This is a genomic window from Candidatus Thiothrix phosphatis (genome assembly GCF_035668035.1).
Classification (GTDB): Bacteria; Pseudomonadota; Gammaproteobacteria; order Thiotrichales; family Thiotrichaceae; genus Thiothrix; species Thiothrix phosphatis.
In genome coordinates, this window is sequence record NZ_JAYMYJ010000012.1 from 57,171 (window position 1) to 114,841 (window position 57,671).

Sequence of the window (57,671 nt, forward strand, 5' to 3'; positions counted from 1 at the left end):
GGGCAAAGGCCGCCGCTTTATCATTTTCGAAGCGCCCGATTGCGCAGATGTGCACGAAACCGGGCGTCTGGATCTGCCCAAGGAAATGTCCCTGCACGAATGGGATGGTCATGGCGAACACCCGTTGTTTGAGCTCGATTACCTGATCACCAGCAGTTGTGGTGACAGCTTCATCAATAAGATGGGCAGCCGGGGCGTGATGGTGAGGGTCACCTCCGAAACCGACCCGGCCGTTGCGGCCAAAGCCCTGTTGGTGGGAACCCTGCCGGAAGGTGCCCCCCAGGCGCATGACCACAGCCACGAACATCATCACCATGGCCACCACCACCAAACCTAATATCCCCCTTTATGTTCAGGAACATGGAAGCCACTGGACAACCGCCATGCTTGGTAGTCTAATTCCTGCATTGCAATAAGTGACAAGAACTACCCAATATGAGCGAAACCAGCAGACCTCTGAACTTCATTGAGCGCATCATTGAAGAAGACCTCGCCAACGGCAAGGTGAAGACCGTGCACACCCGCTTTCCGCCGGAGCCGAACGGCTACCTGCATGTCGGCCACGCCAAGTCCATCTGGCTAAACTTCGGGCTGGCGAAGAAATACGGCGGCACCTGCAACCTGCGCATGGACGACACCAACCCGGAAAAGGAAGACGAGGAATACGTCGAGTCCATCAAGGCTGACGTGCAATGGCTGGGCTACCAATGGGACGGGGAAGTGCGTTACGCCTCCGATTACTTCGACCAGTTGTATGACTGGGCTATCCACCTGATCAAGGAAGGGAAAGCCTTTGTCTGCGACCTGACGGCGGAGGAAATGCGCCAGTACCGTGGCACCCTGAACGAGGCAGGCAAGGAAAGCCCCCACCGCACCCGCCCCATTGAGGAAAACCTCGACCTGTTCGAACGGATGCGCGCCGGGGAGTTCGCCGATGGCAGCCGCACCTTGCGGGCCAAGATCGACATGGCATCCCCCAACATCAACTTGCGCGACCCGGTGCTGTACCGCATCAAGAAGGCGACCCACCACCAGACCGGCGACAAATGGTGCATTTACCCCTCCTACGACTACACCCACGGGCAAAGCGACGCGCTGGAATACATCACCCACTCCATCTGCACACTGGAGTTCGAGGATCACCGCCCGCTGTACGATTGGTGCATCCAGAACCTGCCGGTGCCCGCCGAACCGCACCAGTACGAATTCTCGCGCCTCAACCTCAACTACACCGTCACCAGCAAACGCAGGCTCAAGCAGCTGGTGGTGGAAAATTACGTCGATGGTTGGAGCGACCCGCGCATGCCGACCATTTCCGGCATGCGCCGCCGGGGTTATACGCCGAAAGCGATCCGCAACTTCTGTGAAATGGCGGGCGTCACCAAGGTCGAGGGCGTGGTCGACATCAGCATGCTGGAGCATGCCATCCGCGACGACCTCAATGAAATTTCCCCGCGCGCCATGTGCGTGCTGCGTCCGCTCAAGGTCACGCTGACCAATTATCCGGAAGACAAGGTGGAAACCATGACAGCGCCCATCCATCCGCAGAATGAGGCGATGGGTGAACGTGAGATGCCATTCTGCCGCGACATCCTGATTGACCAGGACGATTTCCGCGAAGAAGCCAACAAGCAGTACAAACGTCTGGTGCTGGGCAAGCGCGTGCGCCTGCGCAACAGCTACGTGATCGAAGCCGAAGAAGCCATCAAGGACACCGATGGCAACGTCATCGAAGTGCGCGCCCGCGTGCTGGAGGAAACCCTCGGCAATAACCCGGAAGACGGCGTGAAACCGAAGGGCGTCATCCATTGGGTATCCGCACGGGAAAATGTCGGCTGCGAAGTGCGCCTGTACGACCGCCTGTTCAACGACCCGGCGCCGGATGCAGGCGGCAAGAACTACCTGGAATCGCTCAACCCTGGCAGCTTGGCAATCCTGCAAGGCTGCAAGGGCGAAATTGGGCTGGCGAAAGCCACACTGGAAGACCGTTACCAGTTTGAGCGGGAAGGCTATTTCGTGCTGGACTCCAAGTATTCCACACCGGGACAGCTGGTGTTCAACCGGGTGATCGGCTTGAAGGATACCTGGGAAAAGGCCGAAAGCCCGTCTTAAACACCCCCCATAAAAAAACCCCTACCCGAGAATGACAGCATCATCCTCGCGGTAGGGGTAGTATGGTCACGGTCAACTCAAACCAAGATCAAGATGCTTTGCCCGGTCATTCCTCTTTCACCAACGCGCGGTAAGCATGCCAGCTGGCGTGCGCAACCAACGGCATGGCGATAATCAGGCCAATATTGAATGTCAGGATGCCAATGCCAACGATTGCGGTGATGGTCGCCGCCCAAACCAACATGGTGACAGGATTTTTCATCACTGCCCGCACACTGGTTGCCGCCGCCGTCACGATGTCCACCTTGCGCTCCAGCAACATGGGGGCAGTGACAACACCCGTCACGAACGCCACCAAGGCAAACAACAAACCAACACCAAAAAAGGACAGCACAAACATTCCGCCGTCATCCATGCCCATCAAAGCATTCCACAAACCGGTGTAACCCATCGCAGAAACCGACATGGACATGTCATTAAAGAAAATGCCGGTAATGAGGGCGGCCACACGTACCCAGAAAATCATCAGCATGCCCAACAGCACCGCATAAAAACCCAAACTGACAGCGTTTTCCCGGATACTGAACATCGATGTCAACAGGCGCGGCTGCCACCCCTGTTCAATCTGATGGCTCAAGGCGTATAAACCGAGAGCCAAAAACGGCCCCACCAGAAAGAATCCAGTCGTGGCGGCGACGAAAAAAGCGGGGTTGCCAGCGGAAACCATGCTCATCAATACCCCGACCAACGCAAAGATGATGCCATAAGACAGGCTGGCGGATGGGTTTACCTTGAGGTCTTCCCAACCCTGGCCCAACCATTGCCTGATCGCGCCGGGCCCAACTTTCTGGACGGGATAACTCTTGAACAAATGATCAACGTCAGGAGCCATGGAAGGCTCGGACGGCTTGCTGACAAACTGTTCCATATTTAACCTCCTTCATACAACCAATGCTTAACGCCTTTATTCCAAGCTTTTTACTCAGGATTAAGCAAACTATAGCCCTCCCTTCCGCCAGCGGCAACAACCCCTCCTAACCGCAGGGAAAGCAGCAAACCCACCGTACAAAACGCAGGGTCATTCATGCCCGGTGGCGTCCCAGGCATGGTCGCTGTTGTCACGCTGGTTGCGCTTGTCCGCCTGTAGGATTTCCAGCACTTCCTCCCGCGCCCGTTGGGCTTCTGACACATACTTTTGGGAGCCAAGCTCATGCTGGCCCAACAAATCGATGGTCTGCTGATCGTGGAAAGCGAACCGTTGCGCTGTCCGCCGCGCCTGGTAGGCCCGCATCCCCAGCGCTTGCAGGGTTTGTTCGCCGACCTTAAGCGAGCCCAGGAACATCTCCCGTTCGATATAATCCACCCCCAGCTTTTGCAGTTCGTGGTAATGGGTCACATCATAAGCGCGCGCAAAAATTTTCAAATGCGGAAAATGGCGCTTGGCGTTTTCAACGATGGTGTTTGTCATGCCCCGCTCATCCACTGCCACCACCAGCAGTTTGGCCCTGCCCGCCCCGGCGGTGTGCAACAGTTCCTCCCGGCTGGCGTCGCCGTAAAAAATCTTGAAGCCGAAACGGCGCACCCGCTCGATATGGGGCGCACTATGGTCTAAAACTGTCACCGGCGTGCCGTTGGCGATCAGCAGCCTCCCCACAATTTGCCCAAAACGCCCGAAGCCAACGATGATGACCGGGGAGTCCTGCTCCCCCAGGCCATCATTCACCAAACTGCCGCCATCGGCATCGCCAGCGCCTTGAAAACGTGGCTGTATCCATTTTTCATTCAACAGGACCAACACTGGCGTCAGCGCCATCGACAGGGCGATGGCCACCATCAGGGTATCCACCACCGCCTGTGGCAGCACATGGTTTTGCAGGCTGAACGACAGCAGCACGAAACCGAATTCCCCACCCTGCGCCAGCGCAAACGTAAACCAGTAGCGGCCGCCGCCTTGCAAGGCGAACAGCTTTGCCAGCCCCCACAGGATGGCGAACTTGACCACCACCAACCCCAGCACCAAGCCGCCAATCAGCAGGAACTCCTTCTGCAACAAGGCAAAATTGATCCCCGCGCCCACCGAAATGAAAAACAGCCCCAGCAGCAGCGCCTTGAACGGGTCAATGTTCGCCTCCAGTTCATGCCGGTATTCGTTGTTGGCCAACACCACCCCCGCAATAAACGCCCCCAACGCTTGCGACAGCCCCACCATTTGCATCAGCAAGGCGATGCCGACCACCAACAGCAGGGCGATGGCGGTAAACATTTCCCGCAACTGGCTTTCCGCAATGAACCGGAACACCGGCCGCATCAGGTAGCGCCCCGCCAGGATGATGGCCGCCACCGCCGCCATCAGCAGCGCCGTCTGCTCCCAAGCGGGCAAATGGGTAATCACGCTCCCCGCCTGCGCGGCTTCCGCCGTCGGTGCCGAGCGGACGACAGCCAGCAACGGCAATATGGCGAAAATCGGGATGACGGCAATATCCTGAAACAGCAACACGGCGAAACTGGATGTGCCAGCCTCGGTTTTAAGCAAGTTTTTTTCGCCCAGAATCTGCAAGGCGATGGCGGTGGAGGACAGCGCCAGGATCAGCCCGACCGCCAGCGCCTGCCGCCAATCCTGCCCCAGCAACACGCCAATGCCGGTGACCGCCAGTGTGGTCGCCGCCACCTGCAAGCCGCCCAACCCCAGGATCGGGCTGCGCATCCGCCACAACAGGCTGGGCTGCAACTCCAGCCCGATCAGGAACAGCATCATGACCACGCCAAATTCGGCGAAATGCATGATATGGCCCGCTTCCGTCACCAGCTCGAGGGCGAACGGGCCGATCAGCGCCCCAGCGATCAAGTAGCCCAGCACTGACCCCAGCCCCAAGCGGGCGGCGATCGGCACAGCGATAACGCCAGCCGCGAGATAAATGAAGGCTTCCTGTAAAAACATCATCCCTCACTCTCCTGCGCCCAATCGTTCAGGTAGGCGGGCGCAGGGTCAAGCGGTGGGATTTCCCGCTGCAAACGTTTCAATACATGCTGGTAGCGTTCTGCATACGTATCAATCACGGCCTCACTCATATTATGTGTGCCGTGGACGGCAAACGGTGGCAGATACGTCATGCCGCACAAGTTGGCGGTCTGTTCGAATGGGCGCAGCAATTCCCGCAGGGTGAAATGATTGTTGCCTTCCGCGCAATAGGTTTCCCGGCTGCCGCCGACGCTGATGGCATTGAGCAAGCGCTTGCCTTGCAACGACTGGCCTTCATACCCATAGGCAAACCCATGCTCCAGCACCAGATCCTGCCATTCCTTGAGCAACGCGGGTGAGCTGTACCAATAAAGCGGATGTTGGAAAACAATGATGTCATGCTCCAGCAACAACTGCTGCTCACGCGCCACATTCACCATAAAATCGGGGTAAAGTTCATATAAATCATGCAGGTGCACACCACTCACAGCACGGGCCGCCTTCGCCAGCCGGTACTGAACCCGTGACTTTTCCAAGGCTGGATGGGCAAACAGGATCAGGATCTGGTTCATCATCACCTTCAGGCATATATGGGTTGGATGCGGGAAAACCCCAAACTGTCATGGCGCCAACGCCATGGCTGCGCTTATTGCATGATGCTGCAATGCAAACAACAATGACCGGGTGACAACATTCAGTCAAGGAGACATACAAAATGACTACCCCAAACACCGTTGAGCTTGAGCTTATCAACAAACTGGTCAGTGAAAACGACGACCCCATCGATTTCATCCTGGAACTGCAAAGCTGCCCGGAAACCCGGAACAACCCTGACGCAGCACACCTCGCCATGCAGATTTGGCAGGAAGCCCGTCAAGGAATGGAGGGTGTCAGCAAAGCAGCATGACCCTCCCCCCTCCTCCGGAACAGGCCGTCACGCCAGTCGGGCGGCTTGTCCCTTCATCTGTTCGACGATGGCGTAAACGCCCACATGGCGGGTAGGGCTGAGGTTTTCCGCCAGTTGAATCCGGTCGAAAAGCACATCGACATCCATCTCAACAATGGCTTGGACACTTTTGCCACTGAACAGATTCACCAGCAGGGCAACCACGCCCTTGATGATGGCGGTGTCGCAATCACCATGAAACAAGACCTTGCCGGGATGATCCGGGTCGGGTAACGCATTGACCCACACCTGGCTCATGCAGGGCTTTACCCGGTTGCCTTCCGTCTTTTCGGAATCAGGCATCGGCTCCAGCGCCTCACCCAGTTCGGTCAGATATTGGTAACGCTGTTCCCAATCTTCCAGCAACTCGAAATCGCTGGCGATGTCGTCAATGTCACTCATGGGGATTCCCTAGAACATGTCCAATTGCAGGCGGGCGTCTTCACTCATGCGGGATGGGTCCCAGGGAGGGTCCCACACCAGATCCACCTCAACATCATTGACCTGGACAATGGAACGGGCCGCCGCTTCGACACTGGCGGGCAAACTTCCGGCAACCGGGCAACCGGGGCTGGTCAGGGTCATGCGGATGTGGACATTGTTGCCGTCATCCACGTCCAACCCGTAGATCAGGCCTAGCTCGTAGATATTGACCGGAATTTCCGGATCATAGACTTGGCGGACAGCATCAATGACGGCGTTTTTCAGCCACTCACGCCGCGCCGCCTGTTGCGGATCGGCAAGTGGTTCCGCCCCCTTGCTCTTGTGGAAAGATGGCAACTTGAACATCAATGGGACTCCGGCCAATAATAGTTGAGTTGTTCAGTTGGAATATAGTGGCGGGCAACGCTGGACTGCAAATAAGCACGCAATCACCATTACATTACACGGCATACTCCACCACCAGCCGGAACTCGCCGCCGGGTGCCACTTCCACCACATCATCGCCCGCATTGGCCGTTTCGACGCAAATGAACCGCAGGTAATCATCATCCAGCAAGTCGCCCATTTCCGCCGCGATTTTCGCCCACGGGTTCCAGACCACCGCCGTTTTGTTGCCGCTGGAGGCAATACGGATTTGACGCTGTCCGGCTGTATCCACAACCGTCAGCGCGGGCGGAACATCCAGATAAACACGATCCACTTCCGCACTGACCGTCACTGCGCCATCCTGCTGCCGGACAGCGCCATTTGCGCCCGCCGCCTTGTCGATATAATGCGCGCCTTCCAGCCCCAGCACTTGCGTTTGGGCAATGTCGCCCACTGCAAAATAGGTGTGCAGCGCCTGCGTGATGGAAAACGCCTGCGAGCCAACGTTGCGGGTCACCAAAGCCAGTTGCAGGGTGGTGCCGACAGTGATCGCCAGCTCCAGCCCGAAACGGTATGGCCAGATCGCCAGCGTCTCGGCAGAGGATTCCAGCCCCAGCCGCACTTGCGTAGCGCCCTCAGCGGTTTCCGCCGTCGCCAGCACCTTCCACATGCGGGTGCGCGCCAAGCCATGCGCGGGGCGGCCTTTGCCTTCCGGGTCAGGGCCAAACCACGGCCAGCAAATGGGGATGCCGCCTTTGATCGCCTTGCCTTCCTGGTAATACGCCCCGTTGCTGGCGAATAAAACGTCCGTGGTGCCTTTCGGCTTGAATGACAACACTTGCCCGGCGTACACCGAAATCAGTGCATCCGCATGCCCGTTGCTGACGTTGATCATCGGCAAGCCGCCGTGGCCTGTTGTGTGGGCAATCGTCATGGTGCGAACCCTGTCGTTGTTAATAGCAGGCGCATCATAACGTAAATACGTTATCCATTGCCTCCAATCCATGCCGCCGATGGGTGATCAGCAGCAGGCTTTGCCCGGTGCTTTCAACATGCGCAAGGATATTTGCCATCACCTGTGCTGCGGCTTCCGCATCCAGCCCTTCAGTGGGTTCGTCAAGGATCAGCAAGGACGCCGGTTTGAGCAATGCCCGCGCAATCACCACCCGTTTGGCTTGCCCACCGGAAAGGCGCACACCCGTTTCGCCTACCCACGTCGCATACCCTTGCGGCTGTTGGCTGATGAAATCATGGATCAGTGCGGTGCGGCACACCGCGTCCAGCTCTGCTTCCGTCGCATCACGCTTTGCCAGCAACAGGTTGTCGCGGAGGGTGGCATTGAACAGATGGGTTTGCTGCGGCACAACGGCGATGCGCTCGCGCAAGGCTTCGCCGCTGTAACGGGCCAACGGGACACCAGCCAACAACAGCTCCCCTTCCGTCGGGTCGCGGAAACGTAGCAACAGGCTGGTCAAGGTGCTTTTGCCTGCGCCGGTTGCGCCGACAACGGCGAGTTTGTGGCCTTGCGGGAAATCCAGCGTCAGATGTTGCAGGGCGGATGTTGCCTCTGCGTGGTAGCGGAAGCCCAGATTTCGCAGGCTGAAATCCAGCCGCTGCGGCACGGCTTCAGGGTTGGCAGGTTCGACAACGGCGGGCAACTCATCGGCAAGCCCGAAAATACGTCGCGCTGCCGCCAGCGTTTCCCCCAAGGACTGGAACGCCAATGGCAACGGCAACACCGCCTCGAAACTCGCCAGCGCGAACAGTGCCAGCATCGTCAAGTCCGGTGGGGCGATGGTTTTATCCGCCACCAACGGAATCGCCGACAGCAACATGGCCCACATGGCAAGATTTGCACACAAACCCAATGCGCCTTGGGCAACACCATTCAAACGGCTCAAGGTTTGCTGTTGTCCCGCCAATGCCCGTGACAGGTGGCGGATGTGGGCAGCATGGGCATCCGCCGCGCCATACACCAGCAATTCCCCCATCCCCTGCAAGTCGTTGACCAACGCAGCGCGCAACTGTGCCGACGTTTCCACCATCTGTTTGCCGGTATCATGCCCCCAGCGGTTCATTAGCCACGGGATCAGCCCCCCCGCCACCAGCAGCAAGTCCAATTCCACCAACGCCAACAGCGGGTGGTAGAACAGCAGTGCCACCACAAACACCAGCGTTGCCAACACCGCCACCGCTACCGGAACCAGCAAGCGCAGGTACATATTGTTCAGCGTGTCGATGTCCGCACGGATACGGCTCAACACGTCGCCACTGCGGTAATTTTCCAGCACCGCAGGCGCAAGCGGTTCAATGTGCTGGTAAAACCACACCCGCAATTCCGCCAGGATGCGGAACGTCGCCTCATGCGTCACCAAGCGTTCCCCATAACGCCCCGCTGTGCGCACAATCGCTGCCAGCCGGATAAGGGCGGACGGGGTGAAATAGTTCATCGTCACCCCGGCAACGCCCGCCATCGCCATCGCAGTGATGAACCAACCCGACACCGCCATCAGCCCCACATTCGCCAACAAGGTAATGAAGGCAAGGAAAATCCCCAACGCCATCCATTGCCAGTACGGTTTGAACAGGCGCAGCAAACGCAGCAAGTCATTCATGCTTCACCCCCGTAAGCGTGCAGCATTTGGCGGTAATGTGCTGAATGGGTTTGCAATTCGGCGTGTGTGCCCGTCGCCACCACTTGCCCGTTAGCCAGCACAGCGATGCAATCCGCATCCTGCACTGTGCGCAAACGGTGGGCAACCATCACCAACGTGCGCCCGCTTGCCAGTTGCCGTACCCCGGCGTGGACGAGGGTTTCGCTGTCCTGATCCAGATTGGCGGTGGCTTCGTCGAGGATCACCAAGGGCGCATCCTTGAGGAATGCCCGTGCCAGTGCAAGCCGTTGGATTTGCCCACCGGAAAGCCCTTGCCCCGCCTCACCCACCACCGTGCCGTAGCCTTGCGGCAGCTTGACGATGAATTCATCGGCGTAGGCTTGTTGCGCGGCGGCTTGCATTTGCTCCAGCGTAGCTTGCGGATTGCCAAGGCGGATATTGTCGGCAATCGTGCCAGGGAACAATTGCGGTTTTTGCGGCAACCATGCCAGTTGCTTGCGCCATGTGTCCGGTGCGATCTCCGCCAGCGGCGTATCACCGACAAGGATTTGCCCGCTTTGCGGTTGCAGGAAGCCCATCAGCAGGTGGATAAGCGTGGTTTTGCCAGAGCCGCTTGCGCCAACGATGGCGAGGGTTTTGCCTGCGGGGATGTCAAGGGTCAGGTTGGTGAGGGCGGGGCGGTGGTCGGGGTAGGTGAAGGCGACGTTTAAAAATTTCACTCCGAACATCCCCCCCATCCCTAACCCTTCCCCCGCAAGGGGGGAAGGGGGCAAGAGAGAAGAAGGGGGATTCAACACCTCAACCATCCGCTCCGCCGCGCCGATTGCCGCCATCCGTGCATGGTATTGCGTCCCCATATTACGCAGCGGCAGGTAGAACTCCGGGGCAAGCAGCAGCACGAAAAAGCCGTGGAAAAACAGCATTTCCCCCCAAAACAGGCGAAAACCGATGAACACCGCAATCAGCGCGATGCTGACTGTGGCAAGGAATTCCAGCGCGAACGAGGACAGGAACGCCACCCGCAACACCGATAGGGTGCTTTCACGGTACTGGTCAGCAATTTGCGCCACCACCTGTGCTTCGCGGCGGCTGGCATTGAACAGTTTCAAGGTGGTCAAACCCTGAATCACATCGAGGAAATGCGCACTCATGCGGGCGAGTTGCCGCCATTGCTGCTGGTTGCGCTTTTCCGTGCCTTTGCCGATCAGGATCATAAATACCGGAATCAAAGGTGCGGTCACGACCATCACCACGGCGGATAACCAGTCATTGCCCGCCACCACCACCACCAGCATCGCTAACGGCACGAGCGCGACCAAGGACATGGCGGGGATGTAACGGGCGTAATAGGCTTCGAGGGCCTCCACCCCGTCGCTGAGGGTGTTGATAAGGTCGCCAGAGCGTTCACCCGTCAACCACGCAGGCCCCAGTTGCTGTACCCGCTGGTAAAGTTGCTCGCGGATGGCGAGTTTCACTTGCACGGCGGCGTGGAAAGCCGCTTGTTCTGATGCCCACGCCAACCCGGCACGCAGCAGGAAAATTGCCAGCATCCCCCACAGCCACGGCATGACATCTGCCAGTGTGGCTTGTTGGAACACCACTGCGTTGACAGTGCTTGCCATTAACCACGCCTGCATAATCAGCAGTAAGCCTGCACTCAGGCCAATGGTGACCGCCGCTTTCAGCCAGAAACCGGCATGGGTTTTCCAGCCTGTCAGGGCAGCGGTAATGGCAGGGGCTGGTTGCTGGGGCTTGGGTTGGGCGGGTGTTGTCATGGGTTTATCGCTTACAGATGAAAAGGGAGAGCATTGCCCTCCCTTTTGACAGCAGGTGTTACCCCTTACTCATCCGCATCCAGCCCGTTGAGTTCCAACCACATCACGTTGATGATGCCGAACGCACAAGCCAGCAATACGCCGAGAATCCAGGCGAAATACCACATAATCGTACCTCCTTAGTAAACGGCGTGATCGTTGTCACGGATAAACTTGACCGTGATCTTGCCCCACAGCTGCTTGTAGCACCAGATGGTGTAGATCAGGATGATCGGCACAAAAATCAGCGCCGCCCAGAACATAATCGCCAGTGTCAGATGGCTGGAAGAAGAATCCCAGATCGTCAAACTATGGCTCGGGTTCAGGCTGGAAGGCATCACGAACGGGAACAAGGAAACCCCAGCCGTCATGATAACCCCGATCACGCTCAGGGAGCTGTGCAGGAAACTCAGCACCGGGCGATTCTTGCCAGCCAGCAGCAGCACCCCGAATGCACCCAGGAAGCCTGCCAAAGGCGCGGCAATCGCCAGCGGATGATGACCATAATTCGCCAGCCACGCACCCGCCATCGGCACCACCGTTTTCGCCACCGGATTAGGCAGCGACTGGTGTGAAGGCTCCTGGGTAATGGCAAAACCATCAATCCCTGCCCACAGCCAGATACCGGCCAGACCAAAGGTGATCAGGACTCCCATGGCAGTCAGTTGCGCTGCTTTGCGCGAACGTTGATAAACTGCTTCGTCAGTACGCATCATCAGGTAGGTCGCCCCCTGCATCATAAACATCAGCAGGCTGACCAGACCCGCCAGCACAGCAAACGGGTGGAACAGGGCAAACAATGAGCCATGGGTTTTGATGCGCAGGAATTCATCAAACTCGAACGGCACACCCAGCAACAGATTGCCAAACGCCACCCCGATCACCAGCGGCGGAATAATGCCCGCAGCCACCAGGCCCCAGTCCCAGGTATTGCGCCAACGCGAGTCAGCAATTTTGGAACGGTAGTCAAACCCGACCGGGCGGAAAAACAGCGAGAACAACGTCAACACCAACGCCCAGTAGAAGGTCGAAAACGACGCGCCAAAGGTAATCGGCCATGCGGCAAAAATTGCCCCTGCCGCCAAAATCAACCACACCTGATTGCCGTCCCAATGCGGCGCAATCGTGTTGATGGCAACCCGGCGTTCCTCGTCGGTTTTTCCGACCACGCGCAGCAATGCACCCACGCCCATGTCAAAACCATCGGTCAAGGCAAAGCCGATGAACAAGATGCCAACCAGTACCCACCAGATGACTTTCAGTGTTTCATAATCAAAAATCATGGTTTGCCCCTTACATCCGGCCGTTCATTTTGTCAGCGTAAACCGTACCGGCGTGACCGCCACCATTCTGCTCGAAATGGTAACGCCCGGTATGCAGGCTGCTTGGCCCCTGCTTGGCAAACTTGATCATCAGATACATTTCGACAATCAGCAGGATGGTGTAGAAGAACACAAACCCGGCAATCGAACCGATCAAGTCCCATTCAGTCAGGGTCGAAGTCCCCAGGAAAGTCGGCAACACTTCACCAATCGCCCACGGCTGACGCCCGTATTCCGCCACGAACCAGCCAGACTCAATCGCAATCCACGGCAATGGCAAACTCCAGAACACCACCCGCAGCAACCATCTTTTCTGGAAAGCCGTGCGCTTGGCGGTGTGGTAGAACGACAACGCAAACACCAGCAACATCGCAAACCCAGCCGCCACCATGATGCGGAACACCCAGAACAACGGTGCTACATGCGGTACGGTATCTTTCGCTGCCAGCTTGATTTGCCCCTCAGTCGCATCCACCACATTCGGCGTATAACGCTTCAGCAGCAGGCCGTAACCCAGGTCATTCTTGATCCGGTCAAAACTTTCTTTGTCCACATCCGAAGCCGTGCCTTGGCGCATTTTCAGGAACAGGTCGTAAGCCAACATCCCGTTACGGATGCGGTGTTCGTTATCCGCCACCAGATCGTTGATGCCCTTGACTTCCTCGCTCAGGGAGCGGGTGGCAATCAAGCCCAGCGCGTAAGGGACTTTGATGGCGAACTCGTTTTCACCCTTTTCCTGGTTCGGCCAGGCACCCAGGTTGAAACCGGCTGGGGCAGGCTCGGTATGCCACTCCGCCTCAATCGCCGCCAGCTTCATCTTTTGCACATCGCCCGCTTCGTAACCGCTTTCGTCACCCAGCAGGATCACGGAGAGGATCGAGGCCATGCCGAAACCAGCCGCAATCGCAAATGAACGCTTGGCAAAACCAATGTCACGCCCTTTCAGCAAATACCAGGCGCTGATCGACAGCACAAACATTGCGCCGGTCACATAGCCCGCCGCCACTGTATGCACAAACTTGACCTGCGCCACCGGGTTGAACAGCACCGCACCGAAATCCACCATTTCCATGCGCATGGTTTCGTAGCTGAATTCTGCCCCCACCGGATTTTGCATCCAGCCATTGGCAATCAGTATCCACAGCGCGGACAGGTTGGTTCCCAACGCCATCAACCAAGTCACACTCAAATGCTGCACTTTGCTCAGACGATCCCAACCGAAGAAAAACAGACCGACGAAAGTCGATTCGAGGAAGAAAGCCATCAAGCCTTCAATGGCGAGCGGTGCACCGAACACGTCACCGACATAGTGGGAATAGTAGGCCCAGTTCGTCCCAAACTGGAACTCCATGGTCAAGCCGGTAGTGACGCCCAGCGCGAAGTTGATGCCAAACAGCTTGCCCCAGAATTTCACCATATCCTTGTAAATCTGTTTGCCAGTCATGACGTACACAGACTCCATAATGGCGAGCATGAACGTCATTCCCAGCGTCAGCGGGACAAACAGGAAATGGTAAAGGGCAGTTATGGCGAATTGTAGCCGCGACAGCTCGACGACTTCATCAGTTATCATGTTACCTCCTCAGCAATGAACCTGATGTATTGATGGAACGCTTTGCCGCAACCTGTTTTATGGCCCTCCAACCCTTGGATTGCGACATAGTTGACTAAACTACTATGGATTGCACTGCAACAGCATTGATAACGGTCAATCTGCGCAAGAATTTTTGCTGCATACCAGCCACTTAGCCTAAACCTGCTGCCACAGGGGTTCCGAAAACCGGCGTCGAATCCTATAATTGCGGGTTTCCCATACCGGATAAAGACACCTCCATGCGAGTTTCCCGATTCCCCCTCACCACCTTGCGTGAAACCCCTGCTGACGCCGAAATTGTCAGCCACAAACTGATGCTGCGGGCAGGCATGATCCGCCGCCTCGCTTCCGGCCTGTATACCTGGATGCCCTATGGCCTGCGCGTGCTGCGCAAGGTCGAAGCCATCGTGCGCGAAGAAATGAACAACGCGGGCGCCATCGAGGTGCTGATGCCGTCGGTGCAACCGGCGGAACTGTGGCGGGAATCGGGCCGCTGGGAAAAATACGGCGCGGAACTGTTGCGCATCAAGGATCGGAATGCCCGTGAATTCTGTTACGGCCCGACCCACGAGGAAATCATCACCGACTACGCCCGCAAGGAACTGAGCAGCTACAAGCAGCTGCCGATCAATTTCTATCAGATCCAGACCAAGTTCCGTGACGAAGTGCGCCCACGGTTTGGCGTGATGCGCGCGCGTGAATTCCTGATGAAGGACGCCTATTCCTTCCACCTGAGCCAGGAATCCTTGCAGGAAACCTACGACGCCATGTATGCCGCCTACTCGCGCATTTTTGAACGGCTCGGGCTGGATTTCCGGCCAGTGCAGGCTGACACCGGCTCCATCGGCGGCAATGCCTCGCACGAATTCCATGTGCTAGCGGAATCGGGGGAAGACGCCATCGCCTTCGCCAGCGGCAGCAGCTACGCCGCCAATGTCGAGCTGGCGGAAGCCGTTTCCCTGCTGGCCGAACGCGCCGCGCCAACCGAAGCCATGCGCGAAGTCGACACCCCCAATGCCAAAACCATCGAGGAACTGGTCGGACAATTCGGCCTGCCGATTGAAAAAACTGTCAAAACGCTGATCGTGGCGGCCTCCGATGCAACTGACGCCGACTTCGTGGCGTTGCTGGTACGCGGCGACCATACCCTGAACGCCGTCAAGGCGGAAAAATTGCCGGAAGTCGCCTCCCCGCTGTGCTTCGCCCGCGAAGACGAAATCCGCGCACTGATCGGCGCTGGCCCCGGTTCGCTTGGCCCGGTCAACCTGCCGATTCCGTGCATTGCTGACCGCACTGTCGCCAATATGGCTGATTTCAGCGCTGGCGCGAACATCGACGGCAAACACTATTTCGGCATCAACTGGGAGCGCGACGCCGCCCTGCCCCAGGTCGCCGACCTGCGCAATGTGCTGGATGGCGACCTCAGCCCGGATGGTTGTGGCGTGCTCTCCATCGTGCGCGGCGTTGAAGTCGGCCACATTTTCCAGTTGGGGAAAAAATATTCCGAAGCCATGAACGCCACCGTGTTGGATGAAAGTGGACGCGCGCAGGTGATGACCATGGGCTGCTACGGCATCGGCGTTTCCCGGGTGGTCGCCGCCGCTATTGAGCAAAATAACGATGAATACGGCATCCGCTGGCCTGACGCCATTGCACCTTTCACCGTAGTGATCGCCCCACTGAATATGCAGAAATCGCCGGAAGTCGCCGCCAAGGCCGAAGAATTGTACGCGCAACTGCAAGCTGCTGGCGTGGATGTGCTGCTGGATGACCGTGCCTTGCGTCCGGGCGTGATGTTCGCCGACCATGAGCTGCTGGGGATTCCGCACCGGGTCATCATTTCTGAGCGCGGCTTGCAGGCTGGTGAAATTGAACACAAGGCGCGCAGCGGTGGTGAAGCGGCGAAAGTGCCGACAGCTGACATTATTGGCTTTATTCAGGGGAAGCTGAAAGGCTAACACGGTTAAACCTTGTAACAACTTTCATAAGGCGAAGAGCGTGCGCTGCTCTTCGCCTAGCGTCACTAAACGACCATCAGCTAAAGCTGAAGGGTTCAGCGCGGGTCGCAGAGGACTGAAAGTCCACCCGATACGCTCCCCGCGCTTTTAAGAGTCGCTCACGAAAATACCACTGCAACATCTTAACTTCCTTAAAAGAGCGACTTGAGCTAAAGCTGACCGGCTAAAGCCGGTGGTTTTAACCTTGAGCATGGATAATAAATTATAATTGACATTAATAATTGACATTAATAAAATTGAATGTAAACTATAGTTTCCTTATCTAACATTACAACTCACGAGGTTTCTAGATGAAAAAACTACCTAAGTTGATTGCAATATCAACCATAACTTTTTTTCTTGTTAGCATCCCCTTGTTCGCCGCTGCCGACAGTGACAGTGACAGTGACAGCAAAGATATTGCACAGATGACCCAAACGGCTGATCTTGTATTTCAAGGAAAAGTTACCTCCATTGATTACAAAACATCGGAGGCAGGCGACCCATTCACATTTGTAACCTACCAAGTCGATAAAGTCATTTCTGGCAGCTATACCGACCCAACCATTACCCTCCGATTTAATGGCGGCTTTATGGATGCTACGCACACTCTCTACAGCATGTCTTCAGAACAACCTACATTTGATGTGGGCGACGAAGATATGCTTTTTGTGAAAGGCAATGGCGATAGTGGTTGTCCACTGGTTGGCTGTACCAACGGACGGATTCGTGTTATCCAAGGTATATACCAAGACGATAGCGGACATGAGTTGCTTGAGACTAGCAACCAGACCACCGACACATTGGAGACAGGAGATCGTATTCCTTCCCAGACGGTAGATACCCATAAAGCCGGGAATATGACTTTTTCTTTAAAATATTCCGAAAGACCTGCCGGAGCAAATGTCAAAAAATATGGGCAACGCATTACTTCTGAAAGTCTGAATGGACTGGTTGCCAAGCATCGTCCCAAAAATCCCAAAAAAGTAGTCAGTGCTAACAAAGGTCAAAAAATTCTTAGTCGGAACACGTTGCAAACAATGGGCGTAATAGTACCTACCGCCAATCAGCCTGATGCCCAAGCAGCCCAGCAGAGTTTTGAAGCCATATCTCCTACTGAGCAAGCCATCCTGAATGAACAGAAGGCTCAGGAAGAAATTAATCAAATGGCAATTCCTCAACTTGAAGTTGATGGGACTACCGGCAATTAAGTCAAATAATTTAGCAAATATACTCAAGGATTTATCGTCATGATTAACAACTACCTACGTCTGCTTGCGGCAATGGTTCTTTCTACATTTGTGCTGCCTCAGCAGGCATTTGCCTTTACAGTGAGTACCTGTACTTATGATGGTTCAACCAATATTCCCGCCATGGAAACAAACAGAAATCCTGATGTTTACTTTGGTGCAACAATTCCTTCAGGTTCTTCTCAATTTACTGCACTAACACAAGCATTGTCAGCAGTAAACAGAGTACCCGCAAATATCTCTTTCCGCGGTGTCATTTTCGGCACGGGAGCATCAGACGCAGTAGCGCCTGCATTTGATGCTGGCATTTCCCGTTTTTGGAGTATGGAATACTATATTTACAGAAAGCCAGATGGCACTGTTGACACATCCCGTCGCATTCCCTCCATGACTGGCAACTTCCTGAATGAATTCTATTTCTCGAATGATCCCACAATGGATAACGCCCACACCACTACAAGCTATGTCAATTGTGTATTAGTTGACAAGGATGTAATATTTAACACAACACCCTACTCGGTGGATGCCAATGGCAACCGTATGCCAATGTCTTGGACATATTCAGACTCAGCGAGTAGCTCCCTTGCCTATGAAGGGGCATCCCGCCCATTCAAACCAACGGCCATTCATGAAACGCTCCATTACCTCGGACTTGGTCATGAGCAGGATATTTACAATATCATGGGAACTGATTTCACACACGTAGGTATAAATGGATCAACCACCATCCCCTACGTTGGAGAAGATGCAGCTAGCGGCTTAGTTTCCATCTATGGCACGACTCCATACACTGCCAAGCAAGATTTGGGTATTTCACATTGGTATCGTTGGAATCAAACATCTGGAGCACCCAGTGGAGAGGAGAATTACAGCAGGCATACTCGCACCCGCATCTATGATACATCCAATAATCTCATTACTGATTGCGTAAAAACCGATAACTCGGCCTGCAAGTTTAATGAATACGAAAAGGATCAATTTTTCAAGGTTAGCAAAGGTCAAACTATCCGTCCTCAGTTTATAATTGAAAACAATGGCCTATGGAATGTCCAAGCTCCTGTCTATTACTATCTATCTACAGATAATGTCATCACGACAGCAGACACCCTCTTGAAAACCGTGAATAGAACTATTTCTCGGGACGCTCCTGACTTGGTTTATGAAAGCGTGACATTGCCATCCACTCTGGTTTCTGGCCAGAAATATTACATTGGTGCAATTGTTGACCCTAACAATAGTTTTACTGAATTGTTAGAAACCAACAACAGTGCCTACATTGGTATTCATGTCAAGTAATGCTCCCCTCTATGAGACTGCCCCATCCGGCAGGGGCAGTCTCATAACAAGCAGCCACGATTTCCACATCAGCTGCTAAAATTCGGTTAATATGTTTTTTATTAAAGATGTAACCCATGAAGACCATTCAATATATTCTATTTATCTGCTCCATCAGCTTTTTAAGCGCTTGCAGTGACGGTTCAAAATCTACGGTTCAGCAGTCGTCTACAGAGGATCCTGATACTATGGAGCCAACCTCCTACACACCCTATGAACAGCCGCCCTCCACGACGCCAACAACAACTTCCACGCCTGATACTATGGAGCCAACCTCCTACACACCCTATGAACAGCCGCCCTCCACGACGCCAACAACAACTTCCACGCCTGATACTATGGAGCCAACCTCCTACACACCCTATGAACAGCCGCCCTCCACGACGCCAACAACAACTTCCACGCCTGATACTATGGAGCCAACCTCCTACACACCCTATGAACAGCCGCCCTCCACGATACAAACAATAGTTGATCCCTCTCTTCCTCCCCAGGTTTATGGCAAGGCATTTATTAGCAGTGACGGCAATAAAATCTTTGTAATTCAAGAAGGTTACAATGGATACGAACTGGAGAAATCCGTTAAATATCAATACTCAAAAAAACCATTCACTTGGAATGTGAATAATGGAGATTTGATTATTAATTATCAATCAGGTCAAAAATCATTTGCTATCAGTCCAGATATGATGTCATTGCAGAATGACCAAACCTATGCCGCCTATACTAGCATCTCTCCCGAATCACTGGCGTCAATGAGATTGCCCGAAGATCTTCCTTCTGGAGACTGCCCCACCCCCCGCTTTCTTGAATTCGTGGGTAACACAGTGAAACTTGAAGATACGTGCGAAGGAGAATTCTACATCCTGTCAGTAGAAAGCACTCCTGGTGTCAACAATTTGCTGCACGCTTATGGTAAAACGTCCAAAGAAGAAAACATTTCAATATATATCGTTGCCCTCCCCTTTAGCGAAGGAAGGATGCACATCAGGATTTTCTAACCAAAATCCCAGCGATATTAAGACTACCCCTCAGTAAGCTATGGGCGTCTTGTATACCGTTGGCAATTGAAAATTCGGTTTTTCATATTTTAGCCACCCTGAAGTTGTCAGCGAGCAAGGTGGTCAATGCGTCATGATGCCGCCCAATGGTGTTGAAGAAATCCAGTGCAGCGTGTTTGAATTCTGCGAAGGTTTCATAGTAAATGCCGTAAATGACTTTCCGCTTGAAGAATCCCCACAGGCGTTCAATCAGGTTGAGGTTGGGCGAGTAAGGCGGCAGGAAATGTATGCGGATGCGGCATCCTGGCTTGTCCAGATATGCCTGCACCAAGCGGGAGCGGTAATAGCGTGCATTGTCGGCAACCACATGGATGATCCCGCAGGGTTGGTTGGCCTCCAAAGCCTCCAGCAAGCGGATGGCGGCTTCGGCGTTGACCGTTTCCTCCACCAGCACCAATGGGCGCAAGTGCTTGAATGACAAAGCACCATTCAGGTTCAGGCGCTGCCGCCCGGTGTTCGGGGGCAGGCAGTAATCCTGGCCTTTCAGTATCCAGCCATAACCCGCCTGGGTGGTGTGTTGGGGGTGGGTGGCGTCCATGAAATACACATCGTCCTCTGCCCCCAATCCGGCCTTGAGTTCTTGCCAATGCGTGATGAACCGTCCCTGCGCGGCGGCATCCGCCTTGCCCGGCACGGCCTTGGGTTTCTTGTGGGAAAAGCCCAGCCGCCCCAACAGGGCCGATACGCTGCGGGTGGCATAATCCACCTTGAACCGTTGCTGGATATGGGTTTTCACCGCTTGGCAAGTCCCATACAAGGTTTCCGTCAGGTGCTGTTTCAGTTCCCGCAGTTCCTCTGCGTCCAGGCAGGCCGCACTGCCACCGACGCCCCAATGCAGCAATTTGGCCTGACCGCCGGTTCCGTAAAGGTGGAACCAGTTGCGCACGGTGTCTTCATCCACCAGCAGCGCTTCTGCCACCTTGGCGGCACTCCAGCCGCTGCCCAGCAGATAAACCGCCTTGAGACGGTCGGCCTTGCGCTTGTCCTTCATTTTCCGGTGGGCTTGGCGGAGGGTTTCCAATTCAGGCGTGGTGAGCAGGTAATCCAGCATCAGTGTTCTTCCAGGGGGCTAGGCGTTTAATTTTACCGAATTTTCAATTGCCGACGGTATATGTGACGCCCAGTTTTTACCACCCCACTACCGCTTAACCATTCAATTTCTTGCAAAACCAGACATCCCTATTGCACTATGTCGGTTGTAAGTGCTTGTACAAAAGATATTCGGAATCCTCCTCCACCATAAACCGTACTGAATCCGATCTGAGCATTAGTACGGATTGATGCGCCATTCCAATGCGCATACAATAGACGCATACGATATATCGAGGACTTGCCATGCAAACCCTGATCTACGACACCAACGCTCCCAAGCGCGCCTTGAACCTCAGCATCAATAGCAACTTGCAGGAAGAAGCCCGCAAGTACAAAGTGAACCTTTCCAGACTGCTGGAACAAGCCCTGATTGAAACCCTCATCCAGAAAAAGCGCACCGAATGGCTGGAGCAAAACCGCGCCGCGCTGGAAGCCTACAATCAGCGCATCGAGGAACGCGGCGTCTTCAGCGATGGCCTGAGAAACTTCTGATGGCGCAGTTTGACGTTTACCGCAACACCAACCCCGCCACCAACTCCAGCATTCCATATTTGCTGGACGTACAGACTGACCTGCTCGACATGCTGAAAACCCGGGTAGTTGTTCCGTTGGAAGAATGTAGCCAGTTAGCCGTTGCCCAGCGATTGACCCCAAACTTTCAAATCGAGGGTGTCACTGTCATGATGTCGACGCCAGAACTTGCTGGCATTCATACCCGATCATTAGGGGAATACGTTTGCTCCGTTGCTGGGCACCGGCACGACATCATGGCGGCACTGGATATGCTGTTTTCCGGCATTTGATCACAACGGTTGCAAGATTCCCCAAGATTGCAGCACATCCCACCAGCACATAAAATACAGCGTTTTCGTCCCCAGGATTCCACACGATGACCACTGCATCCAATCTGCCAGTAACCCGCGCACTATTGAGCGTTTCCGACAAATCCGGCGTCCTTGAGTTTGCCCGCTTCCTGCAAGCACAAGGCGTGCATATCCTCTCCACCGGAGGCACGGCGAAACTGCTGGCGGACAACGGCGTACCCGTGACCGAAGTTTCCGAGCATACCGGCTTTCCGGAAATGATGGACGGGCGCGTCAAAACCCTGCACCCGAAAATCCACGGCGGCATTCTCGGGCGGCGCGGCACGGATGACGCCGTCATGGCGGAACACGGCATTGGCCGCATCGACCTGATCGTGGTCAACCTGTATCCATTCGAAGCCACCGTGTCCAAACCCGACTGCACCTTTGAAGACGCTGTGGAAAACATCGACATCGGCGGCCCTGCAATGGTGCGCGCCAGCGCCAAAAACCATGCCCATGTGACGGTGGTGGTCGAACCGGCTGATTACGCCCGCATCCAGTCCGAGATGGAAGCCAACGGCAACTGCATCAGCCCCGCGGCCCGCTTCGACCTCGCCATCAAGGCGTTTGAGCACACAGCCCGTTACGATGGGATGATCGCCAATTACTTTGGCGCACGGGTGGAAAGCGGCAGCCATGAGCAGCCTGCTGATTTCCCGCGCACCTTCAACCTGCAAGTGAAGAAAAAACAGGATTGCCGTTACGGCGAAAACAGCCATCAGGGCGGCGCTTTTTATGTGGAAAGCAACGCCCCGGCTGGCACCATTGCCACCGCCCGCCAGATTCAGGGCAAGGAATTGTCCTACAACAATATCGCCGATACTGATGCGGCGTTGGAATGTGTGCGCCAGTTTGACCTGCCCGCCTGCGTCATTGTCAAACACGCCAATCCGTGCGGTGTGGCGGTCGCTGCCGACATCCTGACAGCTTACGACCGCGCCTATTCCACCGACCCGGAATCAGCCTTCGGCGGTATCATCGCTTTCAACTGCGAACTGGACGGCGCAACCGCCCGCGCCATTGTTGAACGTCAGTTTGTGGAAGTCATCATCGCCCCGAGCATTTCCAGCGACGCCGCCAGCGTTGTCAGCGCCAAGAAAAACGTGCGCCTGTTGGAATGCGGAAAACTCTCCGGCCATATCGGGCAGATGGATTTCAAACGGGTGACCGGCGGCCTGCTGCTGCAACACAACGATGCACAGCTATATGATGAGCTGAAAGTCGTCACCGAACGCGAGCCTACCATTGAAGAATACGGCGACCTGTTGTTTGCCTGGAAAGTCGCCAAATTTGTCAAATCCAACGCCATCGTCTACGTGAAAGACAATATGACCATTGGCGTGGGCGCTGGCCAGATGAGCCGGGTGAATTCGGCACGCATCGCCGCCATCAAAGCGGAACATGCCGGGTTGCAGGTGCCCGGCTCCGTCATGGCGTCCGACGCCTTCTTCCCGTTCCGCGACGGCATCGACAATGCGGCGGCAGCGGGCGTCAAGGCGGTCATCCAGCCGGGCGGCTCCATGCGCGACGAAGAAACAATCACCGCTGCCAATGAACACGGCATGGCGATGATTTTTACTGGCATGCGCCACTTCCGCCACTGAGCCAAAACTAAAAAAGGGCTTGATAACTCAAGCCCTTTTTTCACACACCGGTTTTTCAGGAATTTAGAAATGAACCTGGAAAAGCTGACGGATATTATCTTTCAGCCGGTTGCTTGCCTGCTCCCCTTTTTGGGTTGCCGGAAAAATTTCCCGCGGCGTATAACCGAAGGTTTCGTTGAACATGGAAAAATCGATTCTGAAACTTTCGCCTTCCACGTAGTAGGAAAGCAACTCCACTAACGGCATTTCGCGGTCGTTGAACGGCTTGACTGTTTTGATGAAACCTTGCCGACTCAATTCCGTCACCGCTTTGACTGCACGTTTGCGGTTGTGCTCATCGACTACATACCAGGTAATTGAACCACTTTCAGGGGTTTCCTGCTCATGGTCAATGGCATTCAGGGTAAATGTTTTAATCATGGTTGTATTCCTGCGGCCCACCAACAGCAATAATCTATCATAGAATAGTTTTATATTACATATATGGGATTAACTATTGCTGAACAAATATTAGCAACTGCTTACAGATTGGTTGCAAGAGCAACCCAGTTGCCATTCACCAATCCTTCTATCGGTTGAAAACGGGTCTTGTAGCGCATCTTGGATGACTCGGCAATCCAATAGCCGGGGTAGACATAAGGCAGCCCGCGTCTGCGCGCTTGCTCGATTTGCCAGAGGATCGCGTAGGTTCCCAGCCCGCGCTTTTCGCCTGCCTCCGGCGCAAAAAACGTGTAGACGGATGACAGGCAGTTTTTCAACTCATCCACCGCCGCCACCGCCAACAAACTGTCGCCTTCATAGAATTCCACCAGCACAGTGGTGCACCAATGTGTCAGCAGGAAACTGGCGAAGGTGGCGGTGCTGTCCATATCCATACCACCGCCAAAATGACGGCGGCTGATATATTGCCGGTACAGTTCGTCATACTCAGGCTTGAAACCATTGCGATTGACGACTACGCGCAAATCACTGTTGCGTTTCAGGTTACGCCGTTGGGAGCGGTCTGGAACAAATTCATTCACCGGAATACGGCTGGAGACACAGGAGCTGCATCCCTTGCAGTGTGGCCGGTAGACATCCGCACCGCTGCGGCGAAAACCGCTTTCCAGCAAACGCGCATACAGTTCGGCGGTCATGCGGTAACAGGGGTCAACCAGCAAATTCATGGCCTGCCGCCCAGGCAAATAAGGGCAAGGATGAATGGCGGTAATATACAGGTTCAAACTGGCTTCGGCCGACATCCTGTTCATGTCAGCAACTCCCGCTGGAACAAGCCGCCTTGCGCAACCCTGCAATATCCTCAATCTGGATACTGCCGCGTTGTTCATTGATGAAGCCCTGACGTTTCCAGTCCGATAGGAAACGGCTGACGGTTTCGATGGTAAGGCCTAGCAATTCGCCAATCTCCCCGCGTGACAGGGGCAAGGGTGACCAGCCACCATTGCTGTTCTCACACCAGCGGATCAGGAAGGAGGCCAAACGTTCGGCGGCCTTTTTCGCCCCCAATTCCAGCATCATGTCTTCAGCTTCACGCAAATGCTGGATCCAGCGGCGCATCATGGTGTTTTCAATTTCGGGGTTCTGCTTTTTCAGCTCCATCAGTTCACCGAGAGGCAGGCGGCAAACCTCAATGTCACTCAGGGGGATGGCGGTGTGGTTATAGGATTCGCCAGCAAACCCATCGAAACCGAACAGGTCACCGGTACGCAACACACGCACGATCTGGGTGCGTCCGTTTGGCAGAGTTTTAATCAATTTGACCAGCCCCTTGCGCAGGGTGAAAGCCGTGGCGGAAACATCGCCTTGGTGGTAAACGGTTTCATCAACCGCATAGGTGACGACAGAAGGCTGGAACCCTTGTATCTCTGCCAACCTGTTAACCGGCAATTGGGCAAAAATGCTCAAATGCCTGATTTGACAGGTCTGGCAGTGTCCCCTGCCTTTGATGTTTGACATACCCTCTCCTTCGCTTGCTTCCACCAGCAGACGCCTGCCTTCGAAATATTTACAGTGTTCAGTCGTGCAGAACCAAGCCTAAGTCTAAGGAGAGGGTATGGCAAGTAGCCCGTGTCAAGGCGCGAGATTTTTCACGACAACAAACGCGCCACGCAGGTCGCCTTCCTTAAATCCGGTCGCTTTGTCATCAGGATACAACTCGTTCAATTTGGCCGTAACCGCCGGACTGATGTCAGTCCCATGGCACTTCAAGCAAAGCGCCCCCGTGGGAATAGCTTTCATAAAACGGAATTCGTTGTCCACTACATCGGAATAAACCAGTGCCGCCGGATCTTCACCTGCCGCCTTGCGGGTCTCGAAGTCATTCAGCACCTGGGTTTCCCATTCGTTGGGCGCACCCGTTGCCGAGTTGCGGCTTTTCAGGCTGACGCGGCTGACCTGCATGCCTTTTTCGGCAGAAACGGTTTTGGCGATTTCGGGAGCCCGGGTATGGCAGATATTCAATGCCTCAACCGGACCACCCGCCATCATCGCCGTTTCCAATTCGCCCTTGAGTGTGCCGCCAAAAACATGTACAGCCGCTTTGGCTGCTTCGGTTAGCGCGGCTTTGTCCGTTGGGGGAGCTGCTGGGGTAGTTTGCGCCACGGTGGCAACAGCCTTTTGGCCTGTTTGTGGAGCTTCAGCCTGCTTGTCTTCGCCACCACAGGCGGCCAGCAAGGCTGCGAGACTAATCATCACGATATGCTTTTTCATTATCAATCCTTCTTACTTTTCTAAAGTTAGCCCAGAAAACTGTCAGAAGATGATGGGGCCTGCATTGGAATATGTCAAAAAAAATCAGCCCATTGCCCCTGCCTGAAGGCTTGTGCCATCCCCGCCCGGATGGGTATTGGTGAAACCTGCTGCACATGGCTGGAAAGAACATTCATCTAGCGTTCATCAGGACGAAACAAAACAGGCATAGCATCTGTTGTGCTGCAGCAATAAACCAATCGCTTTTCAGGTGTTCCAATACCTGAAGGCTATTGGCTTGGTTCACCCAGCTTAATAAAGAGGTCATACCTAATGACGCAGGAATTCATTGAAAACCGCGTTTTTGACGAGATCCAGCCAGACCAAACCGCAGAGTTGCAGCGCACCCTTACACGGGATGACATTGCCCTGTTCAGCAAGGTTTCCGGCGATCTAAACCCCACCCACGTTGACGAAGAATACGCCATCCGCAGTGGTGCCAAAGGCATCGTCGGCCATAGCCTGTGGGCGACAGGGCTGGTTTCCAGCCTGCTGGCCAATGTCCTGCCGGGGCCTGGCACCCTTTACCGTGGGCAGGAATCCCGTTTCCACCGCCCCGTGCATCTGGGCGATGTGCTGAAAGCACGTGTCAAAGTGCGCGAAAAACGGGATGGTGGTGTCGTCCTGTTTGAGTGCGAAGTCACCAATCAGTACCGGGAACTGGTCATGGACGGCATGGCGGAGGTTGTCGCCCCGACCGAGCGCATCCGTGTACAACGTACCGAAATGCCGGAAATTTCTGTCCTGCATCATGACAGCTTCAAGGCGCTGTTTGACTCGGTCGCACCACTGGAGCCGGTGCCAACGGCGGTTGTTCACCCCTGTGATCTGGTATCCCTCAAAGGTGCGATGGACGCGGCGCGGGATCAATTCATCCAGCCGATCCTGGTCGGGCCGGAACATAAAATCCGTGCAGTAGCGGAAGCCGAAAACATCGACCTGAGCGGTGCCAGCTTTGTCAACGCCGAGCACAGCCATGCCGCTGCCAGCAAAGCGGTGGAGCTGGTGCGCGAAGGCAAAGCCGAAATCCTGATGAAAGGCAGCCTGCATACCGATGAAGTGTTGGGCGCTGTCGTCAATAAAACAACCGGCATCCGCACCGAACGGCGCATCAGCCATGTGTTCGTGATGGACGTCCCCACCTACCCCAAACTGCTGCTGATTTCGGATGTCGCCGTCAATATCGCGCCTGATCTGGAAGCCAAACGCGACATCTGCCAGAACGCCATCGATCTGGCGCGCACAGTCGGGGTGGAGCGCCCTAAAGTCGCCATCCTTTCTGCGGTGGAAACCATCCGCCCCAAAATCCAGTCCACCCTCGACGCCGCCGCCCTGTGCAAAATGGCTGACCGTGGCCAGATCACCGGCGGGATTCTGGACGGCCCGCTGGCCATGGATAACGCCATCAGCCTGGAAGCCGCCAAAATCAAAAAGATCGATTCCGTGGTGGCAGGCAATGCTGATGTGCTGATCGCCCCCGACCTGGAAGCAGGCAATATCCTTGCCAAGCAACTGATCTTCCTGGCCAATGCCGAAGCGGCCGGGATCGTGCTGGGCGCCAGGGTGCCGATCATCCTGACCTCACGCGCTGACAGCGTGCGCACCCGTCATGCTTCAGCAGCCATCGCCGTCTTGCACGCCCACGCCATTCGCCAAGGCCTGCATGCGGGGTAACTGTGATGAACAAACTGATTCTCACCCTGAATGCCGGTTCGTCCAGCATCAAATTCGCTGTCTATGAAACCCTGGAAGGCGAACTGGAGCTGATGGCCAAAGGCCAGGTCGAAGGCATCGGCACACGGCCGCATTTCATCGCCAAGTCCCCCGACGGCAAGGTTTTATCCGAAAGTTACTGGGAAGCGGTCGCCCACGGTCAGGGTCACGCGCGCGCTTTCGACCAAATCTGGAGCTGGTTGGAAGACGCCGCCAGTGGCCGGGAGATCCTCGCGGTCGGCCACCGGGTCGCGCATGGCGGCGAAACCTACGCACAGCCGGTGCTGATCGACACCGGCGTGATGGGCGAGCTGACCCGACTCATCCCGCTGGTGCCACTGCATCAGCCCAACAATCTGGCGGCCATCCGTGCGGTGGCCATACAGCACCCAGGCCTGCCGCAGGTAGCCTGCTTCGATACTGCCTTCCACCAAGGGCGCGAAGCCGTGACCGAATGCTTCGCCCTGCCTTACCCGTTGTTTGAGCGGGGCGTGCGCCGCTACGGTTTTCACGGGCTGTCTTATGAATACATTATCGAACGGCTGCGGGAAATCGCCCCAGCCACTGCCAAAGGGCGCGTCGTCGTGGCGCATCTGGGCAGCGGTTGCAGCATGACCGCCATTCGCAACGGTAAAAGCATCGACACCACCATGAGCTTTTCCGCGCTGGATGGCGTGCCGATGGGCACCCGTTGCGGTGTGCTGGACCCCGGAGTGCTGCTGTTCCTGATGCGGGAAGACAAGATGGGTCTGGAGGAACTGGAGGCTCTGCTCTACAAACAATCCGGCCTGCTGGGGTTGTCCGGCGTCAGCAACGACCTGCGCGCCTTGCATACCAGTGAAGACCCACGCGCCGCCGCCGCCATCGATTACTTCGTATACCGCGTCAGCCAGATTCTGGGTTCACTGACCGCCTCGCTGGGCGGTCTGGATGCACTGGTGTTCACGGCCGGTGTCGGTGAAAACGATGCCGAAGTCCGCCGCCGCGTCTGTCTGGATGCAGGCTGGCTGGGTGTCAGCCTGGATGAAGCCGCCAACCAAACAGGCCGCCCGCGCATTTCCCATGAAGGCGCCGGCCCTTCCGTCTGGGTCATTCCCACCGATGAAGAAAAGATGATTGCCAGGCATACCCTGCGCGTTCTGGCGACCCAAACCGGCCACCCAAACCAGCAGACTGCCTGACTCCAAGGAGAAAAATCATGTGGAATATGTTCAAGGATGCCGAACCCCAGCAGTCCGCTGCGGAAGGCAAAGCCTCATTCAATGCCTATCAGAATTACGCCAAGGATTTGGAAACCATTTTCAAGGCGCATACAAGCCGCGCCCAGGAAACCCTCCAGCAGAACTGGCAACATAACCTGACAGCCTGGAACAAGCTGGCGACCGCCATGCTGAATCCTGCGCTGGCCCAGCAGTGGAGCGATTATTCGGTCGATGCTTCCCAACGCGCCGTACTGTTTGCGGACGCCTTGCGCCAGCGGGGCAACGCCTTTGTCGAGCACGAGGAAGGCTCCAACAAAACTGTCCTGAGCTGGGATTATGAAATGGTGGTTGACGGCAGCCAGTTGCAACGCCCGGTCAATTATTCGCTGGTGCGCATTGTGCCGCCCGAAGGCGTCAACGTGCGGCAGAACGGCCGACCTTACATCATCATCGACCCACGCGCCGGGCACGGTTCCGGCATCGGCGGCTTCAAGCATGAAAGCGAGGTCGGAGCCGCCATCCACCAGGGTCATCCCACCTATTTCGTGACCTTCACCCGCTTGCCTGCGGAAGGCCAAACCCTGGCTGACGTTTGTGCGGCGGAGGCGTATTTCGTGCGCGAAGTGCGCCGCCAGCACCCGGACTCGCCCAAACCCATCATTATCGGCAACTGCCAGGGCGGCTGGGCAGCCATGCTGCTGGCCGCCACCAACCCCGACATCACTGGGCCGGTGGTCGCCAATGGCGCGCCGCTGTCCTACTGGGCCGGGCAGAAAGGCAACAACCCGATGCGTTATCTTGGCGGCCTGGTCGGTGGAGCCACTTCAGTACACTTGCTCAGTGACCTGGGTAATGGCTTGTTCGACGGTTCCAATCTGGTGTTCAACTTCGAACGCTTAAGCCCAAGCAACACTTGGTGGCGCAAATACTACGACCTGTGGGACAAGGTCGACAGCGAAGCGCCGCGTTTCGTCGGTTTCGAGCGTTGGTGGGGCAGCTTCTACTACATGAGCAAGGATGAAATCACCTGGATCGTGGAAAACCTGTTCGTCGGCAACCGGCTGGCGCGCGGCAAAGCCAGCCTGGATGAACGCACCCATGTGGATTTGCGCAACATCAATTCGCCGATCATTATCTTTGCCTCCCACGGCGACAATATCACCCCGCCGCAACAGGCGCTGGGCTGGATTCAGGACACCTACAAGGATGCCGAGGAAATCAAGACCCGTGGCCAACGGATTCTCTACACCCTGCATGAGAACGTGGGGCATTTGGGAATTTTCGTGTCCTCTTCCATCGCCAAAAAGCAGCACAATGAAATCGTCTCCACCCTGAAAGCCATTGAAGCGCTGGCACCGGGGCTTTATGAAATGGTGATCACGGATCAGGTCGGTGAAGGGGTGAGCAAGCAGTTTACCGTCGCCTTCCAGGAACGCACCATTCCAGAAGTGATGGCCGAATGCGGCGGTGATGATTCCGATCGTCCGTTCGCCACCGTCGCCCGTTTCTCTGAACTCGGTACGGAAATGTACGATCTGGCGGTGAAACCCGTAGTCAACAGCATCAGTAATCAACACAGCGCCCAAGCCCTGGCGCAAATGAGCCCAATGCGCGTGCAACGTCTGGCGCAGAGCGACCGTAATCCACTGATGCAATCCCTGCCTGCCATGGCGGAAAAGGTAAAGGCGGAACGTCGCCCCGCCGATGACGGCAACCCGTTCCGGCGCATGGAGCAACTGGGTGCCGATGTGGTGACCCAGTGGTGGGATGGCATGCGCGACATGCAGAACTACGCGATCGAAATGAATTTCCACCTGCTCTGGGGCGCACCGCCGGTGGAGGCGCTGGGTGAACGGATGTCCCGCCGCGTCAGCGATGCGCCGCAAGAGGATTTGCGGGCGCTTACCCAAGTGCAGGATGCGCTGGACCGCATCGGGGAAGGTGGTTTTGCCGCCGGTGTGATCCGCATGCTGATCTTCCTGGCGCATTCCCGCAAGGAAGTCCGCCGTTCGCGTCTGGAACGTTCCAACCAAATGCTGGAGGCGATCGAGCCCTTCGCCAGTATGAAACCCAAACAACGCACCCGCCTGATTTACCGCGAATCCCTGATTGTCGGTTTTGAGCCGGAAGAAGCCATGCAAGCGCTGCCGAAACTGATCCAGACAGCGGATGAGCGCCAGCGGGCGCTGGCCATCTGTTGGGATATTGCCGGCCCTGAAGAAGAAATGAGCCAAGAAACACATGATATGATGAACAAACTGACCGCCCTGCTGGGAAGCGGCGAGGCAAAACCGAAGGAGAAAAAGGAGCAACGCAAAGTTGTCGAACAGTATTAATCACGAGCCGATGCCGCCTGCTCTGGTTAAGTGGCTGGATGCGCTTAACCAGGGCAAAAAAGTACGGACGCATTACCACCGCACGCCAACCAATGTCCGCGAGGGGTTGGATGTTTTGACCCGGCAGCATGTCACGGCGGTGCCAGAGATGCCGCTGGTGCTGGACGATCTGGTTCCGGGTGCGGCGTATCTGGTTCCGGTGCGCATCTATCACCCGCAGCCGACAGAAGCCCTGCCGGTTGCGGTGTTTGTGCACGGTGGTGGCCATGTTGCAGGCAGCGCCAGCCTGTATGACCCGATCGCCCGCAAACTGGCCCTGGCGATGCGGCATGTGTTGGTTTCAGTTGACTACCGGCTGGCACCGGAATGCCCCTACCCGGCTGCACTGCTGGATGTGATGGCAACCGTCAAAGGTGTGTATCCTTTGCTGGATACGCATGGGCTACGCCACCTGCCGCGCCTGACTCTGGCAGGGGACAGCGGCGGCGGCGCTTTGAGCGCCACTGTTGCACACCTCTGCCAATTTGAGCCTAGCGTCAGCATTGAACGTCAGTTGCTGATTTATCCCAGCCTGGACTACACCCTTTCGTCACCATCAATAACCAGCAATGGGGATGGGTATCTGCTGGAACGGGAGCGCATCCTGTGGCTGTTTGACTGCTATCTGCAACAAGCCGAAAACCGCTACGCCATTTCCCCTCTGTTCATGCCCATTACGCCGCAGTACCCCAAAACGCTAATTGTCACCGCAGGCTATTGCCCGCTGCATGATGAGGGTATTGCTTACGCAGAGCGGCTGACTGCCGGGGGGATTGTCTGTGAACATCAAGACTTTGCAGGCATGATCCATACCTTTTTGAACCTTGAGGATTTGGTTCCGCAGGAATGCGCACGGCTTTACCAGCAAGTGCGTGATTTTTGCAGTCAAGCAGCCTGACCTGTCAAGGCGGACAGCCCTGTGCCGCCGCCTTGTTTTCTGTGCGTCCTATGAAAATCGATCAGCAATAAACGCTTACTTTACCGTCACTTTGAAGGCAAACTTGCCCTTCCATGGGTCGGCTTTTTTGCATTCCATCACCTGAATCTTGTAGTCGCCTGCCATTGTGGGGGTGACGGTCGCTTTGCCATGGCAGGAGGCGTCCAGATCATTGGCATCCCCGCCCTGAGGATCAGTGACGTAGATGGAAATCTGCCCATTGCTGTATTTATTGAGCTGCTCCACGGTCATGGTTTGGCCTTTGCCCACTTCGATCAGGTAGGTCTGTTCGCCATCAAAATCCGCCAGCTTGCCGGTCACCACCGCAGTGGACGCCCCCTTGTCGAACTTGATGCGGGAAGGTTGGCCTGCGTCCTTTTGGGCTGCATCTTTTTGACCTGTATCTTGTTGGGCCGCATCTTTTTGGTCTACATCTTTCTGGCTTTCATCCTTGCCCTCTTTTTTATCCGCTTTGTCCGTGGCGCAGATTTTGGCCCGCTTGCCAACCCAACAAGCGCCATCCTGTTTGAAGTCCTCACCCAATGGCGCTTGAGCGTGGGAACTTTTCGGGCTTTCGTTCCAGGAAGCGCTCGCCACCCCCTTCTCCAGCATATTTAGGTAGACAAAATACTTGTCGCCAAACAGGCGGAAAGAACCATCCTGGTCAGCATCGTACATACAGGTTCCCTTGAGATAAGTCTTACCTTTGACTTGCAGCAGGCAATCAACCTCGCGGCCTTCTGCATCCTTGCGCCAATCTTGCGCATAGGCGTTTGTCGCCTGCCCCGGCAACGTTGCCGCCAGCATTATCGCCGCCATCAAAGTTTTCAGTGTTTTCATCAATATCGACTCCCTTTGTTCTTGGTTAATAGATCTTAATTAGTAGACTGTTGAGTCGCTGCCGCGTTCACTGCCCGTAAGCCGCTGGTTAATCACCGGCAACCAGCACAGTCATTTGCCAGCGCCCATCGACTTTGGCAAAAAACGCGCGGTAGTCAACCGGACTACGCGTATAGTTGCGGGAAACATAACCTTTCTTGCCATTGGGCAGTTTGATGGCCACCCATTGCGCATCGCCATTGCCCGGGCCAGCCAGCGGAACCACTTCATAGCTGAGGGTTTGCAAGACCTCGCTCGTCTGCTTGGGGGCTTTGCGCACATTGACCTTGTCGCCAATGATGGCCACATTTTCAAACCCATCCAGGTTAGGCCAATGGGAAGAAATGTAAGGTGCCTGGAAACTGTGGTCTTTCTGGAAACCACCCCCCAACGCCAGCACTGTCCCAAGCGTTTCCCACACAGGGCTGTTGGGCTGGTCAATTTTCCAGAGCTTTTTAAAATTGTCGATGCCATTGTCATCGCCAAAGGTGTTCTGGATGTTTTTGTTGACGGCCGCCAATAATGCAGCTTTGTCACGCTTGGCGATGGCGGTTTGCAGCTGGGCGCGGAAGGTGAAAAAATCTGGCTGCTTGGTGGCTTCATCCACCGGCATAAGCGGCGCAGCCTCAGTCATGGCAGAAAAAGTCAGTGCCACGCCCAAACAGCTTGCAACCAATAACGTGCGGATCAGCATACTAAACCCCCTGATCTGGCTCATTTCACAAAAGAACAGCTTATCGCACCAGTGCAGTGCATTGAACATCTTGAGAACGTTTGCTTGGCACAGACATACCCTTTCCCATAGCCCCAGAAAAATTATTTTAAAAATAATAAATTAACAAGTAGGAGGCATACGCCATCCCTGTCCATAGCCACGTTGGATAGGCTACAATTTTCGTCGATCTTTGGCAATGAAAATTCAACGGCTGCACATGCCATTTCTCATGGACAAAACCAACGGACAAGAAAAAACCCCGGCACGCGGGGCTTTTCCATTCACAGGAAGAAGGGTTGACTAATTACATAGCCACTACTGGAATATCACCGACTTTCGCCGCCGCGTTCTGGTAGTTTTCCATCTTGTCAAAGTTCAGGTAACGGTACACATCGCTGGCCATGCTGTCGATTTTGTTTGCATACGCCATGTACTCTGCAACCGTTGGCAATTTGCCCATGACCGCCGCAACAGAAGCCAGTTCAGCAGACGCCAGGAACACATCGGTGTTGGTGCCCAAACGGTTCGGGAAGTTACGGGTGGAGGTGGAAACCGCCGTGGAACCTTCCTGGATCCGCGCCTGGTTGCCCATGCACAGCGAGCAGCCCGGCATTTCCATGCGTGCGCCCGCGCGGCCATAGATGTTGTAGTAACCTTCGTCGCTCAACTGGGAAGCGTCCATCTTGGTTGGCGGCGCAATCCACATACGGGTAGGGATCTGCTTGTTGGCGGCATCCAGCAACTTGCCCGCAGCGCGGAAATGGCCGATGTTGGTCATGCAGGAGCCAATGAACACTTCGTCGATCTTGCGGCCAGCGACTTCAGACAACAGGCGCGCATCGTCCGGGTCATTTGGCGCGCACAGGATCGGCTCCTTGATCTCATCCATATTGATTTCGATCACCGCCGCGTATTCGGCGTCAGCATCAGCGCGCATCAGACTTGGGTTGGCCAGCCAAGCTTCCATTTTGCCAATGCGGCGCTCCAGGGTGCGGGCGTCGCCGTAGCCTTCCGCAATCATCCATTTCAGCATGACGATGTTGGAACGCAGGTATTCAGCCACGGAAGCTTCCGACAGTGCTACGGTGCAACCGGCGGCGGAGCGTTCGGCAGAAGCGTCAGACAGCTCAAACGCCTGTTCGACGGTCAGGTGATCCAGACCTTCGATTTCCAGCACTGTGCCGTTGAACACGTTTTTCTTGCCTTTCTTTTCCACCGTCAGCAGACCCATCTGGATCGCCTTGTGTGGAATGGCATGAACGAGGTCACGCAGGGTGATGCCCGGCTGCATTTTGCCAGAGAAACGCACCAGTACGGATTCCGGCATATCCAGCGGCATCACACCAGTGGCCGCCGCGAACGCAACCAGACCGGAACCTGCCGGGAAGGAAACGCCGATCGGGAAACGGGTGTGGGAGTCACCGCCGGTGCCCACGGTATCCGGCAGCAGCATGCGGTTCAGCCAAGAGTGGATAACGCCGTCGCCAGGGCGCAGCGATACGCCACCACGGGTCATGATGAAATCCGGCAGGGTGTGGTGAGTGGTTACATCAACTGGCTTGGGGTAAGCTGCGGTGTGGCAGAAAGACTGCATGACCAGATCGGCGGAGAAGCCGAGGCAAGCCAGATCTTTCAGCTCATCACGGGTCATCGGGCCAGTGGTGTCCTGGGAACCGACAGTGGTCATTTTCGGTTCACAGTACATGCCTGGGCGCACACCCGGCAGGCCACAAGCCTTACCAACCATTTTCTGCGCCAGCGTGTAGCCTTTGCCAGTGTCAGCAGGCTGCTCCGGAGAGCGGAACAGGTCAGATGCACCCAACCCCAGCGCTTCACGCGCCTTGTTGGTCAGGCCACGACCGATGATCAGATTGATACGGCCACCGGCGCGCGCTTCGTCCAGCAGCACCTGGGTTTTCAGGCTGAATTCAGCGATGACTTCGTCCGTACCGTGACGTTTGGCGATGCCTTCGTAAGGATAAACATCAACCACGTCGCCCATGTTCATTTGGGAAACGTCCATTTCGATCGGCAGTGCGCCTGCGTCTTCCATGGTGTTGAAGAAGATTGGCGCAATCTTGCCACCGAAGCAGTAACCACCTGCGCGCTTGTTCGGAATCCCCGGCATGTCATCACCAAAGAACCACAGCACAGAGTTGGTGGCGGATTTGCGGGAAGACCCCGTACCTACCACGTCACCCACGTAGGCGACCGGGAAACCTTTGGCCTTGACGGCTTCGATCTGCTTTAGTGGGCCAACAGAACCCGGTTCAATCGGCTCAATGCCATCACGCGGCATTTTCAGCATGGCGTTGGCGTGCAATGGGATATCGGGGCGTGACCAGGCATCCGGTGCCGGAGACAGGTCATCCGTATTGGTTTCGCCCGGAACCTTGAAAACGGTAACGGTAATTTTCTTGGCCACTTCCGGTTTTGAAGTGAACCATTCACCGGCAGCCCAGGATTCCATGACCTTTTTCGCGGCGGCATTGCCCGCCTTGGCTTTTTCCTCAACATCATGGAAAGCGTCGAACATCAGCAGCGTGCTGGACAGTGCCTTGGCAGCGATATCCGCAGTAGCGGCATTATCCAGCGCAGCAATCAGCGGTTGCACGTTGTAACCGCCCAGCATCATGCCCAGCAGCTCCACGGCGCGCGCCTGGCTTACCAACGCGCAACTGACTTCACCCTTGGCGATGGCGGCCAGAAAACCCGCCTTGACATAAGCGGCTTCATCCACACCGGCAGGCACGCGATTTTCCAGCAGGTCAACCAGAAAAGCTTCTTCACCGGCAGGCGGATTTTTTAGCAGATCAACCAGCGCGGCAGTCTGTGCTGCATCCAGTGGTTTGGGTGGGACACCCTGGGCAGCGCGTTCTTCAACGTGTTTGCGATATTCTTGCAACATTATCGATCTCCTCAAAGAAAAACAGCGAGGGTAAATACCGGGGGTATTTACCCTTTATTCATTTGTTGTCCAAGCCCGGCTTGGGGATCAGCGCTGATCCATCGGCACATAGATGCGGCGCTCCGCGCCGGTATACAACTGGCGCGGACGCCCAATACGGGACTCCTCGTCGCTCATCATTTCATTCCACTGCGAAATCCAGCCGATGGTGCGCGCCAACGCGAACATGACCGTAAACATACTGACTGGGATGCCCATACTCAGGAAAATGACGCCGGAGTAGAAGTCCACGTTCGGGTACAGATTACGTTCCTTGAAGTAATCGTCGCTCAGGGCGACCTGCTCCAGTTCACGCGCAATGTCGAACAGTTTCTGGTTCGGGTTGCCGGGCGGCAGGCGATCCAGAATCTGGTTGGCCAGTTCACGGATGATCTTGGCACGTGGGTCGTAGTTTTTGTACACACGATGCCCGAAGCCCATCAGACGGAAACGGTCGTTCTTGTCTTTGGCGCGCGCAACCCAATGCGACAACGGCTGGCCGGATTTCTCAATTTCCCGCAGCATATTGATGACCGCCTCATTGGCCCCACCATGTGCGGGGCCCCACAGGGACGCGATGCCCGCCGCCACCGCTGCAAACGGGTTGGCTTCAGAAGAGCCAGCCAGACGCACGGTGGAGGTAGATGCATTCTGCTCATGGTCAGCGTGCAGGATCATGATCACATCCAGTGCACGCGCCATCAGCGGGTCAACCGCATACGGCTCGGTTGGCACGGCAAACATCAGGTGCAGGAAGTCTTCCGCATACTTCAGGCGGTTTTGCGGGTAGTTGAACGGCAAGCCCATGGAGTAACGGTAACTCCACGCCGCAATGGTCGGCATCTTGGCGATCAGGCGATGGGCCGAACGCTTGCGCTGTTCAGGGTCGTGGATGTTCAGGTCATCGTGGTAGAACGCGGACAGCGCCCCGACCACACCCACCATGGTCGCCATCGGGTGTGCGTCACGACGGAAACCACGGTAGAAACCCTGCACCTGATCGTGCAGCAGTGTATGCCGGGTAATGATGTGCTCAAACTCCGCCATCTCCGCCACGGTAGGCAGGTTGCCATTCAGCAGCAGATAGCAGACTTCCAGAAAGGTGCTATGCTCCGCCAGCTGTTCAATCGGATAACCACGGTAGAGCAAAGTGCCCTCGTCCCCGTCCAGATAGGTAATCTGACTGGAGCAACTGGCCGTCGCCAGAAAGCCTGGGTCATAGGTGAAATAGCCCAGCTCCTTGTACAGCTTGCGGATGTCGATGGCCTTGGGCCCGACGGTCGGGTTCAGGACATCCAACTCTACCTGCTTGCCTGTTGCGTTATCAGTAATGGTTACAGTCTGTTTGGTCATGAGGGCGCTCCAACGCAAAAATCAAAAAGAAAATCAGGAATCCTGGCGACAGCAAAACCGCCCTCAGGCGAGTTTTGCAAACGCAGCGGCGACGCCCTGACCAAGCTCGGCTGGTGAGCGCACCGTAATGACACCTGCTGCTTCCAATGCTGCAAATTTCTCATCCGCAGTGCCTTTACCGCCTGCAATAATTGCACCAGCATGCCCCATGCGCTTGCCTTTCGGCGCGGTAACGCCTGCGATGTAGGAAACAACCGGCTTGCTGACATTCGCTTTGATGAACGCAGCGGCCTCTTCTTCAGCGGAGCCGCCGATTTCACCACACATCAGGATGACTTTGGTTTGCGGGTCGGCCTCAAACAGGGTCAGCGCATCAATGAAGCTGGTGCCTGGAATCGGGTCGCCGCCAATGCCAATACAAGTGCTCTGCCCCCACGGGCCGGTTTGTTTGACCGCTTCATAAGTCAGGGTGCCGGAACGGGAAACGATGCCGACGCTGCCTGGCTTATGGATATGCCCCGGCATGATGCCGATTTTGCATTCACCCGGCGTGATGATGCCCGGACAGTTTGGCCCGATCAGGCGAACGCCAAGGCTGTCGACCACCATTTTGGCCTCCAGCATATCGAGCGCGGGGATGCCTTCAGTGATGCATACAATCAGCTGGATGCCTGCATTGGCCGCTTCGATGATGGAATCCTTGCAGAATGGTGCCGGAACGTAGATCACGCTGGCATCAGCGCCGGTTTCCTTAACGGCGTCACCCACTGTGTTGAACACCGGCAAACCCAGATGGGTGGAGCCGCCCTTACCAGGCGTGATGCCACCAACCATTTTGGTGCCGTAGGCGATCGCCTGTTCGGAATGGAAGGTGCCTTGCTTGCCAGTGAAGCCCTGGCAGATGACTTTGGTGTCTTTATTGATCAAAACGCTCATGCGGCTTCTCCTACGGCAGCAACAACCTTACGGGCAGCATCGCCCAAATCATTCGCGGTAATCACCGCCAACCCACTCTGATCCAGCAATTCCAAACCCTTTTCGGCATTATTGCCTTCCAGGCGGACAACAACCGGAACGCCAACATTGACTTCCTGTACAGCCTTGATGATGCCTTCCGCAATCAGGTCGCAACGGACAATGCCACCGAAGATATTGACCAGGATGCCCTTGACGTTGGAATCGGAAAGAATGATTTTGAAAGCCGCCGCCACGCGTTCAGCCGTCGCCGTGCCACCGACATCGAGGAAGTTGGCAGGCTGCCCGCCGGACAGCTTGATGATGTCCATCGTCGCCATCGCCAGACCAGCACCGTTGACCATGCAACCGATATTGCCTTCCAACGCCACGTAGTTCAGATCCCATTCGGATGCTTCAATTTCACGCGCATCTTCCTGCGACTTGTCACGCATCGCAACCAGATCAGGCTGGCGGTACAGCGCATTGCTGTCAACGTTGACCTTGCCATCCAGGCACAGCAAATTGCCTTCGGCTGTCACCACCAATGGGTTGATCTCAACCAAAGACAGGTCTTTTTCCTTGAACAGCTTGCCCAGACCGATCAGCAGGCCAGTAAACTGCTTGATCTGGTCGCCAGAAAGGCCCAGGCCAAACGCCAGTTCCCGCCCCTGATAAGGCATGACGCCAACCAATGGGTCAATGGCAGTCTTGAGAATTTTTTCTGGCGTTTCATGGGCGACTTTTTCGATTTCCATGCCGCCTTCGGTGGAGGCCATGATGACGACGCGGCGGCTGGAGCGGTCAAGGACTGCGCCAAGATACAGCTCACGGGCGATATTGCAGGTTTCTTCAATCAACACCGTATTGATCGGCTGGCCGTTTTTGTCGGTTTGATAAGTCACCAGGTTTTTGCCCAGCAGACCCGCTGCAACCTCTGCGGCTTCCGCAGGGCTGCTGACCAATTTCACGCCGCCTGCTTTGCCCCGCCCACCGGCATGGACTTGTGCTTTGACAACAACTTTAGGTGTGCTTAATGAGGCCGCAGCAGCTTCGGCTTCAGCCGCTGTTGATGCGACCTTGCCATTTGGCGTCGGCATTCCGTATTGGCTGAATACGGCTTTGGCTTGGTATTCGTGTAGGTTCATCCTCGATCTTCCTTTTTGGGTTCACCGCAAAAAATACGGGGTATATTCGCACAAACGCCACGTATCTACCGGCGGCAGACCGTGGCGTTGAGCGTATATCTTGCTGATTTTACTTACTTACGCTTCTTGCCAACGGCATGCAGGGCGCGCCCATCCACCGCCAGCACGGCTTCGTGAATGGCTTCAGAGACAGTTGGATGCGCAAAGGTCATACGCATCAGGTCTTCTGCTGAACACTCGGTTTCCAGCGCAATCACGGCCTGACCAACCAGTTCGGAAGCCAGCGGACCAACGAAATGGACACCCAGGATGCGGTCGGTCTTGGCATCCGCCAGCACCTTCACCAAGCCATCCGCCTGATCCATCGCCTTGGCACGGCCATTGGCAGCAAACGGGAAACTGCCCACATTGTATTCGACACCGGCGGCTTTCAGGTCTGCCTCGGTTTTGCCTGCCCAAGCGATCTCAGGGTGAGTGTAAATGACCCAGGGAATGGCGTCGTAATTGATGTGTGGTTTTTGGCCTGTTATCTGTTCGGCAACCAAAACGCCCTCTTCTGAGGCTTTATGCGCCAACATTGGGCCAATGATGCAGTCACCGATGGCGTAAACACCCGGCACGCCGGTTTGCAGGTGGCTGTCGACCACTACACGGCCACGCTCATCCAACTGAACCCCAGAATCAGCCGCCAATGCGCCCGCCGTATTGGGCTTGCGGCCTACCGCCACAATCAGACGGTCAACTGTCAGCGTTTGCTCACCCTTGGCATCGTTATAGGTAACGACGACGCCTGCATCAGTCGCTTCAACTTTAGCAACCTTGGAAGAAAGGCGAATATCCAACCCCTGCTTCTTGAATTGCATCTGCGCGGATTTGGCGACATCGCGGTCAGCAGCGGCGAGGAAATCATCCATCGCTTCCAACACCACCACTTCGGAACCCAGGCGGCGCCAGACGCTGCCCATTTCCAAACCAATTACGCCAGCACCAATCACACCCAGCCTGGCTGGAACCGTTTCCCAATCCAACGCGCCAGCGGAATCAACGATACGTTCATCCAGCCATTTGGCGATTGGCAGTTCAATCGGCACAGAACCAACGGCAATAATAATATTGTCAGCGCTTATCGTGGAAACCGCTTTGTCATGCGCAGTCACTTCCACCTGCTTGCCTGCCAGCAGCTTGCCCCGGCCTTGCAACCAAGTGATGCCGTTGGCCTGGAACAACTGGGCAATACCACCAGTCAGTTGCTGGACGATTTTATCCTTGCGGGCGATCATCTTCGCCACATCTATCTGCAACCCATCAACCGTAATGCCGTGGCCAGCATTGTGTTTGGCAATTTCTTCGTAGCGCTCGGAGCTTTCCAACAACGCTTTGGAAGGGATACAACCAACATTCAGACAGGTGCCGCCCAGGGCTGGCTTTTGTTGCTTGTTGATCCACTCTTCCACACAAGCAGTTTTCAACCCAAGTTGGGCGCAACGGATCGCCGCCACATAACCGCCAGGGCCGCCCCCGATCACAATGACATCATACTTTTCAGACATGGCGCGCCCCCTCACACATCCAGAACCAAGCGAACCGGATTTTCAACCAATTCCTTGATGGTTTTCAGGAAGGTGACAGCGCCTTGGCCATCAACAATGCGATGGTCGTAAGACAAGGCCACATACATCATTGGGCGAATAACGATCTGATCATTAACAACGACAGGGCGCTTCTGGATCGAGTGCATCCCCAGGATCGCGCTTTGAGGAGGGTTTAAGATTGGGGTTGATAGCAACGACCCAAAAACGCCCCCGTTGGTTATGGTGAACGTGCCACCGGACAGATCGTTCATATCCAGCTTGCCTTCACGCGCCTTGGCTGCATAACCGGCGATACCGGATTCAATGTCAGCCAGACCCATATTCTCAGCATTGCGCAGGATCGGAACGACCAGTCCGCGATCAGATGAAACGGCGATACCGACATCGCAGTAGCCGTGGTAAACAATATCATTGCCGTCGATGGAGGCATTGATTTCAGGGAAACGTTGCAGTGCCACCGCTGCTGCCTTGACGAACAGGGACATGAAACCCAGTTTCGCCTTGTGCTTTTTCTCGAAAGTGTCCTTGTATTCATTGCGCATATCCATCAACGGCTTCATGTCGATTTCGTTGAAGGTGGTCAGCATGGCGGTGGAAGATTTTGCGTGCAGCAGACGCTCGGCGATACGGGCGCGCAAGCGGGTCATTGGCACACGCTGTTCCATGCGGGAACCGGATGCGGCGACTGCGACAGCCGGAGCCGGTGCAGCAGCGACAGGCGCTGGGGCTGCTGGTTTGGCGACGGCTGCCTGTACATCTTCTTTCAGGATGCGGCCCTGTTTGCCAGAACCTTGCACATCGCTGGCAGCAAGATCATTTTCAGCCATCATTTTGCGCACGGCAGGCGCTGTTTGGGCTTCTGCCACAGACGCGGCAGGTGTTTCAGCTTGAGGGGCGGGAGCAGTTTCTTCAGCAGGTTTGGCGGCGACAGCGCCAGCTTCAAGACGGCCCAGCAATTGGCCGCTGGTGACAGTTGCGCCAGCATCTTGCAAGATTTCAGTCAGCACGCCGTCCACCGGGGCAGGCACTTCCAGCACTACTTTGTCGGTTTCAATTTCAACCAGAACTTCATCCTGCTTGACGGCGTCACCGGGTTTCTTGCTCCATGCAACCACGGTAGCATCGGCGACAGACTCCGGCAGCACCGGCGTCAAAATCTCACTGCTCATCTATACACATCCTCATTGGTATTTTGTCTGGAAGCATCCGCAAAATGCGTTTTTGGTGGTTTGCGAAATTGTCGACATTATAGGAGCCTTTACACGCAAGGTCAAACGAAAAACCCTTGTATTGTCGACATATTTGTGGTTTTCACGCCAATGCAGCAGCAGAATCGCCACGCCTGCCGCTAACATTTATTGCCCCTGTGACGCACGGCCCAGTTGTTCAAAACCAACACTTGCAACTGGCGGAAAGATATGACCACCAGCACAAGCGTTGCTGACGCAGGCCATTCGCGCATTATGGCTGGATTCCAGTACGGCGACATAATTCCCCACATTCAATCGGGGGAGGCTTCAACAACAGGGGACATTTTTTCAGCCTGCAACCGCCGTCGGCAGTGGTGGGCAAACACACGCGCCACGAAACTTGCCCGTAATGCAGGATTGCGCAGATGCACCTCCTCTGCAATCGGCAACAGGGGAAACGCCGCTTGCAGACGGCTGGCGAAAACGCCCGCGCCATCCAGCGTCGGCGGAAGCTGCTCCTGACCTGGAATGTAAACCTTGACCTGTTTCATCCCGCAACTGGGGGAATTGCTTTTCAGGATATAGCCATCCACTGCCTGCAAACGGGCCCTGATTGCATCGAAAAAGCCTGCCAATGCCTCGGTATGATCAATATCAGGCTGTTTGCTGACCACAGCGCGTATTTCCCCTGCCTGCCTGACCAGATGCATGGCGGGACGCGGCGCACCCAACCCCGCCCCCATTTCCGGACAGAATGGCGCGAACGCGAAATACCTACCCAGCGTTTCGGTAATGCAACGCTCATGCTTGTGTCCGCCATCGTAGCGGACTGCCTGACCCAGCAGACAACTGCTGACGCCAATGGTTATAGTACGGCCCGGACACATCATGCAGGCTTGTTCCACCCAGGTTAGTCAACGCGCCGGAAAGTCAACAGATTCCAGATGCCAGAGCTCCGGCCGCTTTGTATAATCGCCGCTTTGTTTGACGCAGCGAGCAGTGATGAATACACGCGAATTTGTCGCCGAATGGCATCCGCAATGGGGAGTATTGCTGGCTTGGCCACACCCGGACACCGATTGGGCCGATAACCTGGAGGCGGCGGAAACCTGCTATACGCAAATTGTCAGCGCCATCAGCCAGCGTGAAAACGTGTTGCTGCTCTGCCACGATGCGGGACACCAAATGCATATTGAACAGGTCTTGTCTCAATCTGCAAGTTGGAAGGCGAAAAACGTACATTTTATGCGCATTCCCTATAACGACACCTGGGCGCGTGATTTCGGCTTCATCACCGTCATGCAAGACGGCAGACCGTTGTTGCTGGATTTCACCTTCAATGCCTGGGGCGGCAAATTTGCAGCCAACCTGGACAACGCCATCAATGCACAACTGGCCGCACTGCCCTTGCTGGCGGGCAATATGCTGGAAACACACCCACTGGTGATGGAAGGCGGCAGCCTGGAAACCGATGGGCAGGGGACACTGCTGACAACGGAAATCTGCCTGCTCAACCCCAACCGCAACCCTTCGTTGGACAAAAGCGCCATCGAAACCCGGCTGCGCACGGCCTTGGGCGTGGAGCGTGTCCTGTGGCTGGCGAACGGCCATCTGGAAGGCGACGACACGGACGCCCACATTGACACGCTGGCGCGTTTCGCCGACCCGCAGACGGTCGTCTATATGAGTTGCGCTGATCCGGCGGACGCCCACTATCTCCCCTTACAGGCAATGGAGGCGGAACTCAGGGCTTTACGGCAGGCCAATGGTGCCCCCTACCAATTGCTCCCTATCCCGTTACCTGCCGCCATTTACGACGGTGACCGGCGGCTGCCCGCCAGTTACGTCAACTTCCTGATCATCAACGGCGCCGTGTTGCTGCCGGTTTATGCCGACGAAACGGCTGATGCAATCGCCATTGCACAAATGCAGGCGGCGTTTCCCCGCCATGAAATCGTGCCGATTGATTGCCGCGCCCTGATTGCGCAGAATGGCAGCCTCCATTGTATTACCATGCAGATTCCCCAGGAGGCCGTAAGCGCATGAGCCGCAAACTGACCGTCGCCGTCGTCCAGCACAGCAATTCCGACAATTACCAAAGCAACCTGGACAAAAGCATTGTAGGCATCCGCCGCGCCGCCGCCCAAGGCGCGCAACTGGTGATGTTGCAGGAACTGCACACCGGCCTGTATTTCTGCCAAGTGGAAAGCACCGATTTCTTTGACCTGGCGGAAACCATTCCCGGCCCCAGCACGGACACGCTGGGCAAGCTGGCGGCGGAACTCGGCATTGTGATCGTCTGTTCCCTGTTTGAAAAACGTGCGGCTGGCCTTTACCACAATACCGCCGTGGTGCTGGATACGGACGGCAGCATCGCGGGCAAATACCGCAAGATGCACATTCCTGATGACCCCGGTTATTACGAAAAATTTTATTTCACCCCCGGCGACCTGGGCTTCACCCCCATCAAAACCAGCCTCGCAACTTTGGGCGTGCTGGTCTGCTGGGACCAATGGTATCCGGAAGCAGCCCGCCTGATGGCACTAGCAGGCGCAGAACTGCTGCTTTACCCCACCGCCATCGGCTGGAACCCACAAGACAACACCGAAGAACAGGCTCGCCAGCGCGAGGCATGGGTCACGATCCAGCGTTCACATGCTGTCGCCAACAATATCCCGGTATTGAGCGCCAACCGCATCGGCTTTGAAGGCGACCCCAGCGGGCAAACGGCGGGCAGCCAATTCTGGGGCAGCAGCATGATTATTGGCTGGCAAGGCGAATTGCTGGCGCAGGCAGACACCACCAGTGAAACTGAACTGGTGATGGAGTTGGATCTGAACCGCACTGAGCAAGTGCGCCGTTGGTGGCCTTATCTGCGTGACCGCCGGATTGACGCCTATCAGGAACTGACCCGCCGTTATCGGGACTGATCCGCAACATCACAATTCAAAAAATTTCTTCCCTATTTGCGGAATTTGTGAACCTGCTCACAGAATAGCTCCCCTAATTCTGGCAATAATCCTATTTATAATAATTAACCGCCAGTTGGTTCACCTTGATACAAGGAGGAAATTTTTATGTTTTGTTCAAAAAAGATGACGGGTTTGGCTACGGTTATCCTGTTGGCTACCGTAGTTCCCCCTGCCCATGCACATTCGCAAAACTATCCGCTACGCTATTCAGGCGATATCACCAGCGCCCCGGCAACAGCAACAGAAAACGGCAATGACACAGGTTCAGCCTACCTTTATGAACAGCTGGGGAAGTTACTGGGGAAAACGTTATATGCACACTTATTAAAGAACGAACAATTTCTTAACCTGCAAGAACTGGTGATCGCGCATGTCGAAGAAAAATACATGGTGTCATCCCCTTCCCACTAAACGCCATTGAGATTTAGGACTTAGGGGAGTTTCGGCCAGAAAATAGGGGACAAAATATCATTCAGCGCATACGGGCAATGGGTTGGAAAATAATCCATCGCCAATTTTTTTTGTTCGCAAACGTGCTGGCAAGCATCTGCATATAAGCCTTCCAATATCCGCCCAAGGATAAATTTCAAGACGGAACTGCGATGCAACATCCGCGCAAGGATGCTACGCGCTTCACGGATACTGTGCATCCGGGCTTCATTCTGAAAGTCAGGTTGCGCCTGCCACAACAGGAGTTCAACCAACAGCACCCGGGTGGTGTTAATAAGCCCTTCATGCTGATGGTGATCAGCTTCCGAATAGCAGCAAGCTTGTGCCATGACGCATTCCCTCAATATGAACCGCCACTATTAACACATACACAAGCTTGCTATTTGCTTAATAAATAAACTCTGATTCAGACTGAGGCAATCCGCGCCAAAGCGTTCTGCAGGTTTGCCATGCTGGTGGCGAAGGATATGCGGATATGCCCTTCCAAACCAAACGCCGACCCCGGCACCACCGCCACACCCACCTTATCCAGCAGGTAGCTGGCCAGGGCAGTGTCATTTTCCAACCCCAAACGCTTGATCATGCCGTCAACATTCGGAAAGCTGTAGAACGTGCCGTCGGCTGGCAAGCACTCGACCCCATCCATGGCATTAAACGCGCCCAGCACAAATTCATGGCGCTGTTCAAACGCATTGACCATGGTTTGGATGAAATCCTGGTCGCCATCCAGCGCCACAACCGCTGCGTACTGGGAAATGGAGGTCGGATTGGAAGTGCTTTGTGATTGGATAATGTTCATCGCCTGAATGAGCTTTTCCGGCCCACCCGCATAGCCAATCCGCCAGCCGGTCATGGAATACGCCTTGGACACGCCATTCAATACAATCGTGCGCTCATACAGGTCTGGGCAAACATCCAGGATATTGACGAACTTGCGGCCACCGAACATGACATGCTCATACATGTCGTCGGTTGCAATCAGCACCTGCGGGTGGCGGCGCAACACTTCGCCCAATGCCGCCAGTTCTTCTGGCGAATAGGCGACGCCGGTCGGATTGGACGGGCTATTGATGACGAACAACCGGGTTTTCGGGGTGATGGCCGCCTCCAGCTTTTCCGCCGACAGCTTGAAATGTTCAGCCTGCCCTGCTTCCGCAATGACCGGCACGCCATCCGCCAGCAACACCATATCCGGATAGGACACCCAATACGGGGCCGGAATCACGACTTCATCACCCGCATCCAGCAATGCCTGGCACAAATTGTAGAAGCTCTGCTTGCCGCCACAGGAAACCAGAATCTGTTTCGGCGAAAAGTCCAGCCCGTTGTCGCGCTTGAACTTGCGGATGATCGCCTGCTTCAATGCAGGCGTGCCATCCACTGCGGTGTAACGGGTTTCACCCTTTTGGATGGCCTCGATACCGGCCTGCTTGATATGGGCAGGCGTGTCAAAATCTGGCTCACCGGCCCCTAACCCTATAATGTCGCGGCCAGCCGCCTTGAGTTGGGCAGCCAACGCGGTGACAGCAAGTGTAGGTGAAGGCTTGACGCGGCCAACGCGCGCTGAAAGTTGTATGTCCACTGAAAACCAACCGTGTGTAGTGTCTTTCATAATCCCGGCAAAATTCATCATTTACCGTACCTTTACGCTTTTCTGCGGCGCGTAATGTTACTGCAAGATCAACGCACGCATAAGGCGTAAAGTTAATTTTTTCGCGCAAAGTTTCTACAGCTTTTCCAACAAGGCAGCGTCCGGATAGCCATCAGCAGGCAAGCCCAGTTTTTGTTGTGCCTCCCGGACAGCGGCGCGGGTTTCTTCACCGATAATGCCGTCCACTTTGGAGATGGGGAAACCTTGCGCTTGCAGTTTCGCCTGCGCTTGTTTCGTCTGCGCCAAGGTCAGTGGATGCACCTGCGCATTTCCTGGGCGCAAAGGCGGTGCGCCCGCCAGACGGGTTGCAAAATACGCCGCCGTCGCCGAATAAACCGTGGATTCATTCCATTGCAGGAACACATCGAAATTGGGGAACGCCAGGAAAGCAGGGCCATTCCGCCCCATTGGCAGCAGCAAGGCCGCCTCGCCATCCTCCTGCAAGGCACTGCCATCCGCCTTTTTGACGCCTTGCGCAGCCCACTCCGACAGCGGGGCCTTATTACCCAGCCGCGCCTGCGACCAGTCCATGTCTGACGGAACCTTGACTTCCTGCAACCACGGTTCGCCAGCGCGCCAACCATTCGCCTTCAGCATGTTGGCGCCGGAGGCCAATGCATCGGCGCTGGAATGGATCAGGTCACGGTGGCCATTACCATCAAAATCAACGCCATACTGGTCATAGCGGGAGGCCAGCAATTGCAACTGGCCAATTTCCCCTGCCCAGGCCCCGCGCATTTTAGCGGGGGTCAGATCACCCTTTTGCACCAAATCCAAAGCGCTGAGTAATTCCGGGCGGAACATTTCCGGGCGGCGGCAATCCTGCGCCAACGTCAGCAACGAGCGAATGGTCGGAAAATCACCATTCACTGCCCCGAAATCGGTTTCCAGCCCCCAAAAGGCTGTCAAAACTTCAGCAGGCACACCATACTCCGCCTCAATTCGCCGGAATAGCGCGGCATTTTTTTTCAGCAAGCTTCGCCCCTGTGACAAACGGCTGGCGCTGACTTTCCGGTTGGCGAAGGTCAAAAAGTCCTGGGCAAAGGTCTGCTGGGAACGGTCGCGCTTAATGACGGCAGGGTCAGGTTTGAGCCCGTCGAGGGCGGCGTCCACCACCGACGCTTTCAGCCCGGAACCAGCGGCTTCCGCCTTGAAATCCGCCAACCAGCGGCCAAAATCACCGCTATTGGCGCAATCCGCCAGGACGGGCGCACTGCACGCTGACAGGCATAACACAATGCTGGGCAAATAACGCATGAATGATCCAATTCCTGAAAGGCAAGGCCTGAGTTTATAGGGTTTTAACGCCGCATGCTAAACTCAGTGCGCATACCGGGAGACACGCATGAGTGAAATTGACCAGTTCCAGCTCAATACCAGTTACCAGCCCGCTGGCGACCAGCCGGAGGCTATCCGTTCATTGGTGGAGGGCCTGCATGATGGCCTGCTGCACCAAACCCTGCTGGGCGTAACCGGCTCCGGCAAAACCTTCACCATGGCCAACATTATCCAGCAGACCCAACGCCCGGCCATCATTTTGGCGCACAACAAGACCTTGGCTGCCCAATTGTATGGGGAAATGCAGGAATTCTTCCCGAAGAATGCGGTGGAATACTTCGTTTCCTATTACGATTATTACCAGCCGGAGGCTTATGTCCCATCCAAGGATGTCTACATCGAAAAGGACGCCTCCATCAATGACCATATCGAACAAATGCGCCTGTCGGCCACCCGCAACCTGTTCGAACGCAAGGACGTCATCATCGTCGCCACCGTTTCCTCCATCTATGGCCTGGGTGACCCGGAATCCTACCTGAAAATGCTGTTGATCCTGGTGCGCGGCGACCGTATCGACCAGCGCAGCATCCTGCGGCGGCTGGCGGAAATGCAATACACCCGCAATGACCTGGATCTGCAACGCGGCGCTTTCCGGGTGCGTGGCGAAGTGATCGACATCCACCCGGCGGAATCCGACCGGGAAGCCATCCGCATCGAGCTGTTCGATGATGAAATCGACAGCCTCAGTTATTTTGACCCATTGACCGGCGAAGTCCTGCGCCGGGTTCCGCGTTTGACGGTTTACCCCAAAACCCACTACGTCACGCCCCGCGAAGTGCTGCTGGAAGCGGTGGACCATATCAAGGCGGAACTCAAGGAACGGCTGGCGGCGCTGCGCGGCCATGATCGGCTGGTGGAAGCCCAGCGCCTCGAACAGCGCACCCAATATGACATCGAAATGATTGTTGAAACCGGCTATTGCTCCGGCATCGAAAATTACTCGCGCTACCTGTCCAAACGCCCGGCAGGCGCGCCACCACCCTGCCTGTTCGACTACCTCCCCCGCAACGCCATCGTGTTCGTGGACGAATCCCATGTCACCATCCCTCAATTCGGCGGCATGTACAAGGGCGACCGCTCGCGCAAGGAAACGCTGGTGGAGTACGGTTTCCGCCTGCCCTCCGCCCTCGACAACCGCCCGTTGCGCTTTGACGAATTTGAGCGGCTGGTTCCGCAGGCCATCCATGTATCCGCCACTCCCGGCGCGTATGAGCTGGAGCATTCCGGCAATGTCGCCGAACAGGTGGTCCGCCCTACCGGCCTGGTGGATCCGCAGGTTGAAGTCCGCCCGGTATTGAGCCAGGTTGACAATGTGATGTCCGAAATCACCGAGCGCTCGCAGCGTAATGAACGCGTCCTGGTCACCACCCTGACCAAACGCATGGCGGAAGACCTGACCGATTACCTGATGGACCACAATATCAAGGTGCGCTACCTGCATTCCGACATCGACACCGTGGAGCGGGTGGAAATCATCCGCGACCTGCGCAAAGGCGAGTTTGATGTCCTGATTGGCATTAATTTATTGCGGGAAGGGCTTGATATACCGGAAGTTTCATTGGTCGCCATTTTGGATGCCGACAAGGAGGGCTTCCTGCGTTCCGAGCGTTCCCTGATCCAAACGATTGGCCGCGCGGCGCGTAATGCTGAAGGCAAGGCCATCCTTTACGCCGACAAAATCACCGACTCCATGCACAAGGCGATGGACGAAACCAGCCGCCGCCGCGCCAAACAAATCAGCTTCAATGCAGCCCATGGCATCACCCCGCAAACCATCCGCAAACGCATTGCCGATGTGATGGAAGGCGCTTACGCCAACGCCTCCCGTGGTAAGGGCAAAACCCGTGCTGACAAAAAAGTGGCGGAAGAAGCGGCCGAATACCGTAGCCTGACGCCCGACCAAGCGCTCAAACAAATCAAAAAATTGGAAGATAAGATGTTCCAACATGCCAGAAACCTGGAATTCGAACAGGCCGCCGCAGTGCGCGACCAGATCGCCCATATCCGCGCCCGTGTGTTCGGGCTGGAATAAAACTACACCCGTATTGCCCTGTTCAGATCAGCTTTGCGTGGCCAAGCATTGATGACGGCATGGATCAATGTCGCCAATGGGATGGCGAAGAATACCCCCCAGATTCCCCATAACGCTCCGAACACCAGCACTGCGGTAATGATCGCCACCGGATGCAAATTAACCATTCCGGAAAATAATAGCGGCACCAACAGATTGCCATCCAGGAAATGGATGACGCCATAGATCACCATGACATAGAGGAAATCGGAGTTATATCCCCATTGAAAATAGGCCACGATGGCGACCGGCAACGTGACAATGGCAGCCCCAACATAGGGGATCAACACAGAAAGCCCTACCAGGAACGACAACAACATGGAGTATTGCAGGCCGAAAATCAGGAAGGTAATAAACGTCACCACCCACACAATCAGGATTTCCATAAACTTGCCGCGCACATAACTGGTGATTTTGCCATTTACCTCACGCCAGACCTTGGTCACCAACCCGCGCTCTTCTGGCAGGAAAGCGCCAAACCACTCAAGGATAATGTTCTTGTCCTTAAGGAAAAAAAACACCAATAGCGGCACCACCACCATGTACACCATAAAAGCGATCAGGTCGACCACCGAAGACAAGGAGAAACTCAACACCCGCTGGGACAACAGCGTCAACTGGGTGCGCAAGCCATTCAACAGCTCCAGAATGAATTGTTCAGAAATAATATTGGGGTATTTTTTAGGCAACAATGCCAGCGCACTTTGCCCTGCCGACAGCATTCCAGGGATTTCCAACACAAACTGGGTCGCCTGCTTAAGCATCAGTGGGGCCAGCACCAACAGCACCACCAACAAGACCAGGATAAACACGCTGAACACGATCAAGACCGCCATGAAACGCGGCGTCTTGCATGCACGGAAGAAATCCACTCCCCCATCAAGCAGATAGGCAATAATAACAGCTGCCAATACCGGTGCCAGCACATTGCCTGCCAGCAGCACAGTGCCAAACCCCAGTATCAGCAACAGGGCAAGAATGGCGGCCTGTGGATTGGAAAAATGCTGGTTATACCATTCGTTCAGCAATTTAAGCATAAGAAGCCTGGTTTGCTTGTTTCAAGGATTTTCCAAAAGGCGCTGTTCAAATTCGGCTTTCAGGATTGCGTAATGTTGCCCAAACAAAGCCTCCAGTTCATCAATCACATTAACCGCAGCTTTGCCATGAATGACGTGCGCCGTCATCAGGGAAGAGGTTTCATTCAGCAAACGCTCACGGTCAACCATGGGGTAGGTTGCCACCAGCCGTTTAATCGCTTTGACCACGCTTTCCTGTGTGGGGCGGGAAATATTTTCTGGTTGCGGAAATTCAACCATCGGTTCTGCCACAGGAGTGGAGGACACCGCAAGAAACTCAGCAAAACGCAGCAAAGCAACCTGATCCTGGGGGTTCAAGTTACGGTATAGCTTGCGTAAACGCTTTTCTTCGGCGGAACCGGATTGTTGGGGCATACCAGGCAGCACATTAAACTCCCTACAGGCTTTTCATGGAAAAATTAAGGGGGGTCATGCTATCAGGAAACACTGGACACTGTCACAAACACCAACAACCAGCCCTGTGTTTGTTTAAGTTCATTTAGAGATGGGAAACTGGGGTACGGGTGCTATGCCGTACCCCAGGAATCAGTTACTGCTGTTTTTTGAGGTTTTCACAGTAAGTGCGGGCAAATTCAAGCAATTCTTCCATAGCGCGCACTTTGAACTTCTGGCGCTGACGTACAAAAGAGAAGTCGCGCGTCAATGGGGGATCCAGCGGGATTGCAATCAAAGACCCCAGTCTCAACTCCTTGCCAATACTGGCGCTGGAAACGATGGAAACACCCATGCCAGCTTCAACTGCCCCTTTGACAGCTTCTGGACTGCCCAGCTCAAGGCAAGCATTCATGGCGTGTTTGTCCATGCCGAGCGCATACATGTAATCGAGAACGACTTCACGTGTGCCAGAACCCTCTTCACGACAAATGAATGGATATTCCAACACTTCTTTGAGCTTGACATTGTCTTTGCCTGCCAAGGCATGGGTTGGCGGCACGATCAACACCAAATCATCCTGGCGGCAAACCTCCACCAACAGATTCTTGTTGTTGACCAGCCCTTCCACTACGCCCAGATCAATCACGTTGTTCTCGACCATGGAAACAATGCCTTCGGTATTGGAAACCCGCAAACGCAGCCGGACATCCGGATTTTTGGCATTGAACTCACCCAACAGGGAAGGGAGCATGTATTCGGAAATGGTCGTGCTGGCACCAATGGTCAAAGACCCACTGATGTCATTGGTCATTTCACGGATCGCATTCTCCATCTCATTGTATTGCTCGAAAATACGCTCTGAGTATTCGAACACGATCTTGCCTGCTTCCGTCAGGGAAACCCGGTTATGAGTCCTGTCGAACAGACGTGTGTCAAACTGGTCTTCCAACTGGCGAATCTGGAATGTTACCGCAGGTTGGGTCATATGCAGCACTTCCGCCGCCTTGGTAAAACTCAACAACCTGGCCACGGCGTGAAAGACTTGTAATCTTCTATCGGCCATATGATTACTTTTCTCCTATTACCTGTCCGAGCAAACCCAACAGAGACTTCATCCTTGCTCTCTCTGTTCCGGTCATCCTTCCCCGGATATTGGTTTAAAATCAAAAAAATTTATCAAAACATATTCCAGCTTTGATTAGAGGAATTTGTTATAGATAGCATAGAACAATTTGTGCATTATGGTTAAACATTGATGTCACTTGAGCAACAATTCGACGGACGGCATCTTTTATCCTATCAACCGTTTCACCTATTTTTATCCTCTATATCACTTTCCGCCGTCTTTTTGTGGGGCTGTTTAACCTGTTGGCCTGGAATTCTTGGATCATCGTCATCCATCAGGATTCGATGGGCAGGCCCTTCCAAATCATCGTACTGGCCACTTTTTACAGTATAAATGAAAGCGATGACCACAATTATCATGACTCCGATCGCAATCGGAATAAGCATATACAAAGCTTCCATCAGGCTGCATCCCGAATAAATTCTCCAGTATAACCTGAATCAGCTAGCTTTTCAGGCGTAATGCATTCAATACAACAATGAGGGAACTGGCTGACATCCCAATTGCCGCCATCCATGGCGCTATCACTCCACTCGCGGCCAAAGGAATTGCCACCAGATTATAGGCTATCGTCCAAAGAAAATTTTGTTTAATGACCGCCTGCATCCGCCGGGCCGTGCGGATGACGAAAGGCACCTGCTGCAAGTTTTCCGATAACAGCACCATATCCGCACTTGCCTGTGCCAATTGCGAACCGCTGCCCATGGCGATGGAAACCGGCGCGCCCGCCAATACCGGCGCATCGTTGACGCCATCGCCCACCATCGCCACGGTTGCCCCCTGCGCCTGCAACTGGTGCAGGTACGCCAATTTGTCATCCGGCAGCCGCCCGCCCAATGCATGGGGAATCACCAGTTGTTGGGCCACCGCAGCAACGGCCACAGGCGCATCCCCACTTAACAAAGTCACGTCCACACCTAATCCGCGCAGCTCCTGCACCACCTGCCCAGCCTCCTCACGCAAGTGGTCAGCCAACCCAATGACCGCCAACCAACCAGCTTCAGACCCCAGGAAAACCTGTGACTGCCCTGCTGTTTGCCCGACTGCTGCGGCTGGCAAATCACACTGCGTCAGCTCCTGCACAAAGCCTTTGCCGCCGATACGGTATTGATGTTGCTGGTAAACACCGCGTATCCCACGCCCAGGCTCGGCTGCCAATTCGCTGAAACCTACCCGTTTATCACTAAGCCGCAGGATTGCATGGGCAACAGGGTGTTCCGAAGCCGTTTCCAAACCTGCCGCCAACTGCTTGCAGAAATCGCTGTCAGCATCACCCAGCGCCTGGAAATTGGTGGCTTCCAGTTGCCCATGCGAAAGTGTGCCGGTCTTGTCAAAAATGATGTGGTTAACCCGCGCCAACGTTTCCAACGCATGACCCCGTGTTGTCAGCACGCCCCTGGAGGTGAGCAGGCCGGTCGCCGCCGTCAGGGCTGCCGGTGTCGCCAGCGAAAACGCACAAGGGCAGGTTATCACCAGCACCGACAATGCAATCCAGAACGCCCGTGATGGGTCATGCCAATGCCACCAGAAAAACACCCCAACCGCAACCAGCAGGATAATGGGCACAAACCGGGAAGCCACCTTTTCCGCCAACCGCGCCAATTCCGGCTTTTCCGCCTGAGCACGTTCCAGCAGGCGGATGATGGAGGCCAGTACAGTGCTATCGCCCAGTTTTTCCACCTGCATGGTCAACGGGCTTTCAATATTGACCGTACCGCCCACCAATGAGTCGCCCTGCTGCTTATGGCAAGGCAGGCTTTCCCCAGTCAGCAGGGATTCGTTGGTGCTGCTCACACCCTCTGTCACCAAGCCATCGGCAGGCACCACTTCGCCGGGCTTGACCAGCAGGTAGTCGCCCGGAACCAATTGGCTGACAGGCACCACTTCCTGTTCGCCATCACGCAGCCGGGTGGCGGTCGCAGGCATCAGCCGCACCAGCTCTTCCGCCACCTGCCCTGCCCGGTGGCGCGCCGCCATTTCCAGATAGCGCCCGGTCAGCAGGAAAAACGTGAACATGCTGACCGAGTCGAAATAAACTTCACCACCGCCGGTCAGCGTCGCCCACACGCTGGCGCTGAAGGCAATGCCAATCGCCAGCGACACCGGCACATCCATGCCGAAACGGCCACGCCGCAAATCCCGCCAAGCCGAAGTAAAAAATACCCGCGCCGAATAAAACACGACCGGCGTTGTCATCACCAGGCTGATCCAACGCAGGAAATCGCGCATCCCCACATCCATATCCGACGCCACACCGATGTACATCGCCACCGCGATCATCATGACCTGCATCATGCCCAGCCCGGCGACGGCGATCCGGCGCAAGGCTGCGGATTTTTCCTTTTTTTGCAGGGATTCCAAACGCCCGGGATCAAACGGATGGGCACGATAACCAATGGCGGAAATGGCGGCCAGCACATCGCTCAGGTGGATGGCGTTATTGTCCCATTTCAGGGTGGCGCGGTGGGTGGAGTAATTGATGCGGAAATCCAGCACGCCCGGCAATTGCTTGACGTGATTTTCATTCAGCCATACGCAGGCGGCGCAAACGATGCCTTCCAGAATCAGCGAGGCCTCCCGGACATTGCCCTCCATGTCACGCACAAAGGATTTCTGCAATTCCGGCGCATCATAGACCTGCAAATTGCGCAACGCTTCAGGGACAAGCTCTTCCGGACTGCTGCCGATTTCCGTGCGGAAACGGTAGTAATCAGTCAGGTTATTTTCCACGATGGCGGTTGCAACAGCTTGGCAGCCAGTACAGCATAGGTTATGCACCTCGCCATCAATCTCCACCGGGTAATGGGCATTGGCAGGAACGGGCTGGCCACAATGGAAACAGCCTTGTTGCGGTTGGGTTGTCATGGATTACCCGGTTGCGCCAACAACGCCCACCTTGGTTTCCCCCCTGACTTCATAGACATCCTTGCCCCGATTGACATTGATCAGCAAAGCCCAGAGGCCGGACTGAGGCAAGGTGACCGGCTCTCCGTAAGACCCTGGCTCCACTTCCGGCAGGACAACTTCGGTGTCGTGGCTCTTGTCGGCAGTGAACATGAACTGTACAGAGACCTGCGCGCCTGTCACCGGCATCCCCTCATCATCGATCACCCGCAAGCGGAACAACGCAGGCTTGCCAGCGACCGGCGCATCAACCCAGCCATCCATGATGCGCCAGCCCAAAGCGGCCTGTTGGCGCAGCTCATCGACATAACGGTTATATTGGGCGATGTTTTTCTGGAAATCATTGGCGACCGCGCCAGAAAAAGCCGACGTGACCTCTTTCCCAACCTCCTTACCATGGGGCGTAGGCAGGAAACTGCGGACAAACTCAGCGCTTGCCCCCTTGTTCGCCAGGGTAATGATAATGGAGTCCACGACGGCCAGAACCAAAAAGAAAGTGACAATGATGGCGGGCACCCAATGGAACCACCGTTTCTTGGCGGCACCTTCCTTTTGCG

General features: G+C 55.4%; 52 protein-coding genes (2 of these 52 cut by a window edge). 18 read left to right on the top strand and 34 right to left on the bottom strand.

The features are described 5' to 3' along the window. Positions 1 to 337: the 3' portion of a NifB/NifX family molybdenum-iron cluster-binding protein gene (locus tag VSS37_RS01300; RefSeq protein ID WP_324692794.1), read on the top strand. It extends 65 nt beyond the left edge of the window; 337 of the gene's 402 nt are visible here — the last part of the coding sequence; the start codon falls outside the window, past its left edge; it ends in the stop codon at positions 335 to 337. Positions 338 to 435: 98 nt separating this feature from the next. Next, the gene (locus tag VSS37_RS01305; protein ID WP_324692795.1) at positions 436 to 2,112 is read left to right on the top strand and encodes a glutamine--tRNA ligase/YqeY domain fusion protein; all 1,677 of its coding nucleotides are present in this window, start codon (positions 436 to 438) and stop codon (positions 2,110 to 2,112) included. A 106-nt stretch (positions 2,113 to 2,218) separates the two neighbouring features. On the opposite strand, the gene VSS37_RS01310 is transcribed toward VSS37_RS01305, so the two are convergent. The 3 genes from VSS37_RS01310 to kefF form a co-directional block, all read right to left on the bottom strand. Further along, complete coding sequence (locus tag VSS37_RS01310) at positions 2,219 to 3,040, bottom strand: DUF2189 domain-containing protein (RefSeq protein WP_324692796.1); 822 nt, start codon at positions 3,038 to 3,040, stop codon at positions 2,219 to 2,221. 150 nt (positions 3,041 to 3,190) lie between these two features. Continuing rightward, positions 3,191 to 5,053, bottom strand: a complete 1,863-nt coding sequence (locus tag VSS37_RS01315) for a monovalent cation:proton antiporter-2 (CPA2) family protein (RefSeq protein ID WP_324692797.1) — start codon at positions 5,051 to 5,053, stop codon at positions 3,191 to 3,193. Continuing rightward, positions 5,050 to 5,646 carry a glutathione-regulated potassium-efflux system oxidoreductase KefF gene (gene kefF / locus VSS37_RS01320; RefSeq protein ID WP_324692798.1) on the bottom strand — a complete coding sequence of 199 codons (597 nt, stop codon included), beginning with the start codon at positions 5,644 to 5,646 and terminating at the stop codon, positions 5,050 to 5,052. Before kefF ends, VSS37_RS01315 begins: the two co-directional genes overlap by 4 nt. A gap of 140 nt (positions 5,647 to 5,786) precedes the next feature. Between kefF and VSS37_RS01325 the strand changes: the two genes are divergently transcribed. Beyond that, positions 5,787 to 5,978 carry a hypothetical protein gene (locus tag VSS37_RS01325; protein ID WP_324692799.1) on the top strand — a complete coding sequence of 64 codons (192 nt, stop codon included), beginning with the start codon at positions 5,787 to 5,789 and terminating at the stop codon, positions 5,976 to 5,978. Between the two features lie 27 nt (positions 5,979 to 6,005). On the opposite strand, the gene VSS37_RS01330 is transcribed toward VSS37_RS01325, so the two are convergent. The 8 genes from VSS37_RS01330 to VSS37_RS01365 form a co-directional block, all read right to left on the bottom strand. After that, positions 6,006 to 6,419 (bottom strand): SufE family protein, encoded by a 414-nt coding sequence (locus VSS37_RS01330; RefSeq protein WP_324692800.1) that lies wholly within the window; start codon positions 6,417 to 6,419, stop codon positions 6,006 to 6,008. Positions 6,420 to 6,428: 9 nt separating this feature from the next. Further along, positions 6,429 to 6,806 carry an SUF system Fe-S cluster assembly protein gene (locus VSS37_RS01335; protein ID WP_324692801.1) on the bottom strand — a complete coding sequence of 126 codons (378 nt, stop codon included), beginning with the start codon at positions 6,804 to 6,806 and terminating at the stop codon, positions 6,429 to 6,431. Between the two features lie 94 nt (positions 6,807 to 6,900). Next, entirely contained in the window at positions 6,901 to 7,761 is an 861-nt protein-coding gene (locus tag VSS37_RS01340; protein WP_324692802.1) for a D-hexose-6-phosphate mutarotase, read from the bottom strand. Between the two features lie 34 nt (positions 7,762 to 7,795). Beyond that, the gene (cydC, locus tag VSS37_RS01345) at positions 7,796 to 9,442 is read right to left on the bottom strand and encodes a thiol reductant ABC exporter subunit CydC (RefSeq protein ID WP_324692803.1); all 1,647 of its coding nucleotides are present in this window, start codon (positions 9,440 to 9,442) and stop codon (positions 7,796 to 7,798) included. Then, the gene (gene cydD / locus VSS37_RS01350) at positions 9,439 to 11,217 is read right to left on the bottom strand and encodes a thiol reductant ABC exporter subunit CydD (RefSeq protein ID WP_324692804.1); all 1,779 of its coding nucleotides are present in this window, start codon (positions 11,215 to 11,217) and stop codon (positions 9,439 to 9,441) included. Before cydD ends, cydC begins: the two co-directional genes overlap by 4 nt. A 65-nt stretch (positions 11,218 to 11,282) precedes the next feature. After that, the gene (gene cydX / locus VSS37_RS01355) at positions 11,283 to 11,384 is read right to left on the bottom strand and encodes a cytochrome bd-I oxidase subunit CydX (protein ID WP_324692805.1); all 102 of its coding nucleotides are present in this window, start codon (positions 11,382 to 11,384) and stop codon (positions 11,283 to 11,285) included. 12 nt (positions 11,385 to 11,396) lie between these two features. Further along, entirely contained in the window at positions 11,397 to 12,539 is a 1,143-nt protein-coding gene (gene cydB, locus VSS37_RS01360) for a cytochrome d ubiquinol oxidase subunit II (protein ID WP_324692806.1), read from the bottom strand. Positions 12,540 to 12,549: 10 nt separating this feature from the next. After that, complete coding sequence (locus tag VSS37_RS01365) at positions 12,550 to 14,151, bottom strand: cytochrome ubiquinol oxidase subunit I (protein WP_324692807.1); 1,602 nt, start codon at positions 14,149 to 14,151, stop codon at positions 12,550 to 12,552. Positions 14,152 to 14,411: 260 nt separating this feature from the next. On the opposite strand from VSS37_RS01365, the gene VSS37_RS01370 reads away from it, so the two are divergent. From VSS37_RS01370 to VSS37_RS01385, 4 genes are all read left to right on the top strand, one after another. Next, on the top strand, positions 14,412 to 16,130 hold the full coding sequence (locus VSS37_RS01370; RefSeq protein WP_324692808.1) for a proline--tRNA ligase: 1,719 nt from the start codon (positions 14,412 to 14,414) through the stop codon (positions 16,128 to 16,130). A 350-nt stretch (positions 16,131 to 16,480) separates the two neighbouring features. Next, positions 16,481 to 17,380: a hypothetical protein gene (locus VSS37_RS01375; RefSeq protein ID WP_324692809.1), complete on the top strand. Its 900-nt coding sequence runs from the start codon at positions 16,481 to 16,483 to the stop codon at positions 17,378 to 17,380. Positions 17,381 to 17,419: 39 nt separating this feature from the next. Further along, positions 17,420 to 18,715, top strand: coding sequence for a hypothetical protein (locus VSS37_RS01380; RefSeq protein ID WP_324692810.1), 1,296 nt, complete (start codon positions 17,420 to 17,422; stop codon positions 18,713 to 18,715). Between the two features lie 116 nt (positions 18,716 to 18,831). Continuing rightward, entirely contained in the window at positions 18,832 to 19,755 is a 924-nt protein-coding gene (locus tag VSS37_RS01385; RefSeq protein ID WP_324692811.1) for a hypothetical protein, read from the top strand. 82 nt (positions 19,756 to 19,837) lie between these two features. Here the strand turns inward: VSS37_RS01385 and VSS37_RS01390 are convergent, their stop codons facing one another. Next, on the bottom strand, positions 19,838 to 20,866 hold the full coding sequence (locus tag VSS37_RS01390) for an IS630 family transposase (RefSeq protein ID WP_324692812.1): 1,029 nt from the start codon (positions 20,864 to 20,866) through the stop codon (positions 19,838 to 19,840). 284 nt (positions 20,867 to 21,150) lie between these two features. On the opposite strand from VSS37_RS01390, the gene VSS37_RS01395 reads away from it, so the two are divergent. The 3 genes from VSS37_RS01395 (at position 21,151) to purH (ending at position 23,377) form a co-directional block, all read left to right on the top strand. Then, positions 21,151 to 21,399: a type II toxin-antitoxin system CcdA family antitoxin gene (locus tag VSS37_RS01395; RefSeq protein ID WP_324692813.1), complete on the top strand. Its 249-nt coding sequence runs from the start codon at positions 21,151 to 21,153 to the stop codon at positions 21,397 to 21,399. Beyond that, on the top strand, positions 21,399 to 21,710 hold the full coding sequence (locus VSS37_RS01400; protein WP_324692814.1) for a CcdB family protein: 312 nt from the start codon (positions 21,399 to 21,401) through the stop codon (positions 21,708 to 21,710). Before VSS37_RS01395 ends, VSS37_RS01400 begins: the two co-directional genes overlap by 1 nt. A gap of 86 nt (positions 21,711 to 21,796) precedes the next feature. Then, entirely contained in the window at positions 21,797 to 23,377 is a 1,581-nt protein-coding gene (gene purH / locus VSS37_RS01405) for a bifunctional phosphoribosylaminoimidazolecarboxamide formyltransferase/IMP cyclohydrolase (protein ID WP_324692815.1), read from the top strand. A 63-nt stretch (positions 23,378 to 23,440) separates the two neighbouring features. Here purH and VSS37_RS01410 read toward each other — a convergent pair whose 3' ends face one another. From VSS37_RS01410 to VSS37_RS01425, 4 genes are all read right to left on the bottom strand, one after another. Next, complete coding sequence (locus VSS37_RS01410) at positions 23,441 to 23,797, bottom strand: hypothetical protein (protein WP_324692816.1); 357 nt, start codon at positions 23,795 to 23,797, stop codon at positions 23,441 to 23,443. 101 nt (positions 23,798 to 23,898) lie between these two features. Next, complete coding sequence (locus tag VSS37_RS01415; RefSeq protein ID WP_324692817.1) at positions 23,899 to 24,627, bottom strand: arginyltransferase; 729 nt, start codon at positions 24,625 to 24,627, stop codon at positions 23,899 to 23,901. A gap of 1 nt (position 24,628) precedes the next feature. Continuing rightward, positions 24,629 to 25,333, bottom strand: coding sequence for a Crp/Fnr family transcriptional regulator (locus tag VSS37_RS01420; RefSeq protein ID WP_324692818.1), 705 nt, complete (start codon positions 25,331 to 25,333; stop codon positions 24,629 to 24,631). Positions 25,334 to 25,447: 114 nt separating this feature from the next. Beyond that, positions 25,448 to 26,086 carry a Tll0287-like domain-containing protein gene (locus tag VSS37_RS01425; RefSeq protein WP_324692819.1) on the bottom strand — a complete coding sequence of 213 codons (639 nt, stop codon included), beginning with the start codon at positions 26,084 to 26,086 and terminating at the stop codon, positions 25,448 to 25,450. Between the two features lie 312 nt (positions 26,087 to 26,398). Here VSS37_RS01425 and VSS37_RS01430 point away from each other — a divergent pair, with 312 nt between their 5' ends. Genes VSS37_RS01430 through VSS37_RS01445 form a run of 4 tightly spaced genes read left to right on the top strand, consistent with a single transcriptional unit; the run spans position 26,399 to position 32,313 of the window. Continuing rightward, positions 26,399 to 27,799, top strand: a complete 1,401-nt coding sequence (locus VSS37_RS01430) for a bifunctional enoyl-CoA hydratase/phosphate acetyltransferase (protein WP_324692820.1) — start codon at positions 26,399 to 26,401, stop codon at positions 27,797 to 27,799. 5 nt (positions 27,800 to 27,804) lie between these two features. Then, the gene (locus tag VSS37_RS01435) at positions 27,805 to 29,019 is read left to right on the top strand and encodes an acetate/propionate family kinase (protein ID WP_324692821.1); all 1,215 of its coding nucleotides are present in this window, start codon (positions 27,805 to 27,807) and stop codon (positions 29,017 to 29,019) included. A gap of 17 nt (positions 29,020 to 29,036) precedes the next feature. Beyond that, entirely contained in the window at positions 29,037 to 31,376 is a 2,340-nt protein-coding gene (locus VSS37_RS01440; protein WP_324692822.1) for a DUF3141 domain-containing protein, read from the top strand. Next, on the top strand, positions 31,360 to 32,313 hold the full coding sequence (locus tag VSS37_RS01445; protein WP_324692823.1) for an alpha/beta hydrolase: 954 nt from the start codon (positions 31,360 to 31,362) through the stop codon (positions 32,311 to 32,313). The genes VSS37_RS01440 and VSS37_RS01445 overlap by 17 nt, the downstream gene beginning before the upstream one ends. A gap of 75 nt (positions 32,314 to 32,388) precedes the next feature. Here the strand turns inward: VSS37_RS01445 and VSS37_RS01450 are convergent, their stop codons facing one another. The 9 genes from VSS37_RS01450 to VSS37_RS01490 all read right to left on the bottom strand — a co-directional run bounded on the left by VSS37_RS01450 (position 32,389) and on the right by VSS37_RS01490 (position 44,020). Further along, on the bottom strand, positions 32,389 to 33,192 hold the full coding sequence (locus VSS37_RS01450) for a hypothetical protein (RefSeq protein ID WP_324692824.1): 804 nt from the start codon (positions 33,190 to 33,192) through the stop codon (positions 32,389 to 32,391). A gap of 88 nt (positions 33,193 to 33,280) precedes the next feature. After that, the gene (locus VSS37_RS01455; protein WP_324692825.1) at positions 33,281 to 33,925 is read right to left on the bottom strand and encodes an SH3 domain-containing protein; all 645 of its coding nucleotides are present in this window, start codon (positions 33,923 to 33,925) and stop codon (positions 33,281 to 33,283) included. A 325-nt stretch (positions 33,926 to 34,250) separates the two neighbouring features. Beyond that, positions 34,251 to 36,854 carry a bifunctional aconitate hydratase 2/2-methylisocitrate dehydratase gene (acnB, locus tag VSS37_RS01460; RefSeq protein ID WP_324692826.1) on the bottom strand — a complete coding sequence of 868 codons (2,604 nt, stop codon included), beginning with the start codon at positions 36,852 to 36,854 and terminating at the stop codon, positions 34,251 to 34,253. 87 nt (positions 36,855 to 36,941) lie between these two features. Next, complete coding sequence (locus VSS37_RS01465; protein WP_324692828.1) at positions 36,942 to 38,246, bottom strand: citrate synthase; 1,305 nt, start codon at positions 38,244 to 38,246, stop codon at positions 36,942 to 36,944. A gap of 63 nt (positions 38,247 to 38,309) precedes the next feature. After that, a complete protein-coding gene (gene sucD / locus VSS37_RS01470; RefSeq protein ID WP_324692829.1) occupies positions 38,310 to 39,182 on the bottom strand; it encodes a succinate--CoA ligase subunit alpha in 873 nt (290 codons plus the stop codon). Then, positions 39,179 to 40,348: an ADP-forming succinate--CoA ligase subunit beta gene (gene sucC, locus VSS37_RS01475; RefSeq protein ID WP_324692830.1), complete on the bottom strand. Its 1,170-nt coding sequence runs from the start codon at positions 40,346 to 40,348 to the stop codon at positions 39,179 to 39,181. The genes sucD and sucC overlap by 4 nt, the downstream gene beginning before the upstream one ends. Positions 40,349 to 40,461: 113 nt before the next feature. Then, positions 40,462 to 41,898 carry a dihydrolipoyl dehydrogenase gene (gene lpdA / locus VSS37_RS01480; protein ID WP_324692831.1) on the bottom strand — a complete coding sequence of 479 codons (1,437 nt, stop codon included), beginning with the start codon at positions 41,896 to 41,898 and terminating at the stop codon, positions 40,462 to 40,464. Between the two features lie 11 nt (positions 41,899 to 41,909). Then, complete coding sequence (gene odhB / locus VSS37_RS01485) at positions 41,910 to 43,109, bottom strand: 2-oxoglutarate dehydrogenase complex dihydrolipoyllysine-residue succinyltransferase (RefSeq protein WP_324692832.1); 1,200 nt, start codon at positions 43,107 to 43,109, stop codon at positions 41,910 to 41,912. Positions 43,110 to 43,441: 332 nt separating this feature from the next. Then, positions 43,442 to 44,020 (bottom strand): 2-thiouracil desulfurase family protein, encoded by a 579-nt coding sequence (locus VSS37_RS01490; RefSeq protein WP_324692833.1) that lies wholly within the window; start codon positions 44,018 to 44,020, stop codon positions 43,442 to 43,444. 112 nt (positions 44,021 to 44,132) lie between these two features. On the opposite strand from VSS37_RS01490, the gene VSS37_RS01495 reads away from it, so the two are divergent. The 3 genes from VSS37_RS01495 to VSS37_RS01505 all read left to right on the top strand — a co-directional run bounded on the left by VSS37_RS01495 (position 44,133) and on the right by VSS37_RS01505 (position 46,513). Next, on the top strand, positions 44,133 to 45,176 hold the full coding sequence (locus tag VSS37_RS01495) for an agmatine deiminase family protein (RefSeq protein ID WP_324692834.1): 1,044 nt from the start codon (positions 44,133 to 44,135) through the stop codon (positions 45,174 to 45,176). Further along, complete coding sequence (locus tag VSS37_RS01500; RefSeq protein ID WP_324692835.1) at positions 45,173 to 46,060, top strand: carbon-nitrogen hydrolase; 888 nt, start codon at positions 45,173 to 45,175, stop codon at positions 46,058 to 46,060. Before VSS37_RS01495 ends, VSS37_RS01500 begins: the two co-directional genes overlap by 4 nt. 147 nt (positions 46,061 to 46,207) lie before the next feature. Continuing rightward, positions 46,208 to 46,513 carry a hypothetical protein gene (locus VSS37_RS01505; RefSeq protein WP_324692836.1) on the top strand — a complete coding sequence of 102 codons (306 nt, stop codon included), beginning with the start codon at positions 46,208 to 46,210 and terminating at the stop codon, positions 46,511 to 46,513. A 20-nt stretch (positions 46,514 to 46,533) separates the two neighbouring features. Here the strand turns inward: VSS37_RS01505 and VSS37_RS01510 are convergent, their stop codons facing one another. From VSS37_RS01510 to VSS37_RS01520, 3 genes are all read right to left on the bottom strand, one after another. Beyond that, entirely contained in the window at positions 46,534 to 46,881 is a 348-nt protein-coding gene (locus VSS37_RS01510; RefSeq protein WP_324692837.1) for a DUF29 family protein, read from the bottom strand. 77 nt (positions 46,882 to 46,958) lie between these two features. After that, positions 46,959 to 48,182, bottom strand: coding sequence for a pyridoxal phosphate-dependent aminotransferase (locus VSS37_RS01515; RefSeq protein ID WP_324692867.1), 1,224 nt, complete (start codon positions 48,180 to 48,182; stop codon positions 46,959 to 46,961). Positions 48,183 to 48,278: 96 nt separating this feature from the next. Then, entirely contained in the window at positions 48,279 to 49,460 is a 1,182-nt protein-coding gene (locus tag VSS37_RS01520; RefSeq protein WP_324692838.1) for a lytic murein transglycosylase, read from the bottom strand. A gap of 88 nt (positions 49,461 to 49,548) precedes the next feature. On the opposite strand from VSS37_RS01520, the gene uvrB reads away from it, so the two are divergent. Then, positions 49,549 to 51,573: an excinuclease ABC subunit UvrB gene (gene uvrB, locus VSS37_RS01525; protein WP_324692840.1), complete on the top strand. Its 2,025-nt coding sequence runs from the start codon at positions 49,549 to 49,551 to the stop codon at positions 51,571 to 51,573. Between the two features lie 2 nt (positions 51,574 to 51,575). Here the strand turns inward: uvrB and VSS37_RS01530 are convergent, their stop codons facing one another. The 6 genes from VSS37_RS01530 to VSS37_RS01555 all read right to left on the bottom strand — a co-directional run. After that, entirely contained in the window at positions 51,576 to 52,649 is a 1,074-nt protein-coding gene (locus VSS37_RS01530) for an AI-2E family transporter (protein WP_324692841.1), read from the bottom strand. A 21-nt stretch (positions 52,650 to 52,670) separates the two neighbouring features. Next, positions 52,671 to 53,063 (bottom strand): hypothetical protein, encoded by a 393-nt coding sequence (locus VSS37_RS01535; protein WP_324692842.1) that lies wholly within the window; start codon positions 53,061 to 53,063, stop codon positions 52,671 to 52,673. 175 nt (positions 53,064 to 53,238) lie between these two features. Further along, complete coding sequence (locus VSS37_RS01540) at positions 53,239 to 54,147, bottom strand: selenium metabolism-associated LysR family transcriptional regulator (protein ID WP_324692843.1); 909 nt, start codon at positions 54,145 to 54,147, stop codon at positions 53,239 to 53,241. A gap of 245 nt (positions 54,148 to 54,392) precedes the next feature. Further along, positions 54,393 to 54,611, bottom strand: coding sequence for a cbb3-type cytochrome oxidase assembly protein CcoS (gene ccoS, locus VSS37_RS01545; RefSeq protein WP_324692844.1), 219 nt, complete (start codon positions 54,609 to 54,611; stop codon positions 54,393 to 54,395). A gap of 43 nt (positions 54,612 to 54,654) precedes the next feature. Then, complete coding sequence (locus tag VSS37_RS01550) at positions 54,655 to 57,075, bottom strand: heavy metal translocating P-type ATPase (protein ID WP_324692846.1); 2,421 nt, start codon at positions 57,073 to 57,075, stop codon at positions 54,655 to 54,657. A 3-nt stretch (positions 57,076 to 57,078) separates the two neighbouring features. Beyond that, positions 57,079 to 57,671: the 3' portion of a FixH family protein gene (locus tag VSS37_RS01555; RefSeq protein WP_324692848.1), read on the bottom strand. 256 nt of this gene lie beyond the right edge of the window; 593 of the gene's 849 nt are visible here — the last part of the coding sequence; the start codon falls outside the window, past its right edge — the gene reads right to left on this strand; the stop codon is at positions 57,079 to 57,081.

What these genes read in the sequence shown, in the direction of transcription:
- VSS37_RS01390 (WP_324692812.1), bottom strand. Translation starts at nt 20,866, where the DNA reads ATGCTGGATTACCTGCTCACCACGCCTGAATTGGAAACCCTCCGCCAA.
- VSS37_RS01310 (WP_324692796.1), bottom strand. Translation starts at nt 3,040, where the DNA reads ATGGAACAGTTTGTCAGCAAGCCGTCCGAGCCTTCCATGGCTCCTGAC.
- uvrB (WP_324692840.1), top strand. Translation starts at nt 49,549, where the DNA reads ATGAGTGAAATTGACCAGTTCCAGCTCAATACCAGTTACCAGCCCGCT.
- VSS37_RS01330 (WP_324692800.1), bottom strand. Translation starts at nt 6,419, where the DNA reads ATGAGTGACATTGACGACATCGCCAGCGATTTCGAGTTGCTGGAAGAT.
- VSS37_RS01520 (WP_324692838.1), bottom strand. Translation starts at nt 49,460, where the DNA reads ATGCGTTATTTGCCCAGCATTGTGTTATGCCTGTCAGCGTGCAGTGCG.
- cydX (WP_324692805.1), bottom strand. Translation starts at nt 11,384, where the DNA reads ATGTGGTATTTCGCCTGGATTCTCGGCGTATTGCTGGCTTGTGCGTTC.
- sucC (WP_324692830.1), bottom strand. Translation starts at nt 40,348, where the DNA reads ATGAACCTACACGAATACCAAGCCAAAGCCGTATTCAGCCAATACGGA.
- VSS37_RS01500 (WP_324692835.1), top strand. Translation starts at nt 45,173, where the DNA reads ATGAGCCGCAAACTGACCGTCGCCGTCGTCCAGCACAGCAATTCCGAC.
- odhB (WP_324692832.1), bottom strand. Translation starts at nt 43,109, where the DNA reads ATGAGCAGTGAGATTTTGACGCCGGTGCTGCCGGAGTCTGTCGCCGAT.
- VSS37_RS01305 (WP_324692795.1), top strand. Translation starts at nt 436, where the DNA reads ATGAGCGAAACCAGCAGACCTCTGAACTTCATTGAGCGCATCATTGAA.
- VSS37_RS01425 (WP_324692819.1), bottom strand. Translation starts at nt 26,086, where the DNA reads ATGAAAAAGCATATCGTGATGATTAGTCTCGCAGCCTTGCTGGCCGCC.
- VSS37_RS01335 (WP_324692801.1), bottom strand. Translation starts at nt 6,806, where the DNA reads ATGTTCAAGTTGCCATCTTTCCACAAGAGCAAGGGGGCGGAACCACTT.
- acnB (WP_324692826.1), bottom strand. Translation starts at nt 36,854, where the DNA reads ATGTTGCAAGAATATCGCAAACACGTTGAAGAACGCGCTGCCCAGGGT.
- VSS37_RS01490 (WP_324692833.1), bottom strand. Translation starts at nt 44,020, where the DNA reads ATGATGTGTCCGGGCCGTACTATAACCATTGGCGTCAGCAGTTGTCTG.
- VSS37_RS01435 (WP_324692821.1), top strand. Translation starts at nt 27,805, where the DNA reads ATGAACAAACTGATTCTCACCCTGAATGCCGGTTCGTCCAGCATCAAA.
- VSS37_RS01380 (WP_324692810.1), top strand. Translation starts at nt 17,420, where the DNA reads ATGATTAACAACTACCTACGTCTGCTTGCGGCAATGGTTCTTTCTACA.
- VSS37_RS01385 (WP_324692811.1), top strand. Translation starts at nt 18,832, where the DNA reads ATGAAGACCATTCAATATATTCTATTTATCTGCTCCATCAGCTTTTTA.
- cydB (WP_324692806.1), bottom strand. Translation starts at nt 12,539, where the DNA reads ATGATTTTTGATTATGAAACACTGAAAGTCATCTGGTGGGTACTGGTT.
- VSS37_RS01370 (WP_324692808.1), top strand. Translation starts at nt 14,412, where the DNA reads ATGCGAGTTTCCCGATTCCCCCTCACCACCTTGCGTGAAACCCCTGCT.
- VSS37_RS01440 (WP_324692822.1), top strand. Translation starts at nt 29,037, where the DNA reads ATGTGGAATATGTTCAAGGATGCCGAACCCCAGCAGTCCGCTGCGGAA.
- VSS37_RS01455 (WP_324692825.1), bottom strand. Translation starts at nt 33,925, where the DNA reads ATGCTGATCCGCACGTTATTGGTTGCAAGCTGTTTGGGCGTGGCACTG.
- VSS37_RS01375 (WP_324692809.1), top strand. Translation starts at nt 16,481, where the DNA reads ATGAAAAAACTACCTAAGTTGATTGCAATATCAACCATAACTTTTTTT.
- VSS37_RS01365 (WP_324692807.1), bottom strand. Translation starts at nt 14,151, where the DNA reads ATGATAACTGATGAAGTCGTCGAGCTGTCGCGGCTACAATTCGCCATA.
- VSS37_RS01400 (WP_324692814.1), top strand. Translation starts at nt 21,399, where the DNA reads ATGGCGCAGTTTGACGTTTACCGCAACACCAACCCCGCCACCAACTCC.
- VSS37_RS01535 (WP_324692842.1), bottom strand. Translation starts at nt 53,063, where the DNA reads ATGCCCCAACAATCCGGTTCCGCCGAAGAAAAGCGTTTACGCAAGCTA.
- VSS37_RS01420 (WP_324692818.1), bottom strand. Translation starts at nt 25,333, where the DNA reads ATGTCAAACATCAAAGGCAGGGGACACTGCCAGACCTGTCAAATCAGG.
- VSS37_RS01465 (WP_324692828.1), bottom strand. Translation starts at nt 38,246, where the DNA reads ATGACCAAACAGACTGTAACCATTACTGATAACGCAACAGGCAAGCAG.
- VSS37_RS01410 (WP_324692816.1), bottom strand. Translation starts at nt 23,797, where the DNA reads ATGATTAAAACATTTACCCTGAATGCCATTGACCATGAGCAGGAAACC.
- VSS37_RS01430 (WP_324692820.1), top strand. Translation starts at nt 26,399, where the DNA reads ATGACGCAGGAATTCATTGAAAACCGCGTTTTTGACGAGATCCAGCCA.
- VSS37_RS01550 (WP_324692846.1), bottom strand. Translation starts at nt 57,075, where the DNA reads ATGACAACCCAACCGCAACAAGGCTGTTTCCATTGTGGCCAGCCCGTT.
- VSS37_RS01415 (WP_324692817.1), bottom strand. Translation starts at nt 24,627, where the DNA reads ATGAACAGGATGTCGGCCGAAGCCAGTTTGAACCTGTATATTACCGCC.
- VSS37_RS01515 (WP_324692867.1), bottom strand. Translation starts at nt 48,182, where the DNA reads ATGAATTTTGCCGGGATTATGAAAGACACTACACACGGTTGGTTTTCA.
- VSS37_RS01325 (WP_324692799.1), top strand. Translation starts at nt 5,787, where the DNA reads ATGACTACCCCAAACACCGTTGAGCTTGAGCTTATCAACAAACTGGTC.
- kefF (WP_324692798.1), bottom strand. Translation starts at nt 5,646, where the DNA reads ATGATGAACCAGATCCTGATCCTGTTTGCCCATCCAGCCTTGGAAAAG.
- sucD (WP_324692829.1), bottom strand. Translation starts at nt 39,182, where the DNA reads ATGAGCGTTTTGATCAATAAAGACACCAAAGTCATCTGCCAGGGCTTC.
- VSS37_RS01505 (WP_324692836.1), top strand. Translation starts at nt 46,208, where the DNA reads ATGTTTTGTTCAAAAAAGATGACGGGTTTGGCTACGGTTATCCTGTTG.
- VSS37_RS01340 (WP_324692802.1), bottom strand. Translation starts at nt 7,761, where the DNA reads ATGACGATTGCCCACACAACAGGCCACGGCGGCTTGCCGATGATCAAC.
- VSS37_RS01450 (WP_324692824.1), bottom strand. Translation starts at nt 33,192, where the DNA reads ATGAAAACACTGAAAACTTTGATGGCGGCGATAATGCTGGCGGCAACG.
- cydD (WP_324692804.1), bottom strand. Translation starts at nt 11,217, where the DNA reads ATGACAACACCCGCCCAACCCAAGCCCCAGCAACCAGCCCCTGCCATT.
- purH (WP_324692815.1), top strand. Translation starts at nt 21,797, where the DNA reads ATGACCACTGCATCCAATCTGCCAGTAACCCGCGCACTATTGAGCGTT.
- lpdA (WP_324692831.1), bottom strand. Translation starts at nt 41,898, where the DNA reads ATGTCTGAAAAGTATGATGTCATTGTGATCGGGGGCGGCCCTGGCGGT.
- VSS37_RS01510 (WP_324692837.1), bottom strand. Translation starts at nt 46,881, where the DNA reads ATGGCACAAGCTTGCTGCTATTCGGAAGCTGATCACCATCAGCATGAA.
- ccoS (WP_324692844.1), bottom strand. Translation starts at nt 54,611, where the DNA reads ATGGAAGCTTTGTATATGCTTATTCCGATTGCGATCGGAGTCATGATA.
- VSS37_RS01495 (WP_324692834.1), top strand. Translation starts at nt 44,133, where the DNA reads ATGAATACACGCGAATTTGTCGCCGAATGGCATCCGCAATGGGGAGTA.
- cydC (WP_324692803.1), bottom strand. Translation starts at nt 9,442, where the DNA reads ATGAATGACTTGCTGCGTTTGCTGCGCCTGTTCAAACCGTACTGGCAA.
- VSS37_RS01315 (WP_324692797.1), bottom strand. Translation starts at nt 5,053, where the DNA reads ATGATGTTTTTACAGGAAGCCTTCATTTATCTCGCGGCTGGCGTTATC.
- VSS37_RS01395 (WP_324692813.1), top strand. Translation starts at nt 21,151, where the DNA reads ATGCAAACCCTGATCTACGACACCAACGCTCCCAAGCGCGCCTTGAAC.
- VSS37_RS01540 (WP_324692843.1), bottom strand. Translation starts at nt 54,147, where the DNA reads ATGGCCGATAGAAGATTACAAGTCTTTCACGCCGTGGCCAGGTTGTTG.
- VSS37_RS01530 (WP_324692841.1), bottom strand. Translation starts at nt 52,649, where the DNA reads ATGCTTAAATTGCTGAACGAATGGTATAACCAGCATTTTTCCAATCCA.